A 55,730-nucleotide genomic window follows, 5' to 3' on the forward strand; every position below is an offset into this window, starting at 1 on the left:
CACGCGAACCCCGCGATGACGGCGAGCACGGCCAGGAGCACGCCCTCCGGTCTGCCCGCGCGTGCCGTCGCGCTGATCAGGGACCATGCCGCGCAACACCCGAGAACCGCGACCCCGATGGCATCGGAGGCTCCACCGCGCCGTTCCAGCGCAGCATCCGTCTCCGCACCCGCTGACCACCCCGTCGCACCCACCCGCCGCCCCCCGACGTAGACGGGCCCCGGACGCGTGGCCGGAAGCGGCCGCGGCATCGGGGACTGGGGCACACCGTAACGGCTGGTGGGCCAGGACGGACCGGTGTTGCACAGGAACGATCCGCCTACGCGGTCGACGCGGGCGCCCGCCGACCGGCATGTCGGCGTGACAGTGACGCGCCGTACACTCCCCGGGTGACCGCCACCGCACCTCCCGTAGCCCCGTCGGACGAGCCCTCAGCGCAGTCTGTGCTTTCGAAGGCCCTCTCCCACCTGCGGCGATTCGTGCCCCTCGCGTTCGCGGTGATCGCCGGACTGCTCCTGTACGTGAGCTTTCCGCCGCGCGAGCTGCCGTGGCTCGCGCCGATCTCCTTCGCGCTGTTCGGCGTGGCCGTGTACGGGCGGCGGCTGAGGGCGGGCTTCGGACTCGGCCTGGCCTTCGGGCTCGCCTACTTGGTGCCGCTGCTCTCCTGGACCGGCGTCGACGTCGGGCCGCTGCCGTGGCTGGCGCTCGCCGCCGCGGAGGCGCTGCTGGTCTCGCTCGCGGGCATGGGCATCGCCTACGTGTCGCGGCTGCCGCTGTGGCCGCTGTGGGCCGGCGGGGTCTGGATCGCGTCCGAGGCGTTGCGCGCGCGTGCCCCGTTCGGTGGCTTCCCTTGGGGGAAGGTCGCGTTCGGGCAGCCCAGTGGGGTGTTCCTGCCGCTCGCCTCGCTGGGCGGCACCCCGCTGCTCGGCTTCGGTGTGGTCCTGTGCGGCTTCGGGCTCGGGGCCCTCGCCCTGCGCGTCAGGAAGGTGCGCCGGGCCTCGTCCGAGGACGCGTCGTCCCTCAAGGGCTTGTCCTTCTTGAAGGACAAGGGCGTTGCCGCCGCGGCCGCGTTCACCGTCGCCCCGATCGTCGCCGGAGCGGTCGCGATGCCCTTCGTGGCGACCGGCGCAGAGGCGGGCACCGCGCGCGTGGCGCTCATCCAGGGCAACGTGCCGCGCATGGGCCTCGACTTCAACGCCCAGCGCCGCGCCGTGCTCGACTACCACGTGCGCGAGACGATGAAGCTCGCCGCGAAGATCAAGTCGGGGCAGGTGAAGCGCCCCGACCTGGTGCTGTGGCCGGAGAACTCCTCCGACATCGACCCGTACGTCAACCAGGACGCCTACGACGAGATCACCAAGGCCGCGCAGGCCGTCGGAGTGCCCATCTCGGTGGGGGCCGTGGTGACCGCGGAGGACGGCACGCCCCGCAACCGGCTCATCCAGTGGGACCCCAAGACCGGCCCCGGCGCGGTCTACGACAAGCGGCACTTGCAGCCGTTCGGCGAGTACATGCCGTACCGCAGCTTCTTCCGGATCTTCAGCAAGGACGTCGACCGGGCGGGCGAGTTCGTGCCCGGCAAGAAGCCCGTCGTCTTCGACATGGCGGGCACCAAGGTCGGCAACGTCACCTGCTACGAGGCCGCGTTCGACGACACGGTGCGCGACCAGGTCCGGGAAGGCGCGCAGATCCTGTCCGTGCCGAGCAACAACGCGACGTTCGAGCGCAGCCAGATGACGTACCAGCAGCTCGCCATGGACCGGGTGCGGGCCGTCGAGCACGGCCGGGCCGTGATGGTCCCGGTCACCAGCGGGGTCAGCGCCGTGATCCGGGCCGATGGTTCGATCGCGCAGCAGACCGGCATGTTCGAGCCGGCCACCCTGCTCGCCGATGTCCCGAAGCGGACCTCGCAGACGCTCGCCACGCGCGCGGGCGCATGGCCCGAGGCGCTGCTCGTCGCGATCGGTGTCGGGGGCCTCGGCTGGGCCGTCGTGCGGGCACGCGCGGGGCGGCGCTCGGACGCCTGACGGGGCCTGTGGCCTGCCGGTTCGTTGGGGCATACAGGTACGCTCGTCGGCATGGCGACTCCTGAATTCATCCGTACGATCCGGGCCACCGCGGGCCACCAGCTGCTGCTTCTGCCGGGGGTCAGTGCCGTCGTCTTCGACGACGAGGGGCGGGTGCTGCTCGGGCGTCGCGCCGACACCGGCAAGTGGTCGATCATCGGTGGGATCCCCGAGCCGGGGGAGCAGCCCGCGGATGTCGCCGCGCGCGAGGTCTTCGAGGAGACCGGCATCGAATGCGTCGTCGAGCGGGTGGTGCTGGTGCAGGCCCTGCAGCCGATCACGTACCCCAACGGCGACCAGTGCCAGTTCATGGACACGTCCTTCCGCTGCCGGGCCACCGGCGGCGAGGCACGCGTCAACGACGACGAGTCGCTGGACGTCGCCTGGTTCGCCCTGGACGCGCTGCCGCCGCTCGAGGAGTTCTCGCTGTTCCGGATCAAGCAGGCCCAGGCAGAGGGACCCACATGGTTCGAGACCATGACCGAGCGCTGAAGTATGGGTGCTGCCCACATCGGGCGCTGCTGATCAGCTGCCTAGGGTGCGAGTCATGACGCCGCACACCCCGCTGACCGCACCCACCGCCCCCGAGCTGGACCTCGGCGGGCGCACCGCACTCGTCACCGGCGCCGCCAGTGGCATCGGCCGGGCCTGCGCCCTGCGGCTCGCCGCGGCGGGCGCCAAGGTGAGAGCGGTGGACCGGGACGCGGCGGGGCTGGAGGCGCTGGCCGGGGAGGCCGACGGCATCGAGCCGTACGTCCTGGACCTGACCGACCTCGACGCGGCGGAGGAGGCGGCGGCCGGCACCGACGTCCTCGTGAACAATGCCGGGATCCAACTGGTCCGCCCCATCGAGGAGTTCCCGCCCGAGGTCTTCCACACCGTGCTGACCGTGATGCTGGAGGCCCCGTTCCGGCTGCTGCGCGGGGCGCTGCCGCACATGTACGGGCAGGGCTGGGGCCGCGTCGTGAACGTGTCGTCGGTGCACGGGCTGCGGGCCTCCGCGTACAAGTCCGCGTACGTGGCCGCGAAGCACGGGCTCGAAGGCCTGTCGAAGACGGCCGCGCTGGAAGGGGCGGCGCACGGCGTCACCTCGAACTGCGTGAACCCCGGCTATGTGCGCACGCCGCTCGTCGAGCAGCAGGTCGCCGACCAGGCCGCCGCGCACGGCATTCCCGAGGAGCGGGTGCTCGGCGAGGTGATGCTGCAGGACAGCGCGATCAAGCGGCTCATCGAACCTTCCGAGGTCGCCGAGGCCGTCGCGTATCTGTGCACGCCGCAGGCCTCGTTCATGACCGGCACGTCCCTCGTACTCGACGGCGGCTGGTCCGCCCACTGAACAGCCGGGATTTTGCAGGGGTTTGGGTAGTTTCGCGCGGGATGCGGTCACTCGACCGGGTGACCGAGATTTCGTGACGACCCGAGTTGTCCACAGGGCTAGCAGGCCCGACCGCTCGACGGGTAATCCTTGTCCGCATGTCGCGCCACCAACCGCACTCAGCCGCCGCCTCCGGCCCGGTGACCACCGAGGACCCGCAGGCCCCGTTCCTGGAACTGCTCGCCAGGGGCGCCTCCGCCGATGCCTACGAACAGCCCGTGCTGCTCGCCCGGGCCGAGGGCGCTACGCCCGAGCGGATAGCGGCACTCGAGGCGGCCAAGACCCTCGCGCTGCGCGTGCGCGCCGAGATGGAGGGCAGGCGGCGCCGCGAGGCGGAGCTGTCCGCCCTGTTCGAGACCGCGCACGACCTCGCGGGCCTGCGCGACCTGGACGCCGTGCTGCAGGCCATCGTCCAGCGGGCCCGCTCGCTGCTCGGTACCGACGTCGCCTATCTGACGCTGAACGACCCGATCAGGGGCGACACCTACATGCGGGTCACCGAGGGCTCGGTCGCGGCCCGCTTCCAGCAGCTCCGCCTCGGCATGGGGGAGGGCCTCGGCGGCCTCGTCGCACAGACCGCGCGGCCGTACGTCACCGACGACTACGGGCACGACGTGCGCTTCCAGCACACCCGCAGCATCGACGCGGGGGTCGGGGACGAGGGGCTCGTCGCCATCCTCGGCGTGCCGCTCATGCTGGGAGCGCAGGTGATCGGGGTGCTGTTCGCCTCCGACCGGCGCGCGCGGGTCTTCGAGCGCGAGGAGATCGCGCTCCTCGGCTCCTTCGCGGCGCTCGCCGCCGCGGCCATCGACACCGCGAACCTGCTCACCGAGACCCGGCAGGCGCTGAACGAGCTGGAGCGCGCCAACGAGATCATCCGTGACCGCAGCGGCGTCATCGAGCGCGCGTCCGACGTGCACGACCGGCTCGCCGAGCTGGTGCTGCGCGGCGGCGGAGTGCACGATGTGGCCGCGGCCGTCTCCCAAGTCCTCGACGGCACCGTGGAGTTCACCGACGCGGAGGAGGCGCCCGGCCACGCCCTCGAAGCGTCCCGAGCCGACGGGCACGCGGTGCGACACCGCGACGACTGGGTCGCGGCCGTCGCCGCCGGAGGGGAGCTGCTCGGCGCCCTCGTGCTGCGCGGCCACCCGGGACTCGACCCGGTCGACCAGCGCACCCTGGAGCGCGCCGCCATGGTCACCTCGCTGCTGCTGCTCGCCCGGCGCTCCGCGGCCGAGGCCGAACAGCGGGTGAGGGGTGAGCTGTTGGACGACCTCCTTGACGGGCGCGACCGGGACCCGCGGCTGCTGCGGGAGAGAGCGGAGCGGCTGCACGCGGACCTCGACGCGACCCATGTGGTGCTCGCCGCCCGCCTGGAGAGCACCGGTGACGCCGAGCAGGAGGCGGCCGCGCGTCGCCGCCTGTGGTCCGCGGCCAACCACCTCGCGGCGACCCGGCACGGCCTCGCCGCCGCGCGGGACGGCGGCACCGTCCTGCTGCTTCCGGCGCACACCACCGCCGCGTCGGAGCTGGCGTCCCACGTCGCGGGCCGGCTCTCCGAGGCGATCCACGAGAGCGTCACCGTGGGCGCCTCGGCCCCCGTCGCGGGCCTGGCCGGGTGGACCGAGAGAGCGGCTGCCGCGTATGTGGAGGCGCAGCGCTGCCTCGACGCGCTGCGGCTGCTCGGCAGGTCGGGGCAGGGCGCGGCGGCCGAGGACTTCGGGTTCCTCGGGCTGCTGCTCGCCGACAGCCGGGACGTCGGGGGATTCGTCGCCCGCACGATCGGCGAGGTCATCACCTACGACGAGCGCAGAGGCACCGACTTGCTGCGCACTCTCGACGCCTACTTCGCGTCCGGCATGAGCCCGGCCCGCACGAAGGACGCGCTGCACGTGCACGTGAACACGGTCGCGCAGCGTCTGGAGCGGGTGGGCCGGCTCCTCGGCGAGGACTGGCAGACGCCGGAGCGTGCGCTGGAGATCCAACTGGCCCTGCGGCTGCACCGGTTGGCGGCCCCGGACATAGCCTGACCCCGTCCGGGCCCCGTGTCCGCAACCACGGGGCCGGCGGGGGTGAGGCGCCGCACGCGTCAGGCGTCGTGGAGCTTCACCGGGCGGTCGCTGCGCGCTGCGCCGTCCGAGCCCACGTCGTCCGAACCCATGGCGTCCAGGTCGGACAGGTCGCGGTGCCGGGTCTCCTTCGCCAGGCCCACGGCGATCAGCGTCAGGAGCGCGGCCGCGATGACGTACAGGGAGATCGGCGTCGAGGAGCCGTACGCGGACAGCAGAGCCGTCGCGATGAGCGGTGCGGGCGCACCCGCCGCCACCGAGGCGAACTGCGCCCCGATCGACGCCCCGGAGTAGCGCATCCGCGTCGCGAACATCTCGGAGAAGAACGCGGCCTGCGGGGCGTACATGGCGCCGTGCAGCACCAGGCCGACGGTCACGGCGAGGAGCAGACCACCGAAGTTCGACGAGTCGATGAGGGAGAAGAACGGGAACATCCACAGGCCGACGCCCGCCGCGCCCAGCAGATACACGGGCCTGCGGCCGACCCGGTCGGAGAGGGCGCCCCAGGCCGGGATTACGGCGAAGTGCACGGCGGACGCGATGAGGACGGCGTTCAGCGCGGTCTGCTTCGAGACGCCGGCCGACGTGGTGGCGTACACGAGGATGAAGGCGGTGATGACGTAGTAGCTGATGTTCTCGGCCATGCGGGCACCGATGGCGACCAGGACATCGCGCCAGTGGTGCCGCAGGACCGCCACCAGCGGCAGCTTCTCCACGGTGTCGGAGACCGACTTGCGGGCCTCGGCGCGGGCCAACGCCTCCTTGAAGACGGGGGATTCATCGACAGAGAGACGTATCCACAGACCCACGAGGACGAGTACGCCGGAGAGGAGGAACGGGATCCGCCAGCCCCAGTCGGTGAACGCGGCATCCGAGATCAGGGCGGTCAGGGCCGAGAGCACACCGGTCGCGAGGAGCTGTCCCGCGGGTGCGCCCGTCTGCGGCCAGGAGGCCCAGAAGCCGCGGCGCTTGGCGTCCCCGTGCTCGGACACGAGGAGCACCGCGCCGCCCCACTCGCCGCCGAGGGCGAAGCCCTGGACGAGGCGGAGCACGGTGAGCAGTACGGGCGCGGCCGTGCCGATGGTCGCGTGGGTCGGGAGCAGACCGATGGCGAAGGTGGCGCCGCCCATCATCAGCAGGCTCACCACGAGGAGCTTCTTGCGGCCGAGCCGGTCGCCGTAGTGCCCGAAGACGAGCGCGCCCAGCGGGCGGGCGGCGAATCCGACGGCGTACGTCAGGAAGGAGAGGAGGGTGCCGACCAGGGGATCGGAGTCGGGGAAGAAGAGCTTGTTGAACACCAGCGCCGCGGCGCTGCCGTAGAGGAAGAAGTCGTACCACTCGATGGTGGTGCCTATGAGACTCGCCGCGACAATGCGCTTGAGATTTCCGGGCGTTGGTGGAGCGGTTGCTGCGGAGGCCATGTGCACCACTTCCAGGCGTTGGTGGGGACGTGTATCTGCTGGCACAAGGTAGGAACACGCAGGTCAGCGGCACATGTGGTGGGACACCATACTTTCGGGTCGGACTGTGGCCGCCGGACACGGAAGTCCGGTCCGATTCCGATCCGATTCCGGTCCGACGGTTGCGAGTTGGGGGAGAGGTTCGGGTTTGTGATGACCGTCAAGGGCTAACCGGACTCCATGAGTGAACCGAACAAGGGAACGGATCAGCAGAACGAGGCGACGAAGCGGAAGACCGCTTCCCAGGCGCGAGACCGCGCCGACAAGGCGACGGCTCCCGTGAGTGACGCCGCCGAGAAGACCGAGGCCAAGGCCGTCGACGCGGCCGTGGCCGCGCAGCACGGGGCCGAGAAGGCCACCGAGGGCGCGGCCGATGCCGTGGGCAGCGCGGCGCGCGGCGTCGAGGCCGGCCGGCAGGCGGCCGTGGCGGCGACCGGGCAGGTCACCACAGCGGCCCGGACGGCCTGGACCGCCGTTGCCCACCGGAAGGCGCTGGCGATGGGCGTCGGGGCCGGGGTCACCGCCGTCGGCGCCGCGTCGTACGCGGCCGGGCGGCGCGCGGCACGGCGTCCGTAGGGCGCGGTCCCGGAGTGAGAGCGCCGAGTCGGGGAACGCGGTGAAGCATGGCTGTACTGAGGAAATGCGCACGTCCGATGCTCGCCTCTGCGTTCGTGGCCGGCGGGCTGTCCACCGTCCGCGCCCCTGAGCGGGTGGCGCCCGCCGCGGAACCGGTGGCGGTTCCCGTGGCCTCCCGTGTGCCCCGGCTGCCGGAGGACCCCGAGCAACTGGTCCGGATCAACGGCGCGGTGCACATCGGGGCCGGGCTGCTGCTCGCCGCCGGGATCGCCCCGCGGCTTGCGGCGCTGGCCCTCGCCGGGACGCTCGTGCCGACGACACTGGCCGGCCACGCCTGGTGGAAGGAGAAGGATCCCGAGCAACGCGCCCAACAGCGAACCCAGTTCCTGAAGAACGTGTCTCTGATGGGCGGCCTGCTCATCACGGCGGCCGACACGCACGGCAAGCCGTCGGCCGCCTATCGGGTCCGTGGCGCCGCCGCGTCCGGACGCTCGTCGGCACGTCGTGCGCGGCGCGACGCGTCCCACACGCTGCGGGACGCGACCGGCACCGTGCGCGGCGCCACCCGCGATGCGGCCGGCACCGTGCGTGGGGCGACCCGTGGGGCGACTCGCGGGGCGACCAAGAGCGTGCGCGGCGCCGCCGACCACGTGCGTGCGCTGCCAGGGCAGGCCCAGCAGGCCATCGACAAGCACCTCTGAGGTTCTCGCCCCGGACCCGTGCTTCTTCTGAACGCCGCGCCGCCTCCGGCGCGGCGTTCACGGATGCCGGTCACCAGCTCTTACGGCACGCTGGAGACGTACGCGTAGGTGGCCGGAGGTGGCGATGGAGCCCGTGCGGGCGCTGGAACGGATCGCGTTCCTGCTGGAGCGGGAGGGCGCGCCCACCTACCGGGTGCGCGCGTTCCGTACCGCCGCGGGTGTGATCACCGGCCTGGGTGACGCCGAGGTCGCGCGGCACGTCGAGGCCGGCACCCTGGAGTCCCTCAAGGGCATCGGGCCCAAGACCGCTGCGGTGATCCGGGAGGCGGCCGCCGGGCAGGTACCGGACTACCTCACGCACCTGGAGGACGAGCTGGCCCGCACGGTGCCCTTGGAGGGCGACGCGGGCGTACGGCTGCGGTCCCTGCTGCGCGGCGACTGTCATCTGCACTCCGACTGGTCGGACGGCGGCAGCCCGATCGAGGAGATGGGCCGCGCGGCCCGGGACATCGGCCACGAGTGGGCGGTGCTCACGGACCACTCGCCGCGCCTCACCGTGGCCCGCGGTCTTTCGCCGCAGCGGCTGCGCGAGCAATTGGACGTGGTGGCCGAACTCAACGCGGGCTGGGCGCCGTTCCGGCTGTTGACCGGCATCGAGTGCGACATCCTCGACGACGGTTCGCTCGACCAGGAACCCGAGCTGCTCGACCGCCTGGACGTGGTCGTCGTCTCGGTCCACTCCAAGCTGCGGATGGACGCCGCGGCGATGACCCGGCGCCTGGTGGCCGCCGTCGGCAATCCGCATGCCGACATCCTCGGGCACTGCACCGGCCGGCTGGTCACCGGCAGGGGGCGGCCCGAGTCGCAGTTCGATGCGGACGAGGTGTTCGCGGCGTGTGCGGCGGCCGGTACGGCGGTGGAGATCAACAGCCGTCCCGAGCGGCTTGATCCGCCCCGCCGCCTGTTGCGCAAGGCCGTAGCGGCAGGCACATTGTTCGCCATCGACACGGACGCCCACGCGCCCGGCCAACTCGACTGGCAGCTCTTCGGCTGCGCGCGGGCCGAGGAGTGCGAGGTTCCGGCGGAGCGGGTGGTGACGGCCTGGCCGGTGGAGAAGGTGCTCGCCTGGACCGGTGGCTCCTCGGGGTGACTCCGCGGGGTGGCGCCGCACGGGTGTGAAAGATCGGGGCTCCGCCCCGGACCCCGCTGCTCAATCGCCGCAGGGGCTTGAAATACCCCGGTCACCCTGGTGCTTTCGGACGCTGCGGGGGTTGAAATACTCCTAGTCGCCCTGGTGCCTGCGGACGCCGCGGGAGTTGAAATACCCCCGGTCGCTCTGGTGCGTTCGGATGCCGCGGGGGTTGAAATACCCCCGGTTGCCCTGGTGCTTTCGGACGCCGCGGGGTTGAAGTGACCGACAGCGGGGGCGTCGTGCAGATCATCGAGGTGACCGGGTACGCCGTGCGGTCCGCCGTGATCACGATGCGGCGCACCGGTTCGCCGATGGAGTTCGTCCTCTTCCCGATGCTGCACGTCGCGTCGCCGACGTTCTACGCCCAGGTCCGGAACCGGCTGCGGAAGTGCGACCTCATCGTCATGGAGGGCATCCGCGGGAAGTCCGCCGTGGTGAGCACCCTGACGATCGCCTACCGGTTCGCCCCGCGCCGCAGCCGCAACGGCCTGCAGGAACAGCGCGGCGACCAGCTGCTCCCCGAGTCCGTACCGGTCCTGTGCCCGGACGTGACCGCGGCAGAGGCGGTCGCGGACCTGAAGGCGCTGCCCCGGTGGACGTATCTGCTGATGCTGCTCACGGCACCCGTGATGGGCCTGGTCTTCGCGCTGCGCGGGCCGCGCGCCTTCCTCGACGAGGACCTGGTGGTCGACGATCTGCCGACGACGGCGCGGGCGGAGATGCTGGCCGACGATCCGGTCGGTCACGCCATGTCCGACCGGCGCGACCAGCGGCTGCTCGACGCGCTCGATGCGATCCACGCCGAGCACCACGCCGAACCGCTGCGGGTGGCCGTCCTCTACGGAGCCGGGCACGTCCCGGCGATCGTGGCCGGGCTGCGGAAGCGCCACGGCTACCGGCCGCGGGACGCGGAGTGGCTCACGGTCTGCATCCCGGCGTGACCCACCAGGACGCGGGCCGGGCCCGGCCCGGCCGCGGAGCCGCGCGGGGCCGGAGAGATCTTGGCGGGCGGACCCCTTTCGGATCCTGGCCGGGGAGGAGATATCTTGATGTCGAGCAATCCGATCCAAGACTGCAGACGACGTGGAAGACGTGGAAGCGGAGCACCCGGTGACTGACTCGACCATTATTTACACGCACACTGACGAGGCCCCGGCCCTCGCGACGTATTCCTTCCTGCCGGTCATCGAGGCCTACGCGTCCACCGCCGGTGTCGGCGTCGAGACCCGTGACATCTCCCTGGCCGGGCGCATCCTCGCCCAGTTCCCGGAGTACCTGACCGAGGAGCAGCGCGTCCCGGACGCCCTCGCCGAGCTCGGCGAGCTGGCCAAGACGCCGCAGGCCAACATCATCAAGCTGCCGAACATCTCGGCCTCGGTCTCGCAGCTCAAGGCCGCGATCGCCGAGCTGCGCGAGCACGGCTACGCGCTGCCGGACTACCCGGACGAGCCGAAGACCGACGAGGAGCGCGAGGTCGGCGCCCGCTACGACAAGGTCAAGGGCTCCGCCGTCAACCCGGTGCTGCGCGAGGGCAACTCCGACCGCCGCGCCCCCGCCTCGGTGAAGAACTACGCCAAGGCCCACCCGCACCGCATGGGCGCCTGGACCGCCGAGTCCAAGACGAACGTCGCGACCATGGGTGAGAACGACTTCCGTTCGACCGAGAAGTCCACCGTCATTCCGGCCGACGACAAGCTGAAGATCGAGCTCGTCGCCGACAACGGCACCACCACCGTGCTGCGCGAGTCCGTACCGGTCCTCGCCGGTGAGATCGTCGACGCCTCCGTGCTGCACGTCGCGCCGCTGCGCGAGTTCCTGACCGCGCAGATCGCCCGCGCCAAGGAAGAGGGTGTGCTGTTCTCTGCGCACCTGAAGGCCACCATGATGAAGGTCTCCGACCCGATCATCTTCGGTCACGTCGTGCGCGCCTTCTTCCCGGAGACCTTCGCCCGCTTCGGCGCCGACCTGGCCGCCGCGGGCCTGACCCCGAACGACGGCCTCGGCGGCATCTACAAGGGCCTCGAGACCCTCGCGAACGGCGCCGAGATCAAGGCGTCCTTCGACGCCGAGCTGGCCGCCGGCCCGGACCTGGCCATGGTCGACTCGCACCGCGGCATCACCAACCTGCACGTGCCGTCCGACGTCATCATCGACGCCTCCATGCCGGCGATGATCCGCACGTCCGGCCACATGTGGAACAAGGACGACCAGGAGCAGGACACCCTCGCGGTGATCCCGGACTCCTCGTACGCCGGTGTCTACCAGGCCGTCATCGACGACTGCCGCGCCAACGGCGCCTTCGACCCGTCGACCATGGGCACCGTCCCGAACGTCGGCCTCATGGCGCAGAAGGCCGAGGAGTACGGCTCCCACGACAAGACCTTCGAGATCAAGTCCACCGGCACCGTCCGCCTGGTCAACCAGGCCGGCGACGTCGTCCTGGAGCAGCAGGTCTCCGAGGGCGACATCTTCCGCGCCTGCCAGACCAAGGACGCCCCGATCAAGGACTGGGTCAAGCTCGCCGTCACGCGCGCCCGCGCCACCGGTGACCCGGCCGTGTTCTGGCTGGACGAGGGCCGCGCCCACGACGCCCAGCTGATCAAGAAGGTCGAGGCGTACCTGCCGGAGTTCTCCCCCGAGGGCCTGGACATCCGGATCCTCAACCCGGAGGACGCCACCAAGCTCTCCGTCGAGCGCATCCGTCAGGGCCTCAACACCATCTCGGTCACCGGCAACGTGCTGCGCGACTACCTGACCGACCTCTTCCCGATCCTGGAGCTGGGCACCAGCGCCAAGATGCTGTCGGTCGTCCCGCTGATGAACGGCGGCGGCCTCTTCGAGACGGGCGCCGGCGGCTCCGCCCCGAAGCACGTCCAGCAGCTCGTCAAGGAGAACTACCTGCGCTGGGACTCCCTCGGTGAGTTCCTCGCCCTGGCCGTCTCCTTCGAGCACCTCGCCACCACCACGGACAACGCCCGCGCGAAGGTCCTCGGCGAGACCCTGGACCGCGCCACCGGCACCTTCCTCAACGAGGACAAGTCGCCGACCCGTCGCCTCGGCGGCATCGACAACCGCGGCAGCCACTTCTACGTCGCCCTGTACTGGGCCCAGGAGCTGGCCAAGCAGACCGAGGACGCGGAGCTCGCCAAGGCCTTCGCCCCGCTCGCCGAGAAGCTCTCCGCGAACGAGCAGAAGATCGTCGACGAGCTGATCGCCGTGCAGGGCTCCCCGGCCGACATCGGCGGCTACTTCCAGCCCGACTCGGCCAAGGCCGACAAGGTGATGCGCCCGTCGCAGACGCTGAACGAGGCGCTGGCCTCGCTCGCCTGATGCGCGTTTGAGCCGCGTCTGAGCCGCGTCTGATCCGCGTTGCGCGAACACTGCCCCGGTCGGCCCCGTGCCGACCGGGGCAGTGTTGTTCACGCTGCGCGGAAGCACCCGTATTTGACGCTCTCCCTACGCCCTGACCTGGGTAGGGTGCAGCGATGAGCACTCTGGATGACGCACGCCCGGGCATGGACCCGGCGATCCGACCGCAGGACGACCTCTTCGGGCATGTCAACGGCCAGTGGCTGGCGACCGAGCCGATCCCCGACGACCGCTCCAGCTGGGGCCCCTTCGTGGAGCTCGTGGACGTGGCGGAGCAGCGGGTCAAGGAGATCATTCAGGAGATCGCGGCCGGCGGCCCCACGAGCCTGGACGCGGACGAGGCGCGCAAGATCGCCGATCTGTACGCGTCGTTCATGGACGAGGAGGCCGTCGAGGCCCGCGGGCTCGACCCGGTCCGCCCGCTGATCGAGGAGGTGGCGGGGCTCACCGACGTGCGGCAGCTCGCCGGGTTCCTCGGGCGCTTCGAGCGCAAGGGCGGCTCCGGCCTGTTCGGCGCCTACATCGACAGCGACGACCGGAACTCCGACCGCTACCTCTTCAACATCCTCCAGGGCGGCATCGGCCTGCCCGACGAGTCGTACTACCGCGAAGAGAAGTTCGCCGAGATCCGCGAGAAGTACGAGGCGTACCTGACCGAGCTGTTCACGCTCGGCGAGCACGCAGACCCGGCCTCCGCCGCGCGCACCGTCCTCGCCCTGGAGACGCGGCTCGCCGAGGGCCACTGGGAGCGCGCCGAGACGCGCGATGTGCAGAAGACGTACAACCTCACCACCTTCGACGAACTCACCGCGCTCGCCCCGGCGTTCGACTGGCGCGACTACGTCACCGGGCTCGGCGGCAAGGACGAGACGCTCGCCGAGTCGTGCGTGCGCCAGCCCTCGTATCTGACGCATCTGTCCGCGGTTCTCACCGAGGTTCCCATCGAGCAGTGGCGCGACTGGCTGCTCGCGCGCGTGCTGCGCTCCGCCGCGCCGTACCTGTCGTCGCCGTTCGTCCGCGTGAACTTCGAGTTCTACGGCAAGACGCTCAACGGCACGCCGGAGCTGCGCGCCCGCTGGAAGCGCGGCGTCGCCTTCGTCGAGGGCGCCATCGGCGAGTCCGTCGGCAAGGAGTACGTGGCCCGGCACTTCCCGCCGCGCTCCAAGGCGCTCATGGACGAGCTGGTCGCCAACCTCCTCGAGGCGTACCGCCAGTCCATCTCCCGCCTCGACTGGATGACGGACGAGACCAAGGAGCGGGCGTACGAGAAGCTCGCCACGTTCCGGCCGAAGATCGGCTACCCGGACGAGTTCCGTGACTACTCGGGGCTCGCCGTCGTCCCCGACGACCTGCTGGCCAACGCGTACGCGGCCGATGCCTTCGAGCACGACCGGCAGATGGCGAAGATCGGCGCGCCGGTCGACCGCGACGAGTGGTTCATGCTGCCGCAGACCGTGAACGCGTACTACAACCCGGGCACGAACGAGATCTGCTTCCCGGCCGGCATCCTGCAGAAGCCGTTCTTCTCGCCCGACGCCGACCCGGCCGAGAACTACGGCGGCATCGGTGCCGTCATCGGCCACGAGATCGGCCACGGGTTCGACGACCAGGGCGCGCAGTACGACGGCGCGGGCAACCTGAACGACTGGTGGACCGCGGACGACAAGGCGGCCTTCGAGGCGAAGTCGAAGGCGCTCATCAAGCAGTACGACGGGTTCTCGCCGCGGAACCTTCCGGGGGAGTTCGTCAACGGGTCGCTGACCGTGGGCGAGAACATCGGTGACCTCGGCGGGCTCACCATCGGGCACACCGCGTACAAGATCGCGCTGGGCGACGAGCCGGTGCCGACTGACGGTGAACTCACGGGTACGCAGCGGCTGTTCATGAACTGGGCGTACTGCTGGAGGACGAAGCGGCGCAAGGAGCAGGAGCAGCAGTACCTGACGATCGACCCGCATTCGCCGCCGGAGTTCCGGGCGAACATTGTGCGGAACCTGGATGAGTTCCATGAGGCGTTTGCGACGGTTGTCGGGGACGGGTTGTGGGTTGAGCCGGGGGATCGGGTTCGCATTTGGTGAGACGTTGCTGAGGGGGCCCGGGAGGTGTGTGCCTCCCGGGCCTACGTCTCGGGGCTCTGCCCCGGACCCCGCTGCCTCTCGTCCAAAAGCGGGGCTTGAATGCCTCAATCGCCGGCGGGGCTTGAATGGCCGAGGTTGGATTTGAGGAAGGTGAGGGTTGCGGTCCAGGCCTGCGCCGACGCCTGCGGGTTGTAGACCTCTGGGCGGCCGTCGTTGAAGAAGGCGTGGTCCGCCGGGTACATGCGGAAGTCGGCGTCGATGCCGGACTGGTTCTTGATCGCGGTGCGCAGGCCGTCGAGGGTGGCCGGAGGGATCGCCTCGTCGCGCTCTCCGTAGTGGCCCAGGATCTGCGCCTTCAGGCGGGAGAAGTCCGGGATCTCACCCTGGATCACGCCGTAGAACGGGACCGCCGCGCTCACCCGCTGGTCCGCCGCGGCCAGGTACAGGACGAAGCCGCCGCCCATGCAGAAGCCGACCGCGCCGACCGTGTCGGAGGTGACCTGGGGGAGGGCGAGCAGGTGGTCGACCGCGCCGGAGAGAAGTTCCACACCGCGCTCCACCGGCAGGTCCTGCATCATGCGGAACGCTTCCCCGGAGTCGTGCGCGACGTTCCCGCCGTACAGGTCGGGCGCGAGTGCCACGAAGCCCTCAGCGGCGAGGCGGTCGGCGACGTCGGCGATGTGGTCGGTCAGGCCCCACCACTCCTGGATGACGATGACGCCGGGGCCGTGCCCCGAGGCCGGGAGTGCCAGATAGCCGTGGGCCGTGCTGCCGTGGCTGTCGAATGTCACGTTCTGGTGGGCCGGGCGGCCCGTGGACCTGGGAGTGTGCGGGGTGTGTGCCATGTGCCCACGATGCCACCGCGGGACGCGCCGCGGTGGCATCGTGGGCCCAACCGGAGTCAGTCCCTCCGGGGTCAGTCCTTCTTCTGCGCCGACTGGAGCGCCGTGATGCAGGTCGCGATCGCCGCCTGCAGTTCCTCGAGGCGCTGCAGCATGTCGTCCTCGACGATGTCGTCGATCTCCTCGGCGGCGACGTCGTCGAACGTCAGCTCCTCGAAGGCCTTCGTCGCCTTCTGAAGGCTGCTGTAGAACTTCGCGCGCCGCTCCTGCACCCGCAGCTCGGGGTCCTTCTCGACGGTCTCGGCGACGAGCGTGCGCACGGTGTCGTACGCCTCGCGGGCCCACTCGCCCGCCTCCTCGTCCTCGTCCAGCTCGTCGATGAGGGACAGGTGCCGCTCGGCCTCCTCGCGCAGCGCGGGGGAAGCCTCGATCTTCTGGCCCGCGGGGGTCTTGACCTGGCCTTCTTCCGCGATCCTGCGCACGTACTCGAGCTGGCCGCCGGTCTTGGTCTCCTCGGCGACGGCCTTCTTCAGGTCGTCCGTACGCACGATGTCGCGCGCCATGCCCGTGCGCAGCACCGGGTCCTCGTCGAGGCGGTCCATCAGCGCCTTGCGGGCGGCCTCGGCGGTGCCGGGGTCGGCGAGGATCGCGGCCCGCAGCGCCGTCGGGTTCTCCGCGACCTCCAGGGCCTTCGTCGGGCGGATGCCCTCGGACTCGGCGGCCGCGGTGATCGCCTGGCCGCGCACCGAGGTCGCGCTGTTGCGGGACACGTAGTACGACAACCAGACGTCGGCGTCCGGGAGTTCGACGTCGGCGCCGGGCGTGAGGGCCTCGAACTGGGGGACCAGGCCGTCGTCCGCCGCGCTGTCCCACGCCTTGTAGAACCGCATGACGCGGTCGGGGGAGCAGCCGGCGAGTTCGGCGAACTTCCGGGCGGAGACCTTGGCGGACTCACCGGCGGGCTGTCCGCCGGGTCGGACGCTGCGGGCCACCTTCAGGGCGAAGGCCCAGCCACCGGTGCGGGCGTAGACGCCGAACTCGTGGGCGTCGCGGGTGATGGCCTCAGGTACGTCGCCGGGGGCGGGGTCGTCGTCGGCGGCCGCCTCGGCGTCGACGTCGGAGCTCTCCGCGAAGGGGACCTCCGTGGGCGGCGTCCAGAAGCTGTCGGACGCGCTTTCCGGGGTGCTCTCGGGGGCGGGCGCGGCGGCGTCCGGGGTCTCGGTGGTCGGGGCGTCGGTGGTCGGCGGGGTCCACATGTTCTCGGTGTCCCCGGGCTCGGCCGTCTCCTCGTTCGCGGGTGCGGCGGCGCTGCTGTCCGGGGCGACGGCCGGCGCGGGTACGGGCTCCGCGGGGGCGGCGTCGCCGGACGGGATGGCGGCGTCGGACGAGTCGATGGCTACGGACACGTAGGCACTCCTGAGTGATCGGGCACGTGCGGGTTGACGAGCCACTTTATCGTTCCGATTGGGCCGTTTTGCGCGCGAGTTGTCGCAGCGGCGCGGCGGACACGTGTGCGATGCCCGGCCGACCCGGGCCCGGACGGCGACACGGGCGGCGACGCGGGCGGTGGCATGGGCGGTGGCGCGGACGGGCCCGCTGTTCGCGGCTCCCCCTTCTGCGAACAGCGGGCCCGGGCTCGGCCTCCACCGTGCGCCGCGGCGGGAGAGCGAAGGCACGGGAGGCTCGATACCTCAGCGTCTCAGCGCCCGGCCCCGCGACGGACGGGGCCAAGGGTCCCTCGCGGGTGGGCCGAACGGCCCGGATTCAACCTCCCCGAATCGCCCCACAACTTTCACCCCGTCCGCGCCCCCGCCCCGCGCACCACCCGCAGCAGGTACTCCTTGCGGTGCAGCGGGTCGTGGTCCGTGCGGGAGCGGCGCGGTGTGTCCTCGCGGACCGGGGCGTAGTGGTCGAAGGAGGCCTCAAGGACGCCTTCGCCCCGGGTGAGGGACGGCAGTTGTTGCTCCAGGGCGCGCACCCGTGCCGCCGGGATGAGCCCGTCGACCGTGGTCCATGCCCCGCCGTCCGTGTGCTGCCCCGTCGGCACGGCCCGCAGCCGGGTGATCACCGGCAGCACCGCCCCGTACAGGTCGGCCGGGATGTCCAGGCGGAAGCGGTGCATCGGCTCGCACACCGCCGTGCCCGCGCGGGCGAGTGCGCTCATCAGGACCAGCGGGGTCAGTCCGCGGAAGTCGCCCGCCGTGCTCGACATGGACTTGTCGAAGACGGCGTGCGCGTGGCTCTGCCGCGGCGCGTAGCCGGAGCGCGTCAGTGTCACCGTGCAGTCGGTAACCTGCCAGCCGAGCAGGCCCTGGCGCAGCGTCCTGTGCGCGGTCTCCTCGATGGCCTTGATGAAGGCCAGGGGGAGGGAGCCGAGCTCGATCCCGAGCCGGAACGCGATGCCCGAGCCGATCGGCGCCGGATCGACCCGCAGGCCGATGGTCGCCAGGAACGGGTTCCCGTCGTCCTTCATGGCTTCGAACGCCGCGCCGGAACCCGTAGGCCGCTCGACGCACAGCGGCGTCGACTCCCGGAACGTCACGTCGAGCCCGAACTCCTCGGCGAGCGTGGCCTGTACGACCTCCTTCTGCACCTCGCCGTAGAGCGACAGGAAGATCTCCTGGCGGATGTCGTCCTGCCGCAGGCCGATCAGCGGGTCCTGCTCGGCGAGCTGGGTGAGCGCGGCGAGCAGGGCGCCGCGCAGCCCCGGCCGGTCCGGGTCGACCACCGTCTCCAGCGTCGGCGGAGCGAAGTGGTGCTCCTTGACCGGGACGTGGGGCTCGCCGAGGTCGTCGCCGACGCGCACACCGCCGAGTCCCCACAGGCGCGCCACTTGCCCGGGGCCCGCCTCCGTGCGTGGTGTGTCCGCGCCGTCCGCGAAGACGCGTACGGACGTCACTCGGTCCTCCCCGCCACCGGGCAGCGCGAGCCGTTCGCGCACCCGCAGGGTCCCGGTGAACACGCGGGCGTACGCGATCTTCTCGCCGGCCGGACCGCGCTCCACCTTGAACACGCTGGCGGACAGCGGCAGTTGGGGCCTTTCCTCGGCGGGAGGGAGCAGTCGCGTGATGCCGTCCACGAGGGCGGGGATCCCCGCCCCGGTCATCGCCGAGCCGAAGTACACGGGATGCGCCTCGGTGCGCGCCGTCTGCTCGGCGAGCGCGTCGCGCAGCCGGCCGTACGTGACCGTCCCCTCGTCCTTGACGTACGCCTCCAGCAGCGCGTCGTCGTGGGCGGAGAGCACGTCGACCAGGCGGGCGCGGTGCTCCGCGTCCTGGGCGGCGTAGGGGGCGCAGAGCGCGTCCCGGCCGCCGAGGCCGTGCGGCACCGTGTTCATCGGGACCACGGCAGGGGTGAGTTTGTGCCGCAGGTCGTCGAGGAGCGCGGCCTCGCGGGCGCCGCCGCGGTCGACCTTGTTCACGAACACCAGCGTGGGGATGCGCAGCCGGCGCAGCGTCCGCATCAGGACGCGGGTCTGCGCCTGCACACCCTCCACGGCGGAGACGACGAGCACGGCCCCGTCGAGGACCCCGAGCACCCGCTCGACCTCGGCGATGAAGTCCGGGTGGCCCGGTGTGTCCACGAGATTGACGTGGGTGTCGCCGAGCGGGAACGACGCCACGGCGGACTTGATGGTGATGCCGCGCCGGCGCTCCAGGTCGAGGGAGTCGGTACGGGTGCTCCCGTCGTCGACCCGGCCGAGTTCGTCGATCACCCCGGCGGTGTGCAGGAGCCGCTCGGTCAGGCTGGTCTTACCGGCGTCGACGTGCGCGAGAATACCCAGATTCAATGTGTGCACTGACAGTCATGTCCTTGGGGGAGAGGGCAGTGGCCTTCTGAAGGAACATGTCTGCAGAGCGCATGAATCGGTCCTCACGGTAGGGGCGCGCGGGGTTGCCCGCTGCGTTCAGTGCAGCAGGGGCCGCGCGCCCCGGCAACCGAATTACGCGCCGTCGGCCACCCGCGCCGACCACCGCTGCTCGACCCGCGCCAGGCGCCAGTAGGCGATCGCCGCCGCCCACACGACCACGAACAGGCCCACGATCACGTACCCGACGTTGTCGAGGTCGAGACCCGCGATCCAACCGGTCACCGCGTCGCTCAGGTCGAGCTTGTCGTGCAGGACGCCGACGAGTTCGATCGTGCCGATGAAGAACGCGACGGCGATCGACAGACCGGTGATGGTGAGGTTGTAGAACACCTTGCGCACCGGATTGGAGAACGCCCACTGGTAGGCGAAGTTCATGAACGTGCCGTCGAGTGTGTCGAACAGGCTCATGCCCGCGGCGAACAGCAGCGGCAGGCACAGGATCGCGTACCACGGCAGGCCCGCGGCGGCGCCGCTGCCCGCCATCACCATCAGCGTCACCTCGGTCGCGGTGTCGAAGCCGAGGCCGAAGAGGAAGCCCAGCGGGAACATCTGGCCGGGGCGGGTGATGGACTTGGTGAAGCGGCCGAGGATCCGGTTCATGAACCCGCGGGAATCCAGGTGCTCCTCGAGCTTCCGCTCGTCGTAGGAGCCCGCGCGCATCGCCTTGAATACCTTCAAAATGCCCATCAGGGCAACGAGGTTGAGTGCGGCGATGAGATACAGGAACGAACCGGAGACGGTGGTGCCGACGACGCCGAGCACCTGGTGGGTGCGCGAGTCGTCGTTCATCAGGGTGCCCGCGAGGGCCGCGCCGCCCGCGACGAGCGCCGCCATCGCGACCACCACGCTGGAGTGGCCGAGCGCGAACCAGAAGCCGACCGAGACGGGCCGCTTTCCGTCCGCCATCAGCTTGCGGGTGGTGTTGTCGATGGCCGCGATGTGGTCGGCGTCGAAGGCGTGCCGCATGCCGAGCGTGTACGCGGTGATGCCGAGGCCGATTCCGAAGGCCTTGTTGTCGACTTCGTAGTGCTCGGGGACGACGAGCAGGAACAGCACGCCGAACGCGACGACGTGCAGCGCGGCAATCACCGCGATCAGGCCGGCCGTGCGCAGCGTGTCCTCGCGGCGCCAACGGAAGGCAGGGGGAGGGGAGTTCAGGGCAGGGGTCGGGGAGTTCCCGGGCAGGGTCATGCGTCGATCACGCTCCAGCACCTCGTGGATCACTTCGTGAGATGCCGCGGCCGGTCTCCTGGCTTACGGGCGTGCCCGCCGCTCCGGCCTTCCCAGCGGCCGACGGCCGCCAGTGGCGTACAGGGTGGAACGGCGCGCTCCGGACGTCGCTGTCCGAAACCCGATCACAGTGGCGAGGGCCGCTCCGGAATGGGCCCCTGAAGGGCCGTCACCGGTCTTCCCGAGCACCACGGCGCCGACCACCCTACTACCTACCCCGAAGCACGTTCGCGGGCCCGGTGGATCTCCTTGTACGCCTTCTCCCGGCCCTCCCAGTGGGAGCCGTCGACCGATTTTCCCGGCTCCAGATCCTTGTAGACCTCGAAGAAGTGGGTGATCTCCAGGCGGTCGAACTCGGGGATGTCCTCGATGTCCCGGATCGCGTCGTGCCGTGGATCGTGCGCGGGAACGCACAGCACCTTCTCGTCCGGGCCCTTCTCGTCGCTCATGACGAACATGCCGATCGCCCGGCACTCGACGACGCAGCCGGGGAACGTCGCGTCGCCGGTCAGGACGAGCGCGTCCAGCGGGTCGCCGTCGCCGCCGAGCGTGCCCTCGATGTAGCCGTAGTCCGCGGGGTACTGGGTCGACGTGAACAGCATCCGGTCGAGCCGGATCCGCCCGAGATCGTGGTCCATCTCGTATTTGTTCCGTGAGCCCTGTGGGATCTCCACGGTCACGTCGAACGCCTCGGCGTGTGCCTGGCTGCTGCCCAATGTGGCCTCCTTGCCGCATTCCGACGCCCACGAGTGTGCGCCGTGCCGGGCAAGGGCGGAACCCCTCAGGCGGCCGGGGGAATGGGGAATTCGAGTTCGGGCCGGTCCCAGGCGACGGCCGGCGGGCGCGCGGGCACGGTGCCGGTGCGGTGCGCGCCCATGGAGCGGTAGAAGCCCTCGGCGGGCGGGTGCGCGACGACGCGGACGTGGTCGAGGCCCGCGGCCAGCGCCTGCTCCCGCATATGGTCCACCAGCAGCCGCCCGATGCCCCGGCCCTGCGCCTCGTCCGCGACGAACATCAGGTCCAGCTCCGGCGGCTCGGCGAGCAGCGCGTAGAAGCCGAGCACCCGCTCGTCGGCCGGATCCACCGCTACGTAGACATGGTGCGCCTCTACGTAGTCCGGGCCCACGCGGTAGCCCGCGACCATGGAGGCGTAAGGGTCCCGGTAGGCGCCGGAGTTGCGCACGAGACGGGTGAGGCGCCGGGCGTCCTGGGCGGTGGCCCGCCGGACGGTGATCGGGGGACCCCCTCCGCGGCGCGTAATGCTCGCGTTCATGGGTCGAGTATTACGTATCCGGGGCGGGGTCAGGCCGCGGGCACGGTGGACTGCGCCTGGCGCAGGAACGTGGCGTTGTCCGGGGTCTGGCGCAGCTTGTCGAGCAGGGCCTCGTAGGAAGCGGCCGGGTCCCGGCTCTGCAGGGCGCGCCGCAGCCCGCGGACGACGCCCAACTCGGCGGCGGGGAGCAGGAGTTCCTCGCGGCGGGTGCCGGAGGGGGTGAGCTCGACGGCCGGGTGGACGCGGCGCTGCGCGAGGAGGCGGTCGAGGCGCAGCTCCATGTTGCCGGTGCTCTTGAGCTCCTCGAAGTAGTAGTCGTCGGCGCGGGAGCCGGTGTCGACGAGGGCGGTGGCGAGGATGGTCAGCGAACCCGCCTCCTCGGCGTCGCGGGCCGCGCCGAAGAAGCGCTTCGGGCCGTGCAGGGCGGCCGCGTCCACGCCGCCGGACAGGGTGCGGCCGCTGGTGGCGGCCGCGTTGTTGTACGCCCGGCACAGGCGGGTGAGGGAGTCGAGGAGGATCACCACGTCGCGGCCCTGCTCGGTGAGGCGCTTGGCGCGCTCCACCGCGAGTTCGGCGAGCGCGATGTGCGCCTTCGCCGGCTGGTCGAACGTCGAGGCGTACACCTCGCCGCGCACGGAGCGGCGCATGTCGGTGACCTCTTCGGGGCGCTCGTCGACGAGCACCACCATGAGGTGGGCCTCGGGATGGTTGGCGGCGAACGCGGCGGCGAGCTGCTGAAGCAGGACCGTCTTACCGGTCTTCGGCGGGGCGACGAGGAGGCCGCGTTGCCCCTTGCCGACGGGCGTGAACAGGTCGACGACCCGTCCGGCGAGCCCCGCGGCCGGGTGTTCGAGGTGGAAGCGTTCGCTGGGGTGGAGCGGCGTGAGGTCGGCGAAGCGCGGGCGTCCGCGGGTGGCGTCCGCCGGGGCGCCACCGATGGTCTCGACGTGCGCGAGGCTGCGCGGCCTGCCGCACGTCCCCTCGACGAAGTCGCCCTTGCGCAGGCCGAGTTGGCGGATGAGGTGGGCGGGTACCTGGACGTCGTGCGGTGTGGGGATCAGGTCGGCCGCCCGCAGGAAACCGGGCCCGTTCCCGCCGATGTCGAGGACGCCGGCGGCGCGGACGGGTTCTTGGGGTGTGGCGGTGGTGGTGCTCATGGTGGTGGCCGTGGTCATGGTGATCACAGGTCCTTTCGCGGGCCGAGCCGCGGACGCGATGGGCGTACGGCGGCAGGCGTTCAAGGGCAGGGAAGGGGTGGGATCCGGCGAGAGGCAGGGGCGGCCGAGCGCGCCCCGCGGCCGGGGAGAACCTGGTGCCGCGGCGACGGGTGAAGAGCCCGCCAGAAGCCGCTGACCAGGGATGACGTGCACTGTGTGGCGACGGGAAAGCCGTCGCACCAAAAGCGCTGAAAAAAGAGATTCGGTACCGGCGCCTCGAAACGGGCGAGCACATGTACCGCCTTGACAGTACCACCCGGACCCCGCCGCGCGACAAGCCCCGACTTCGGGGCCGGCGCGCCCTATGCTGAGCGGCCATGTTCACCGATCAGGGCCCCACCCTCCGCGAGCTGACCGTTCAGGCGCTGTCCTCGGTCGAGCGGGGGTACGACCTGCTGGCGCCGAAATTCGACCAGACGCCGTTCCGTACCCCGGATGTCGTGCTCGACGCCGTGGGCCGCGCGCTCGCCGGGCTCGGCCCGTACGACACCGGGCTCGACCTGTGCTGCGGCACCGGGGCGGGCCTGCGCGTGCTGCGCGAAGCGGGCGTCGGGCGGGCCGTGGGCGTGGACTTCAGCGGCGGCATGCTGGACGTCGCGCGGCGCGGTGAGCCGACGGCCGACTGCGTCCGCGCGGACGCGCTCGCGCTGCCCTTCGGCGAGGTCTTCGACCTGGTGGTGAGCTTCGGGGCGTTCGGGCACTTCCTGCCGCGCGAGTGGCCACGGCTGTTCTCCGAGGTGTGCCAAGTGCTGCGCCCCGGCGGCCAGTTCGCGTTCCCGCTGCCCGCGCCGATGGGGCCCGGCTCGCTGGGCTACTGGGCGATGCTCGGCTTCGACGGCGCGATGCGGGTGCGCAACGCGGTGTGGCGGCCCCCGTTCGTCATGTACTACCGGCCGTTCCGGCTCGGCGACGTACGGCGGGAGCTGGACCGCGCCGGGTTCGATGTGGCGCTCCATGCGCTGTCCGAACTCGGCGAGCGGCCGGACGGCAGCCCGCGGTGCAGGCTGGTCGTGGCCACGCGCCGGTAGGCGGGGGCCAGTAGGACGCAGTGCCGATGGGCGGGGGCCGGCAGGACGCAGTGGCGTCCGCCGGATCGCGCCGCACGCCCGCCGCGCCTAGCGTGGTCCCATACCTGCCGGGCCGCGTCGTGCCCGGCGACCGACGGAAGGGTGTCGCGTCATGTCCGCTCGTCCTGAAGGCGCGCCGATCTGGGCCGACGCCATGTTCCCCGACCTGGAGGCCGCGAAGGGCTTCTACACGGAGCTGTTCGGCTGGACCTACGACGAGGGCAGCGCCGAGTTCGGCAACTACACGCAGGCGCGGACGCCCGACGGCAAGCGGGTCGCGGCGCTCGTGCCGCAGATGCCCGGCGCGGAGGGCGTGCACCCCGCCTGGAACCTGTACCTCGCCACCGCCGACATCGAGTCGGTCGTCGAGCGGATCAAGGACGCGGGCGGCAGCGTCATGATGGACCCGATGCAGGTCGCGTCCTTCGGCACGATGGTCACCGCCCAGGACCCCGCGGGCGTCGTCTTCAGCGTCTGGCAGCCCGACACCCACGAGGGCTTCGAGAAGGTCAACGAGCCCGGCGCGTTCTGCTGGGCCGAGGTCAACACCCGCAACGCCGGGCGGACCGACTCCTTCTTCCCGAAGGTCTTCGGCTACGACGTGCAGAAGATGGCCGACGAGAACATGGACTTCAACGTCTGGATGCTGGACGGCGAACCGGCCATGGGCCGCTTGCAGATGACCGACGAATTCCCCGCCCACGTCCCTTCGTACGTCAATGTGTACTTCGTCGTCGAGGACTGCGACGCGGCCGTCGCCACCGTCCAACGCCTGGGCGGCAAGCTGCACTTCGGTCCCGTGGACAGCCCTTTCGGCCGGTTCGCGGCGGTCGGGGACCCGCAGGGCGCGGCATTCTCCGTCATCGACGTGACCGCCGCCCAGGGTGAGATGCCGGAGATGGGCTGACGGTCAGTCGGACCCGGGAAGCTCGAACCCCAGCTCCTGAGCGGCGAGTTGGGGAGTCGGCTGCGCCCAGCGTTCCACTGCCGCGCTGCTCTGCGTGGACGACAGCGAGCGCAGCTCGGCCCGGTCCAGATAGAGCGTGCCGTTCAGGTGGTCCGTCTCGTGCTGCACGATCCGTGCGGGCCAGCCCGTGAACTCCTCGTCCACCGCGCGCCCTTGCTCGTCGAGGGCGCGCAGCCGCACGCGCTCGTGCCGGGCGACGACGGCCTGGTAGCCCGGCACGCTCAAGCACCCTTCGTAGAAGGCGGCGTGCCGCGGCCCCACACCTTCGTACGACGGGTTGACCAGCACCCGGAACGGCTGCGGGACCCGCCCCCGTGCCTCGCGCACCTCCTCGCTCACGGCCGCCGCGTCCTCGATGACGGCGAGCCGCAGCGGCACCCCGATCTGCGGCGCGGCCAGGCCCACGCCGGGCGCGGCGTGCATGGTGACCCGCATCGCGGCGATCAGCCGGGCGAGCAGTTCGTCGGGGAGCTGCCCGTCGACGGGCTCGGCGGGGCGGCGCAGGACCGGGTCGCCCGCCGCGACGATCGGCAGCGGCTCCTCGGTGGCGAGCAGGGACTCGACGTGATCACTCAGTGACGTGAACGGCATCGCGCCAGGATGCCAAGCGTGATCACGGGGGTGTGGTGCGGGGTCCGGGAATGCGGCGGCGCCTCCGGCGGTTCTGGTCTTTTGGCCGCCGTGAACGGATGGGGCGGCTGTGGCTCAGGAGAAGGTTCGAAGGTTCCGCCGGATGACGCAGACGTACGAAGAGCACGAGGGCACCACCGGTCCCGACCTCGGGTTCCACCCCCTCGACCACCCCGCGTACGCCGCGCTCACCGGCCCGCACGCGCACTTCGCCGAGCGCAGCGGCCGGGCCCTGCGCTATCCCACCGCCGTCACGCCGTGGACCGCCCTGCCGCCTGACCCCACGCCCTCGGACTGGGCGGACCTCGCCGCCTTCGCCGCCCCCGACGGAACCCTGCCGCTGCTCGGCACCGACATCGAGCTGCCGGACGGCTGGGAGGCGACGGTGGACTTCGAGGGCGTGCGTATGGTCGGCGACGCGGTGGACGCGGCCCAGGACCCGGAGGCCGTCCAGCTCACCGCCGACGACGTGCCGGAGATGCTCGACCTCGTGGCCCGCACCCAGCCCGGCCCGTTCACGCCCCGCACCATCGAACTCGGCACGTACCTCGGCGTGCGCCAGGGCGGCGCGCTCATCGCGATGGCGGGGGAGCGTCTGCACCTGCCCGGATACACCGAGGTCAGCGCCGTGTGCACCGACCCGGGCCACCGGGGCAAGGGGCTCGCGGGCCGCCTGGTGAAGGCCGTCGCGGCCGCGGTCCAGGAGCGCGGCGAGACCCCGTTCCTGCACACCGGCGCGGCCAACACCAACGCGATCCGGCTGTACGAGGCCCTGGGCTTCCACCTGCGCAACACGACCCACTTCCGGACGGTGCGGGCGCCGCGGTAGCGCGGAGCGGGCCACGAACTGAGCATGGGCCCGGAGCGACCTACGAGCCGCTTTCCTCTTCCTGGGCCGCGTGGTTGTAGCGCACCAGGTAGTCGGCGAACCGCTCCAGGTCCTCCTCCGGCCAGTCCGCCAGCCGGTCGCCGAAGATCTGGCGGCGGTTGACGGTCACCTGGCGCAGCACGTCGGCGCCCGCCTCGGTCGGGTGCAGGACCTGGACCCGGTGGTCGTCGGGGTCGACGCGCCGGATCACGAGGCCGGCCCGCTGGAGGGCGGCCACCTGGCGGCTGACCGTCGACTTGTCGAGGGCGTAGTGCGCCGCCAGGTCCGTGGCGCGGCAGCCGCCCCGCTCGTCGAGGTGGGCGAGCAGCGAGTACGAGACGAGCGAGAGCTCCGGGTGCATCCGCGCGGCGGTGGCCCGCGCGCGCCGGGCGAACGAGGTCAGCTCGCGCTGAATCGTCTCCACGGCCGCCTCGCGGTCGGCCGCGTGATCTTGCTGTGCCACGGCGGTTCCTTTCGGGATGCTCGTTGCACTCTACAACCCAGCCCGCCCGGCGGCGGCCCGACGTGGCGCGGATCTCTTTTGCAACTTGTTGCATAACCAGTGCAGTGTCCTCTACAACTGATTCGACCGTTCACCGCTCACGGAGGGCCCCATGAGCCGCTACCCGCACCTGCTCGCCCCGCTCGACCTCGGATTCACGACGCTCCCCAACCGCGTCCTGATGGGCTCGATGCACGTGGGCCTTGAGGAGGCTCCGAACGGGTTCGCGCGCATGGCCGAGTTCTACGCGACCCGCGCCCGCGGCGGCGTCGGCCTCATCGTCACCGGCGGCATCGCGCCCAACGCCGAGGGCTGCTCCTTCGAGGGCGGCGCCAAGATGACCACCGAGGCCGAGGCCGAGCAGCACCGCGAGATCACCGACGCCGTGCACGCGGCGGGCGGCAGGATCGCCATGCAGATCCTGCACTTCGGCCGGTACGCCTACCACCCGAACCTGGTCGCGCCGAGCGCGCTGCAGGCCCCCATCAGCCCCTGCGTGCCCAACGAGCTGAGCGACGCGGACGTCGAGCGGACCATCGAGGACTACGTGCGCGCCGCCGAGCTCGCCAAGTCCGCCGGGTACGACGGCGTCGAGGTCATGGGCTCCGAGGGCTACCTCATCAACGAGTTCATCGTCGCCGCCACCAACCACCGCACCGACCGCTGGGGCGGTTCGTACGAGAACCGGATCCGGTTCGCCGTCGAGATCGTGCGGCGCGTGCGCGAGCGGGTCGGGCCCGACTTCATCCTCATCTACCGGCTGTCCATGCTGGACCTGGTCCCCGGCGGCTCGACCCTCGACGAGGTCGTGCAGCTCGCCAAGGAGATCGAGGCGGCCGGCGCGACCATCATCAACACCGGCATCGGCTGGCACGAGGCGCGCATCCCCACCATCGCCACGTCCGTGCCGCGTGGCGCGTACACCTTCGTCACCAAGAAGGTCATGGGCGAGGTGAACGTCCCGCTCGTCACCACCAACCGCATCAACACCCCGGAACTCGCCGAGGAGTTGCTCGCCGACGGCGCCGCCGACATGGTCTCCATGGCGCGCCCGATGCTCGCCGACCCGGAGTTCGTGAACAAGGCCGCCGCCGAGCGCTCCGACACCATCAACACCTGCATCGGCTGCAACCAGGCCTGCCTCGACCACATCTTCAGCCTCCAGATCACCTCCTGCCTGGTGAACCCGCGCGCCTGCCACGAGACTGAGCTGGTGCTCTCGCCGACCCGGATCCGCAAGCGCGTCGCCGTCGTCGGCGCGGGCCCCGCCGGACTCGCCTGCGCCGTCAGCGCCGCCGAGCGCGGCCACGAGGTGACCCTGTTCGACGCCGCCGCCGAGATCGGCGGGCAGCTCAACGTCGCCCGCCAGGTCCCCGGCAAGGAGGAGTTCAACGAGACGCTGCGCTACTTTCGCACGCAGCTCGAACTGCACGGCGTGAACGTCAAGTTGGAGACCCGCGTCGCCGCGGGCGACCTCGACTCCTACGACGAGGTCGTCGTCGCCACCGGCGTCGCCCCGCGCACCCCCGCCATCGACGGCGTCGACCACCCGAAGGTCGTCGGCTACCTCGACGTCCTGCGCGGCGGCGCGCCCGTCGGCGACCGCGTCGCGATCATCGGCGCCGGTGGCATCGGCTTCGACGTCGCCGAGTACCTCACCGACGACGGCGAGAAGGCGAGCCTGGACCCGGCCACGTACTTCCGGCAGTGGGGCGTCGACATGGACTACGCCGACCGCGGCGGCCTCACCAAGCCCGAGCGTCCTGCCCCGCCCCGCCAGGTGCACCTCGTCCAGCGCAAGACCACCAAGGTCGGCGCGGGCCTCGGCAAGACGACCGGCTGGATCCACCGCACCGAACTGCGCCACCGCGGTGTCACCATGGTCGCGGGCGCCACGTACGACCTCATCGACGACGCGGGCCTGCACATCACCGTCGAGGGCGAGCAGTCCCTCATCCCCGTCGACACCGTCGTCCTGTGCGCGGGCCAGGAACCCCACCGCTCGCTGTACGACGACCTGGTGGCCGCCGGACGTACCCCGCACCTGATCGGCGGCGCCGACCTCGCGGCCGAGCTGGACGCCAAGCGCGCCATCAAGCAGGGCACCGAGGTCGCGGCGGCGCTGTAGGGCCCGCCCCAGAGACCGGGGAGTCACGTGACCGGGCCCGCCGGACACGTGACTCCCCTTCGCCCATGTCCACTCACGGGAACTCACCTACCCTTACGACATGTCACTCCCGCACGCGATCCTCACGGCGCTCCTGGAGAAGCCGTCGTCGGGCCTCGAGCTGACCCGCAGGTTCGACAGGTCCATCGGCTACTTCTGGTCGGCCACGCACCAGCAGATCTACCGGGAGCTCGGCAAACTCGAACGCGAGGGACTGATCCGCGCGCTGCCCACCGAGACACCCGCGCGCGGCCAGAAGAAGGAGTACGAGGTCCTGCCGCAGGGCCGCGCGGAACTGGCCCGCTGGACCGCCACCCCTCAGGATCCCAGGCCGCTGCGCGACCCGCTGCCGCTGCGCCTGCGCTCCGCCGCGGTGGTCGGCACGGAGGGCATCGCCGAGGACCTGAGCCGCCATCTCGCCCTGCACCGCGAGCAGTTGGCGACGTACCAGGACATCGAGAAGCGTGACTTCCCACCGGAGAAGAACAGCGAGGCCGACCGCCTTCAGCACGCGGTGCTGCGCGCGGGCATCGACCTCGAACGGTTCTGGGTGGACTGGCTGGAGCGGACCCTGACGGAGCTCGACTGAGCCTCAGCCCCGCTTCGTAGCCTTCCCCGTGGTCACCTTCCGCTCCGCCGAGAAGGCGCCCCACGTCCCGTCCGGCAACTGCGCGCGGAGCTTCACCCGGTGCTCCACGTGCGGCTTCTTGCCGATGTAGAAGCTGTACGTCGCCGAGTCGGCCGGCGCGTTCTCGCCCCACATCACCGTCGTCGCCTCCTGGCCGTCCAGGAACACCTGGTACGCAGGGACCTCGCCGCCGGTCCGCGGTGGCGTCCACGCCAGGTCGATGTAGTACGCGCCCTTCGCGCGCCGCGTCGACGCCTCGAACTCCGCAGGGGCGGTACCGGGCCCCTCCTCGCCCTTGCCGCGCGCGGTCGTCAGGCGCAGGGTCCCGCTCGCGGCCGAGGTGTTGTCGGCGGCGTCCCGGGCACGCACGCTGAACGCGTACGCGGTGCCCGGCCGCAGCCCGGTGACCAGCGCCCGCGTCTCCTTGCCGCCGACACTGTGGATCTTCGTGGCGCCCTGGTAGATGTCGTACGAGGCGACACCCCGGTCGTCCGTCGCCTTCCGCCACGCCAGCGACGCGGCACGGCTCCCGTCCGCCTCTCCGTGCAGCCCGGTCGGCCGGCTCGGCGCCGCGCGGTCCTCCTTGACGGCGGCCGGTGTGGTGACGGTGACGCGGGGGCTGGCGGGCCCGAGAGAGCCGTCCGTGCCGCGGGCCCGCACCGTGAACACGTAACGGGACGTGGGCGCGAGCCCGGTGACATCGACCATGTGCCGCTCCGCGGGCAGCCGCTTCACGCGCTTGCCGCCCCGATACACCACGTACTCGTCGACCTCCGCCGTGCTCGCGGGGCGGTTCCACATGACGTGCACGGAGGTGGCGCTTCCGGCCTGCGCGGTGACCCCGGCCGGCGCCGACAGGGCGGGCCCCTCGGCCTTCGCGCTGTCGGAGAGGAGGCCGCAGGAGGCGAGCGCGGGCACGAGTACGGCGGCGCAGGCCGTGCGGGCGAGCAGGGTGCGTGGGGGGAGGCGTCGCACGGAGGGCCTTCCGTTCGAGCGGATTGGTACAGACCTGTATGGCACGAGAGGAGGGCTTTCCTCAAGGGGTTCGCGCCAACAGGTCTGTACCAAAGGCTCGTTGGGGGAGGCGGTGGGAGGAGCTGGGGGGCGGTTCCTCGCCCCTTCAGTCCTTCCGGTACGTGTACGCCTCCGATGCCGCCGCGGCGACCGAGTCCAGGTCCGCTCCGGTGGAGGCGGTGACGACCGCGGCGATCGCGCCCTCCACGAAGGGGGCGTCCACCAGGCGCGTGCCGTCCGGGAGTTCGTCGCCCTCGGCCAGCAGCGCCTTCACCGTCAGCACGGCGCTGCCGAGGTCGACGAGGACCGCGACCCCCGCACCCCGGTCGACCTTTGCGGCGGCGGTGGAGATCAGCTCGGAGCTGGTGCCGAGGCCGCCGTCCTCCGTGCCGCCCGCCGCCGCGACGGGCGCGGTGTCGCCGCCCCCGGAGAGCCCGGCCGCGAGCCGCGCCACGGACTCGGCGACGTCCTTGCTGTGCGAGACCAGCACGATGCCGACGGGCTTGTCGGGGGCGCTCATGCGCCCGCCCCCGCCTCGGCGGTCGCCGTCTCGGCCAGCGCGGCGATCAGCAGCGCCGACGATGTGGCGCCCGGATCCTGGTGCCCGATGCTGCGCTCACCGAGGTAACTCGCCCGCCCCTTGCGGGCCTGCAGTGGTGTCGTGGCCTCGGCCCCGTGCTCGGCCGCGGACCGCGCCGCGAGGAAGTCCCCTTCGCCGAGCGCCTCCACCGCCGGGACGAGGGCGTCGAGCATGGTCTTGTCGCCGGGCGCGGCGCCGCCGAGCGCGGCGACGGCGTCGACCCCGGCCTTCAGTGCCTGCGCGAAGTCCGCCTCGCCGACCTCGGCCGCGTCGCCCAGCGCCTTGCCGGTGCGGCGCAGCAGCGTCCCGTACAGCGGACCCGAGGCGCCGCCCACCGTCGAGATCAACTGCCGTCCGGCCAGGGTCAGTACGGCCCCCGGAGTGTCCGGCGCGTCCTTGTCGAGGGTGGCGCGCACGGCGTTGAACCCGCGCTGCAGATTGCTGCCGTGGTCCGCGTCGCCGATCGGCGAGTCGAGGTCGGTGAGCCGGTCGGCCTCGCGGTCCACGGCCGCGGCGGCCAGTGTCAGCCAGCGCCGGAAGAAGTCGGCGTCGAGCACGTGATCTCCTTGCTGTTCAGGTTCGTTGATGCGACGAGGTACCAGGGCGTGGCCTGTGCATGCATGCGTTCAGCTACATGCCCCTGTCTACATGCCCCAGCGGAGCCCGGCCGTGCTGACCGGCGCGTCCCACAGGCGCAGCAGCTCCTCGTCGGCCTGGCAGATCGTGACGGAGGCGCCGGCCATGTCGAGCGAGGTGACGTAGTTCCCGACGAGCGTGCGGGCGACGGGTACGCCGCGCTCCTCCAGCACCCGCTGCACCTCGGCGTTGAATCCGTAGAGCTCGAGCAGCGGGGTGGCGCCCATCCCGTTGACCAGCACGAGCACGGGGCTGCTGGGGTTGAGGTCCTCCAGCACGACGTTCACGGAGTAGTCCGCGATCTCCCCGGACGTCATCATGGAACGCCGCTCCCGGCCCGGCTCGCCGTGGATCCCGATCCCCAACTCCAGCTCGCCGGACGGCAGATCAAAGGTGGGAGCCCCCTTGGACGGTGTGCTGCAGGCGCTCAGCGCGACACCAAAACTCCGCGCGTTCTCGTTGACCTGCCGGGCGATCGCCTCGACGCGCTCCAGCGGCTGCCCCTCCTCGGCGGCGGCTCCGGCGATCTTCTCCACGAACAGGGTCGCCCCGGTGCCGCGCCGCCCCGCGGTGTAGAGGGAGTCGGTGACGGCGACGTCGTCGTTGACCAGGACCTTGGCGACCTGGACGCCCTCGTCCTCGGCGAGCTCAGCGGCCATGTCGAAGTTCAGTACGTCACCCGTGTAGTTCTTCACGATGAACAACACGCCGGCGCCGCTGTCCACCGCGGCGGCGGCCCGCACCATCTGATCCGGCACGGGCGAGGTGAACACCTCACCGGGGCAGGCCGCGGCGAGCATCCCGGGGCCGACGAACCCGCCGTGCAGCGGCTCGTGCCCGGACCCGCCGCCCGACACCAACGCCACCTTCCCGGCCACCGGCGCGTCCCGGCGCACGATCACCCGGTTCTCGACGTCCACGTTCAGCTCGGGGTGGGCGGCGGCCATCCCCCGCAGAGCGTCGGCGACGACCGTCTCGGCTACGTTGATCAACATTTTCACTGGTACCTCCGGGTGGCGTTGGCAGGTAGCGCGCTGACCTGCGTCTTGCCTGGTCAGGTTGGGTATTGGCGGTTCTGGATCTTGGCGGTCCGTGGCGGTCGATGTCGAGGGTGGGCGGGGCTGATGCTGACTCAATGCTGACTTTGCTTACGGCTTGTCAGGTGCTCCTTGTCGAGGGTGCTGCTCCCTCGCCAGTATCGACGGAGAGGTCGTGTTGGGCACCTGTTGAGACCTGAACGATGAGACGTTGCGGGAGTGCGTGTGGCTGCGGGGGCGGTCTGAAGGTCGGCGGACTCGATGGGGTGGTGACAGGACGCGGCTTACGCCCCATCATGGGTGAGTCATGGGGGGTTCGGGGTTTCCGTATCGCTTGCGTCGGAGCGGCAGCGTGCCGCGTCCGGCGCCGATCACTGCCGCCCGGGCCGGGCTGTTCTCCGTGATGGGCACGTCGGTGACCTTCACTGTCCATCATCTTGCGTTCGACTCCAGCCCTTCATGGATCGTGCGATCCTTCGCCGCGCTCCTGCTGTTCGTCGTCGCTCTGCCTGGTGCGGGCCAAGACCGGTCGCTGCGCACGCAGTTGATGCTCGCCTTCGGGTGCCAGGCGATCGTGGGGTACTGGTTCGTGCGGGCGGACGGTGCCGTGAGCCTGCCCGTGCACGAAGCGTGGTCGGCATCGCTGCATGCGGGGTGGCTCGTGGCCATCGCCCATGTCGTGCTGACCGCGCTGGGCGCGGTACTGCTGCACGGAGTGGACGACTGCCGGCGCCGCATGCTCGTCGCCGCCGCCAGGCGACAGTGGGAAGCGCTGGGCTCGCTGCTGCGGCGCTTGTTCGCCCCCGTGTGCACACCGCTCGACCTTGACCTGCCGGGCGCGGTGTGGCGTGTGGTCCCTCGGCCGATGCGTGCTCCTCCGTCCGCTGCCTTCCTCGCCGACGTGGTCGTGCGGCGCGGTCCTCCCTCCTCTCCCTGTTCGCTCGCCGCCTGACCGATCCGGGTTCCGGCGGCGAGTGGACTTCGGCACGTCCTCAACGTCCATGCCGGGACGCGGATCGGCTCCACGTGAGCGCCGCGTCAGGGGGGAAACATGTCTCGCACGTCCCGCACGCCTCGCGTGCATCCCACATCTCGTACGGCGACGCGCCTTCCGGTCGTCGTGATCGGAGCAGGCCCGTACGGCCTGTCCACCGCCGCGCACCTGAAGGGGCGCGGCCTGAACGTCAGGGTCTTCGGCTCGCCGATGGCTGCCTGGGACCAGAACATGCCGGCAGGCATGCTGCTCAAGTCGCCGCCGAGCGCGTCGATGCTGTCCGCGCCCGAGCCCGGCTTCACGCTGGCGGACCACTGCCGTCAGGCGGGACGGCCGGTGCTGACCGGGCACGACACGGTGCCGGTCGAGCTGTTCGTCCGCTACGGGCGTTGGTTCGCCGAGCAGGTGGTGCCTGAAGTCGAGGACCTGCGGGTCCTTGAGGTGGCTCGGCAGTCCGACGGCTTCCGGGTCGCGCTGGACTCCGGGGAGGAGGTCCGGGCGGCGGCCGTGGTCGTGGCCAGCGGCATGGGCGGCTTCGCGTACGTCCCGGAGGTGCTGTCGCCCCTGATGGACGAGGGGCATGCCTCGCACGCCTCCCAGCATCCCGACCTCGGCAAGTTCGCCGGGCGGAACGTCGTCGTGGTGGGCGCCGGGCAGTCGGCACAGGAGAGCGCCGCGTTGCTGCACGAGGCCGGCGCCGAGGTCCGACTCCTCGCCCGTACGCGGAAGTTGGTCTTCGGGGCGGGCCCCACGCCCCCGCCGCATTGGCAGCCCGACACCCCGTTGGGCCGCTCCTGGGGCCTGTACGGCGTGGTGAATCACGCCGCCGTCTTCCGGTACTTGCCGCGTGAGGTGCGGCTCAAGCTGGTGCGGCGGGTGCTCGGCCCGTTCGGTTCGTGGTGGCTCAAGCCGCGCCTGGACGGGGTGGTGCCGGCACTGCTCGGGCAGCACCTGACGGGTGCACGTTCGGACGGCGACGGCGTGGAGCTGACCACCCGGGACGCACAGGGCCGTACGCACACGCTGCACACCGAGCACGTCCTGGCGGCCACCGGCTACCGGGTGCGCGTGGACGCCGTCGACTTCCTCGACCCGGACCTGCGGGCCCACCTCGTCCGCACCGCCGGCTACCCGCATCTGGATGCCGGCTTCCGGTCGTCCGTGCCGGGGCTGTACTTCACCGGGATCCAGGCGGTGGCGACGTTCGGGCCACTCATGCGGTTCACCTGCGGGACGGCCTTCGCCGCGCCCCGGATCGCGGCGGCTGTGGCGGCTCGTGACGGGGTGAAGCGATGACGGCGGCAGGCAAGGCCAGGTCTGCGGTGAAGTCCGGGGCGAAGCGGCTTGTGGAGCGTGCCGGGTTCCGCATCGTGCGCAGCACCCAGCCCAGCGGCGGGGTGGACGACTTCATCCCGTTCGAACCGACGATGCGGGCCGCACGGGCTGCCGGTCTCACGGTCGGCGACTACATCGACGAGGTCATGAACGGGACGCCCGGCGCCACCCGGTCCACCGTCGACGAACTGCGGACGCTTGGCGTCTTCGCCGGGGAACCGGACACGGTCCTCGAGATCGGTCCCGGGTCCGGGCGGTATCTGGCGAAGACGCTGCAGGAGTGCTCTCCGGAACGCTACGAGATCTACGAGACGGCGGAGCCCTGGGCCGACTACCTGGTGGACGAATTCGGCGTGGTCGCCCAACCGGTCACGGACTTCAGCCTCGCCGCGACACCCGACGACAGCGTCGACCTCGTCCAGGCCCACAAGGTCTTCAACACCCTGACCTTCCTCGGGACTTCTCGCTACTTCTTCGAGATGGCCCGGGTGACGAGGCCCGGGGGCCGGATCGTCTTCGACGTCATGACGGAGACCTGCCTGGACCCGACGACGATGCGTGTCTGGGCGACGAAGGGCGGCGCGGGGCACGACTCCTTCCCGGCAGCCATGCCCCGCCGGACGTGCGTGGACCTCTTCGCGGATCTCGGGTGCAGCCTGGAGGCGAGCTTCCTCGCGCCCATGGGCGTCGCCTCCACCGAGGTACTCGTCTTCGGAAAGGAGGCCTGACCCCCGGGCCGTTGGTGCGCGGCGGCCACGAGCGTGTCGTGGCCGCCGCCCTGCCCGGCTCCGTGGCCAGCGGCGTGCACGGGACCTCGCCTTGCGCGGCGGGCGGATGAATTGCAGGCGTACCGCGGCCGGTGGTTCGGCGATGCTGGGGCCGCCCGCCTCCACCCATGCGACAGGTCGTCGGTGGCGGCGTCGTCCAGGGCGAAGCCGACCCAGGTGGCGCGTCCGCCCGCACGGCGGCCCGCCGTGGAGGGCTCGCCCCCACGAACTGACCGGTCGGCGTCAGTGGTGGGCGTGCACGTGCAGCCCGTCCGGGACGAGTCGGTGACTGTGCCGCCAACCACCGCCCACAGCAAGGGCGTCCGCGAGGTGCGGGTGATCCAGTGCGAGCGAGACATGCTCGTGCTCGACGTGTGCGACCGCCTCCTCGCCCCGGGCCGGCCACAGCCGTACCGCCCCCACCGCCGCGACCAGCGCGATGAGGCCCAGCGCGCCCACCGCCCACCCGAGCCCGGCCGCCCCGCCCAGCCAACCTGCCAACGGGTACGTCAGCAGCCAGCACGAGTGCGACAGCGAGAACTGCGCCGCGAACGCCGCCGTACGCTCATCCTCGGGCGCCGCACGCCGGATCAACCGTCCCGTCGGCGTGAGCACCATCGAGCACGCGGCACCGAACGCCGCCCAGACCGCGAGCAGCGCGGGCCAGCGCCAACTCCCGTCCGTCCCGGCCGTGATGGCCCCGAGCCCGGCGAACACGACGACGAGCAGCAGCGCCCCGCCGAGCATCACGGTCCGATCCCGTACCCGGTCGAGCACGCGGGGCAACGCGAGCGCCACGGCCATGGACCCGCCGCCGTACATCCCCAGCGCGAGCGACACCGACCCGGCGGACAGGCCGAAGACACCTTGCACGTACACCACGGAGTTCACGGTGACCATGGCGCTCGCGGCGGCCACCGCCAGGTTCAGCGCCAACAGGGAACGCAGCTGCGGGAGTTGGAAGAAGAGTCGGCTGCCCGCTGTGGCCTTCGCGTAGACGGAACCGGTGCGCGGCCCGGTTGCGGCGGCCGGCTTCGGCAGCGCGACGGAGACGACCAGCGCGGCCGACGCGAGGAACCCGGCCATCGTGCCGGTGAACAGCCAGTTGTACGTCATCACGGTCAGGAGCAGCCCGGCGAGCGCCGGGCTGAACAGGCTCTCCAGGTCGTACGCGAGCCGGGACAGCGACAGCGCCTGCGTGTAGTCGCGCTCCTTCGGCAGCACGTCCGGGATGACCGCCTGGAACGCAGGGGTGAACGCCGCCGACGCCGACTGCAGCAGGAAGATCAGGACGTAGACCTGCCAGACCTGCCCGACGAACGGCAGGCACAGCGCGACCCCCGCCCGGACCAGATCGGAACCCACCATCAGCGTGCGCCGCGGCAGCCGGTCCGCGAACGCGCCGATCGCCGGGGCGATGAGCACATACGCCACCATCTTGATCGCCAGCGCGGTGCCGAGTACCTCACCGGCGCTGTCACCCGCGATGTCGTACGCGAGCAGGCTCAGCGCCACCGTCGCCAGGCCGGTGCCGGTGAGGGCGACGACCTGGGCGGTGAACAGGTGCCGGTAGGTGGGATTGCGCAGGACGGACAGCATGCGGCGGTCTCCGGTTCGGTGTCGACTGCACCGCCACTGTATGCAACATGTGCGCATCTGCGCACCTAAAGGTTCGAAGGAATCCATCGGGCGGATGTCGGCTCTAGGCTGGGCGCATGCCCCAACGCGAGCCCGCCCCAACTGCACCCCGTGCGCATCTGCGCGAACCCGACACCGCACGTCTTGCGGAGGCGACCCGGGTGTTCGCGTTGCTCTCGGACACGACGCGGCTGCATGTGCTCTGGCTGCTCGCGCTGGAGGAGGGGGAGGCGGACGTCGGCTCGCTGGCCGAGCGCTGCGCCGCCTCCCGCACGGCGGTCAGCCAGCACCTGGCGAAGCTCCGGCTGGCCGGACTCGTGGAGACGCGTCGCGAGGGGCGCCACATCTACTACCGCCTGGCCGACGGCCACTTGAGGCGCCTGGTCGTGGAGGCGCTCAGTCACGCCGATCACCGGGTGAGCGGGCAGGCCCTGCACGACTGAACCCCGTTCAGCGGACGGCGCGCAGCCACTCGCCAACAGGACGGCGAGCGCGTCGAGGGGGGTTTGCTCGCTACTCCGTGGCGGTCGCCGTGAACTCGCGGGCCGGTGCGTCGTGCAGGCCCAGGCGAAGGTGCTCCACGTGGTGGAGGGCCTGGTCGAGAAGTTCGGCGACGTGGTTGTCGTGGAGCGAGTAGACGATGGAGCGGCCCTGGCGCTCGCCGGTGACCAGTCCGAGGTTGCGCAGCAGTCGGAGCTGGTGGGAGCAGGCGGAGGCTTCCATCCCGACGGCTTCGGCGAGGTCGCCGACCGGGGACGGGCCCTCTCGGAGGTGGGCCAGGATGTACAGCCGGGACGGGGTGGCCAGGGCCTGGAGTGTGGCGGCGACGTCTGCCGAGCCGACCGCGTCCAGGCGCTCGCGCGTGGTGGCGCTGCTGGTGGTGGCGCTTCCGTGGCCCATGGCGCAAGCGTAACGCATACACATGAAGACGTGTTCAGGTGTTCCTGTACGGTGGAAGTGTTGTTGCTTCCGCCCGTTGAAGGGGCTCCTGTCATGTCTTCTGTCCTGGACCGGCGGCCCGCGCCGCCCGCCGCCGGGCCGCGCCCGGCTCCGCCGCGGCGTCGGACGCGGGTCCTCGCGCTGGCGGAGGCCCGCTGGGCGCTCGTCTCTCTGGTGCTGTTCGTTCTCGCGCTGCCCGTGTATCTCCTGGACGGTCCGGTGTGGCTGTGGGGCGTGTTGTTCGCCGCCACCTACGTCACGGGCGGTTGGGAGCCGGGGTGGGAGGGCCTGAAGGCCCTGAAGGAAAAGACCTTGGACGTGGACCTGCTCATGGTCGTCGCGGCGCTCGGCGCCGCCGCCATCGGGCAGGTCCTCGACGGTGCGCTGCTCATCGTCATCTTCGCCACCTCCGGCGCCCTGGAGGCGGTCGCCACCGCCCGCACCGCCGACTCCGTACGCGGCCTGCTCGACCTCGCCCCGACGACGGCGACCCGGCTGCTGCCGGACGGCACCGAGGAGACCGTGGACACCACCGACCTCGAGGTCGGAGACACCGTCCTGGTCCGCCCGGGCGAGCGGGTCGGCGCCGACGGACAGGTGCTCGACGGCGCGAGCGACGTCGACCAGGCCACCATCACCGGCGAGCCCCTGCCGGTCGCCAAGCAGGCGGGCGACGAGGTGTTCGCGGGCACCGTCAACGGCACAGGCGCCCTGCGCGTACGCGTCGAGCGCGACCCCTCAGACTCCGTGATCGCACGCATCGTGAAGATGGTCGAGGAAGCGTCCGAGACCAAGGCCCCCACCCAGCTGTTCATCGAGAAGATCGAACAGCGCTACTCGATCGGCATGGTCGTCGCGACCCTCGCCGTGTTCGCGATCCCGCTCGCCTTCGGCGACCCGCTCTCCGCGGCGCTGCTGCGGGCCATGACGTTCATGATCGTCGCCTCGCCGTGCGCGGTGGTGCTCTCCACCATGCCGCCGCTGCTGTCCGCGATCGCCAACGCCGGTCGCCGCGGCGTGCTCGCCAAGTCCGCCGTGGTCATGGAGCGCCTCGGACAGATCGACGCCGTCGCCCTGGACAAGACCGGCACGCTCACCGAGGGCACGCCCCGCGTCACCGAACTGCGGTCACTGACCGGCGACTTGGACGACACCGGCCTCCTTGCGCTCGCGGCATCCGCCGAGCGTCCCAGCGAACACCCCCTCGCCCGCGCGGTGGTCGCCGCCGCACGCGAGAAAAACGTGCCCGTCTCCGAGGCGGACGACTTCACCTCGACTCCGGGGCGGGGCGTCACCGCCACGGTGGACGGCCGCCTCGTCGCGGTCGGCTCGCCCTCCCGCCTGCTCGGCGACGCCGCCCAGGCCGCGCACCGGAAGGTGGTGGCAGAGGTCGAGGAGGCCGGCCGGACCGCCGTGGTGGTCCTGCGGGACGGGGAACCGGTGGGTGTGCTGGGGATCTCGGACCGGCTGCGCCCGGACGCGGCGGCCACCGTCGCCGCGCTCACCACGCTGACCGGCCGGACCCCGGTGCTGCTGACCGGCGACAACGAGCGCGCCGCCCGGCACCTGGCCGACGAGGTCGGCATCACCGAGGTCCGTGCCGGGCTGCTGCCGCAGGACAAGGTGGCCGCGGTCAGGGAGTGGGAGGCCGAGGGCCGTCGCGTCCTGGTCGTCGGCGACGGCGTCAACGACGCTCCCGCGCTGGCCGCCGCACACTCCGGCATCGCCATGGGCAAGGCCGGCTCCGACCTCGCCCTGGAAACCGCCGACGCCGTCGTCGTACGCGACGAACTGGCCACCATCCCCTCGATCGTGCAACTCTCGCGCACCGCACGCCGCCTGGTCGTCCAGAACCTGGTCATCGCAGGCGCGTTCATCACCGTCCTGGTCGCCTGGGACCTGATCGGCACCCTGCCGCTGCCCCTCGGTGTCGCCGGGCACGAGGGCTCCACCGTCATCGTCGGCCTCAACGGTCTGCGTCTGCTGCGCGAGGCCGCCTGGCCCCGACCCACCAAGGACACCGTGTGAGCAAACGCAGCCGCCGTGCCGCCCCCGCCCCGGGTGCGGCACGGCCCACCGTGACCGTCTGCCGCGGCTGCTGCTGCGGTACCCCGAAGGTCCCCGGCCTGGACCACGCGGCCCAACTCCGCGCCCTGCGCCAGGGCCTCGCGGGCACGGCGACCGTACGCGTCACCGACTGCCTCGACGCCTGCGAGCGCGCGAACGTCATCGTCGTGCAGCCCTCCGGTGAGGGCCGCAGGAGTGGTGGCCGTCCCGTGTGGCTCGGCCTCGTCAACGACCCCGACGCCGTCGCCGACATCACCGCCTGGGTCGAGAACGGCGGACCGGGAGTCAGTGACCCGCCCGGCATCCTCGATCTCTACGCCTTCCGGCCCTCCCGCCGGATCCAGGCGGAACTCCACGACACGTAGAAGACGGGGAGACGTAGGAGGCGTAGGAGACGCGGCCGGGCCCGGACGGCAACTACTGTGGGCGAGCGACGAGCCGCTCACCATCCAGCGGATCAGCGACACCCTGAACGCGGAGCGCCCGCTGGCGTACACGACGGTCATGACCGTCACCGAGCGGCTGCGCACGAAGGGCTGGCTGGAGCGGGCCAAGGAGGGCAGGTCCTACCGGTACAGCGCGCTGCGCAGCGCCGAGGACTACTCGGCCGAGCTGATGGAGCAGGCCCTCGACTCCTCCGCGGACCGGGCCGGCGCCCTGCTGCGGTTCGCCGGCCGGCTGGATCCCGAGGAGGTCGCCGCCCTCCGCGCGGCCCTCGACGGCGCGACGGGAGAGGACGAGGGTGGCGGGCGCACATGAGCCCGTCCCTCATGGTGATCGCCGCACTGCTGGCCCAGGCCGTGCTGCTCGGTGGGCCGGCCGCTCGCCTCCTCGTGCGCGTCCGCTTCGTCGTCCGGCACCCACGGGCCGCACTGCGCCTGTGGCACGCCTGCGCACTCGGTGTCCTCGCGTCGCTGGTCACGGCACTGGTACTGACCGCCCATGACCTGTGGGAACACGCCATGGTGTGGCTCTTCCACGCGGACCTGCCGATGATCCACGTCGCGTACGGCGGGGCCTGGCAGGCCGAAGGCATCGCGGAGGCAGGCCTGTTGGCCCTGCTGCTCGGTGCGGTGGGACTGTCGGCGATCACCCTGCACCGCGCACTGCGTCTGCGCCGCGAGCGGGAGCGCCATCGCCTCACTGCCGACACGCTCGCCCTGCGTACGGACCACCAGCGCGACACGGACACCCGCCTCCGTGTGCTGTCGGATGCGACCCCCACCGCCTTCTGCATCCCCGGCCTGCGCGGCCGCGCCCGCATCGTCGTCACCACGGCAGCGCGCGACCTGCTGAGCACCGCCGAATTGGCCGCGACCGTCGAGCACGAGCGGGCGCACCTGAGCCTGCGCCATCACCGGGCGATCCTCGCGGCCGACGTCTGCACCACCGCCCTCGGCCGACTTGGTCTCCTTCGCCCGTACGCCGAAGAGGCGCGCCGCCTCGCCGAGTTGGCGGCCGACGACGAGGCAGCTCAGGGCCACGGCCGACGGACGGTGGCGTCCGCGCTCCTGGAAATGGCCGCCGCGCCCACCGCCACTGGGAAGCCGCCCGGCCTGCTCGCCATGAACGGCGCCGCCCACATCACGGAGCGCGTCCGGAGGCTGATCGCCCCTGCACCCGCGCGCGCCCACGGGCTGTTCTATCGCGCGGCGGCCCTCACCTTGGTGGCCGCCGCGATCGCGGCGCCGGTCGCTCTCGCTCTGACGCCCGCCGTACTCCTCGCCGACACCGCGCATCTCGGCGCGGCCGGAAGGTGAGGCGGTCGCCTCGGATCGCGGCTCGTTGTCATACCCCCCTGTGAGACTGGCGCGATGACCATGAGCGACGACACGGTGACCTTCCAGCAGTACGTCCGGCCCCAAGAAGTCTCAAGCGCCGTACGTGGCACGTTGGTTGACTGCTGGATCGAGGTGAGCGATGCGGGCGGGGCCGCGGGATTCCCGTTTCCGCCGGTGGATCGCGGTGAAGTGACCGCCGCTGCCGACCGGATCATCGAGGGGCTGTCCCCGGAGCGCAGCAGACTGCTCGTGGCGTGCGGGCGTGATGGCGACCTGGTGGGCTGGCTGAACGTACGGCGTGATCCGCATGCGCTGGTCAGCCATTGGGGGACCCTGCACCACGTACAGACCCGAACTCGCCTGCGGGGGCGCGGAATCGGAGCGGCACTCATGCGGCAGGTGCGCGCGATCGCACGTGATGAGATGGGTCTTGAGCAGCTGCACCTCGCCGCTCGCGGAGGTGTCGGCCTCGAGGACTTCTACGGGCGTCTCGGCTGGAAGGAGATCGGCCGCTGGCCGGGCGCGCTGCGACTGGCGGCGGGCGATGACCGTGACGAGATCCTGATGCATCTCGCGCCGCTGTAGCTTCGCGACACGGTGTCACCGCACAGGCCCCGTACGGACGAGCCGTACGGGGCCTGTCGAGCGCGCTGTTACGGCTTACGGCTTACGACTGGGCGCTGCTGCTGCGGCGGCGTACGAGATACGCGGCGCCCCCGGCGACGACGACCACGGCGGCGCCGATGCCGATCCAGGCGCCGGCGCCGAGCCCGCCCTCGTCGCTCTTGTCCTGGTCCGCGGAGGCGGCCGGGGAGGACGACGGTTCATCGGCAGCCTCGCTCACGGATGCCGACGGCGACGCCGAATCCGACGGCGACTCCGAAGGGCTGATGGGCTTGGCGTCCGGTGCCGCGGCCTTCAGCTTCAGGACCGGCGCCTCGTTTCCGTGGCCGCCGCCGCTGGCCTCGCCCAGCTCGATCCACCGGTCGACGCGCTTGTCGCTGTAGGTCTGCAACGTCTTGAACGCCAGCTCCTTCGCTTCGGGCAACTGCCGTACGACGACGGAGTACTCGGCGTTCTCGCCGACCTTCACGGCCGGCCCCTTGACGGTGTAGCCGTCGTCGTTCGCGGTGAACTTCCAGCCCTTGGGGCCTTCGTCGTACGTGACGTCGCCGGGCGCGATGCCCTCGGGCAGAACGACGCGCAGCTCGGTGATGCCGGCGGTGCCGGACTCCGACTCGGCGTCGAATTCGAGCGTGACGTTCTCGGCGAGGGCCTGCGCGTTCTCCGATTCGACCTCTACGTGGGCGGAGGCCGGACCGGCGGCGAACAGGACGGCGCCTGTTGCGACGGCGCCGGCGAGGGCAAGGGTGCGGGTGTGCCTGCGGGCACGGGTGATGCGGGACATGGTGTCTCCGGGTGTGAGGGAGCGCGGGACGGCGCCCCTTCAAGTTCAAGGGCGAACTGCCGTCCCGGCAGGGGGAAGTGACTCAGCTCGCGAGAAACACACCCGGCGACGGAGGTCCCCGCCGCACCACCACATCCGCGAGTACGGGCCTGCACGGCGGCGGCCGCGCGGCACACACCGGTACCGGGACGCTCGGCTTGAGCCGCCACCTCGCCGTCACCACACCGGCCAACAGCGCCCAGGGCGCGTCGATGCGCGCCCGTACCGCGTCCGTCGCCGTGTCGAAGCCGCGAGCCAGCGTCCAGCAGGCCGCGTCCGCACGCTGCATCAACACCGCCACGGCGACGGCGGCCAGCGTGTGCGCGACGGTCATGCCGATCGACGCCCCGAACGGGCCGTCGCCACCGGCGAGGTGTTCGTGCCAGGTGGCGTGGGCGCCATGAGTGTGATGCGAGCCCATCGGATGCGCGGCTGCCGCCGGTGTGTGCGGCGCGGACACGGTGAGCCACACGTGCAGCCCGACCTGCGCAATGGCGACGAAGGCCAGTACACGCGGCAAGGACCGAGCCCGTCGAGCCCCGACCAGACCCAGCAGAGCGACGGCGAACAGGACGACGGCCGCGACTCCGCCCTGCAGCCACGGCACCGGCCCTTCGGCCATCAGGTGGTGGGCGCTCACCCCGAGCACCGTGCTCACGACGGCGAACACCGCGGCCCGGGGGAGGGGCGGCGGTGCCAGACGAGTCGATGAGGCGTCGGTCCGGAGCATGACCCGCCCATCATCGTGCACAGGACCACGCGCAGACAGGCGGCCCCGGAAATCACGCGTTGACCGCCGCGCCATCAGTCGCCGCATCGACGCGCTCTCAGACCGAAACTGCCGTATTCGTACCGCAGTTCCCCTTCTATGCGTCATCATCGGTCGGACATGTCTGCCTTCATCGCACCCGGACGCAGCGCGCACGGCACCGCCGCCCGCGCCCTCGGCCATGGCGTGGCGGCAGTAGGACTCGCGGCGGGCCTGCACCACGCGACGACGGACGCCACCTTGTCCTGGCCCGCGCTTCTGGCGGCGGTCGCGGTGCTGGCCGCCTGCGCCTACCCGGTCCTGCGCGCCGAGGCGCCGCACCCGCGCCTGGGAGCCCTCGCCCTGGCAGCCGTACAAGCGCTGCTGCCGACCTACCTTGAGTGGACCGGCCGCGAGATCCCGACCGCGGCGCTCGACGACCACCTGCGCCTGCCGCCGTCCTGGCACCACAACACCGTCGCGATGGCCGCGCTCAACATCCTCGTGGGCCTCGCTCTGACGTGCTTCTTCCGCAGCGCCTCGGACCTGCCCACCCGCCTCGCGTACGCCATAGCCGCGCACACGCGCTGCTGGTGGACCAGCCTGCTCTACGCGTTCGGCCTGGTCCTGCGCCTCACCGGAACGCCGGCCCCGCAGCCTCCCAGGCCACCGCTGCCGACCGTGGCCCTCCCACGCCCGCGCGCGCTCACCGCCCTGCTGCACCGCGCACAGCCCTGCGCGCCGTAACGACCACGGCACTCCGCCACCACACGCATCTCGTCTCACGGCACCCGCGTCACGCGCCTCACGCGTGAACGACGGCTGCCTTCCTCTGTGGCGCCCGGCGTCACACAGACATCGACACGGAGTGTCCCCATGCCCGCTGCGCTTGCCCGCGCGCTGTCCGTGCGCGCCGACGTGACGCACCGATCAGACGACAAGTACGTCCCTCAACAGCCCTCCGAAGACGGCGGGTTCCTGGATTTCATGACCTCGATCGAGGTGATCGCCGCCGTCGTCGTCGGACTGATCGCCTTGACCTTGCTGATCGTCCAGCTGGTGGCGAACCACCGGGGGAGGAGGGAGGAAGCGAGGCGACAGAAGACGGAGAGCTGACCCGCATTCCGGTCGTCCGGCATGGCATACCGTCGCAGGACCGGCCTATGGCGTGGTCGGCCGGCTCACCGGCCGGGGCCCCTTTCTGCGGGCCGCCGCTCCGGTGCCTCTCCGCCTACCCGAGTTCACCGAGACGGAGGGCGTCCTCGATCTCGGCGAGCTTCGCGGAGGACAGGACGCCCGCCCGCTCGATCAGGTCGTCCTGGGAAACGGTGGTCAGCCACGTGCAGGGGGTAAAGCCCGGGCGCGGGAACGCGACCCGCAGCACGCCTTCAAAGGGCAGTCCTTCCATGGCACCTACGTGCACTTCGACGCCCAGACCCTTGATGTCGACGCCCGCAGGAGGGACGACCTGCATCACCCGGATCCCGGACGCGTCGTCTGCCGCCAGCAGTACGACCAGCCGCCGCTCGTCGAACTCCACCCACCAGACTTCGCCACGTTGCACATGTCCTCCTGACTCAGGACGGCAGGCGGAACTGCGCGCCCCTGACGCGTTGTGGAGACGGTGGCCACAGGTCACACCATAGAACCTAGCCGTTGGCGGGACGCGTTCGAGAATTTGGTCGCCAAAGTGCACAGCTCCCGGAGCGGTAAACGTTGAAGCAACTTGCGCCATGCGCACGCCGTTTGGCGAGGGTGTTGACTTGTCATGTGGCCTTCGGGAGCCTGTGACGGCGTACTTCCAACGATGTAATGCATGCATTCACGACGCTGGAGGAAGAGTCCATGAAGCGCTTTAGACGCTCCGTCCGTTTCGGTGCTCTCGCGCTGGTGGGGGCACTTGCCCTGCCGCTGTCGTGGTCGGGCGCGGCGCAGGGAGCGCCTGCCGGTCCTGATCCCGCTTCCGTGCGAGCGGACGCGGACGGGGCGCGGGGTGCGACGGGCCTCAAGGGGGCGGATCCCAGTGTGCTGCGCGTCGGCGACACCTACATCGCCGTCAAGTCGGCCGATGGCGGCATCCTCGTACGGCAGGCGACGTCACTGGACGGGCTCGCGTCCGCGCCCGCGAAGAAGGTGTGGTCGGACACCGGCGATCTGGGAGAGGTGTGGGCGCCGGAAGTCGTCCGGGACGGCGGGCGTTACTACATCTACTTCTCCGCAGGTCGCAGCGCCGCTCACCGCATGTACGTCATCAGCTCCGCGAGCCCCGACAGCGGCTACACGGCGGAGAAGAAGCTGGCGTTGCCGGACGACAAGTGGGCCATCGACGGAACCCTGTTCACCTTCCAGGGGCAGCGCTGGTTCGTCTGGTCGGGCTGGGCCGGTGACACCAACGTCGAGCAGAACCTCTACATCGCCCGCATGAGCGACCCGACCACGCCGACCGGGAAGCGGTCCGTCATCTCGCAGCCGCGGGAGAGCTGGGAGCGGGTGGTCGGCAACCCGTACATCAACGAGGCCCCCGAGGCCATCAAGGACCCGAACGGGCAGCTGCACATCGTCTACTCCGCCAACGGCAGCTGGAGCAGCCAGTACTGCCTGGCCGATCTGCGGCTGCGGGCCGGCGGGGACCCCACGTACGTATGGGACTGGTACAAGTCGAACGGCTGCCTGTTCGGCTCGCACCGCGAGACGATGATGACCGGCTGGGATCCGACGCTGCACGTCGACGGCCCGGGCCATCACACCTTCGCCCTGCGGGACGGTGACATCAACACCAGTCCGCCGGCCGGGAACAAGGTCCCCTTCATGTTCCACGCCGTGGCGAAGGGGACGCCGTACGCCTGGGAGAACCGCTACTGGTACTCGGGTTCGTTCGTCTGGTGGGGCGACACCACCTACCGGCGGGCCAATGTCCCCGGCGCCGAGACCAACACCGGGTGGAGCCTCAAGTTCTTCGAGTGACGTCGAAGGGTCGTGTCAGGCGGCGTCCGCCGGCCAGTCCAGGAGGCGGGCGCCGATCACCGCGGTCTGCAACGTGTAGCGGTCGGCCGGGACCGCCGGGTCGATGCCGGTGAGCTGGTGGATACGGGCGAGGCGATACGTGAACGCCCGTACGCTGAGCGACAGTTGGCGGGCAGCCTCGGCCGACACGCAGCCGGCGTCGAAGTACGCCATGAGCGTGTCGACCAGCGGCTGGGCGCCGCCCCGTGCCTGGTGCAGCGGCCCCAGCGTGTGGTGGACCAGGTCCGTCATGGCCTGCCGGTCGCGGGTGAGGACGGGGTAGACGAGGAGGTCGGCCGAGCGGAGCACCGGGGTGTCGAGGCCGAGGCGGGTGGCCAGGTCCAGTGCGCTCAGCGCCTCCTCGTAGGACTGGACGACGCCGCCCGGGCCCGACTGCGGGCGGCCGATGGCGACTTGGCTTCCGTCGACGGCGGCGTAGGCCTGCTTGGCGAAGTAGGTGAGGACCTCGGTCTGGTCGCCGGGGGCGATGCAGACGAGCCGCCCTTCCTTGGTGGTCAGCAGGATGTTCCGGTTGCCGAAGCGGGCGATCACCGCGCGTTCGATCTCGCGCGCGACCGTGTCGCCCTCCTCGTACGCGCCGTCGCCGCGGGCCACCGCTATCGCGTGCTCGCCGGACAGCCGCAGCCCGAAACGCTCGGCGCGCTCGGCGAGTTTGCCCAGGTCGCTGCGGCCGTAGAGCAGGTCGTCGATGAACTCGCGGCGGGCCGCCTCCTCCCGGCGCATGGTCTGCCGCTGCGCGCGCTCGTAGCCCTCGGCGAACGCGTCGATGGCCTGGGCGCTTGCTGTCACGACGGCGTCGACCGTCACCCTGGTGCCTATGTTGCCGGTGTGCGTCTGTCCGAGGTGGGCGGCGACCAGGGCCCGCAGCCCGAGACCGGCCTCCGCGGCGCGCTCGCCCAGTGCGCGGCGCGCGTCGAGTTCGTCCCGGGTCAGCCGGCGTCCGGTGGCGGAGGCGTCGGCCACCGCCCGGACATACCCGTCCAGATACTCGTCGGGAACGTCCTGCTGCGACGCCATGCCCACCCCCATGTGTGATGCCGAGTGCTCCCTGTTCCTCCGCATTCTTAACGGATGAGCAAGCAGGCATCAAAATCGCGTAAAGATTGCCGGAAACCGGCAGTTACGTGAAGTGGTTGCCCATGACAACATCCGTGGCAGGCAAGCGGAACAGGGGCTGACGAGGGGGCGAGTGACATGACGTGGTTTCTCGGCCTCGGCATCGCGGGAGTGGTGCTGCTCGTACTGTCCCTGGTGCTGGACGGGGTCCTGGAGGGGCTGTTCGACGGCGTCGGGGCCCTGGACGGGCTCTTCGACGGACTGCTGTCGCTGCCCGTGATCGCCGGCTTCGTGTCGATGCTCGGGTTCGGCGGCGCGATCGTCCTCGGCACCACCGACCTCGGTGCCGGTCCCGCCACCGCCGTCGGTGTCGTCGCGGGGGGCGGCGCCGGCTGGCTGACGTGGAAACTGACCCGCGCGCTGATGCGGGACCAGACCGCGGTGACACCCCGCGGCGACGACCTCGTCGGCAGCGCGGGCACCGTGGTCACCGCCATCCCGGTCGACGGGTACGGCGAGGTGCTGCTCCAACTCGCGGGCCAGCCGACGAAGTTCTCGGCGAAGAGCGCGATCGCGGTCGCCCGCGGTGCCGAGGTGTGGGTGGCGGACATCCTGTCGCCGACCTCGGTCGAGGTCCGCGCGGTCGACCGCTGACCACCGGCCGTTGACCACGGCCCGCTGATCGTACGAACCATCACCAACCGACTGCCGTCTCCCGGGAGGCGAGGGGGCAGAGGGGGAAACCATCATGAGCCCTGTGACCATCGCCGTGGCCGGAGTCGTCGTACTCCTGGTCCTGCTGGCGCTCGTCGTCATCACCCGCTACAAGGTCGCCGGTCCCAGCGAGGCGTTCATCGTCACCGGGCGGCGCGGCAAGAAGTCCACCGATCCGGAGACGGGTCACGTCATCACCGACAACAGCGGCCAGAAGGTCGTGGTCGGCGGCGGTGTCTTCGTCGTCCCGTTCGTGCAGCAGAAGTTCACGCTCGAACTGTCCTCGCGGCACATCCCCGTAGCGGTGCGCGGCGCGGTCACCCTGCGCGGGGTGAAGGCGAACCTCGAAGGCGTCGCGATCGTCAAGGTCGGCGGCACCGAGGACTCGATCCGCGCCGCCGCCCAGCGCTTCCTGATGCAGCAGGACGGCATCGTCGGCTTCACGCAGGAAGTGCTGTCCGGCGCGCTGCGTTCCATCGTCGGGCGGATGTCGGTCGAGGATGTCATCCGCGACCGCGCCGCGTTCGCGGGGCAGGTCGCCGAGGAGGCGGAGGCGTCGCTGTCCGGGCAGGGCCTGGTCCTGGACGCGTTCCAGATCCAGGACATCACCACCGAGGGCTCCTACTTGGAGGACCTGGGCCGGCCGGAGGCCGCCCGTGCCAAGCAGGAGGCCGACATCGCCGAGGCCGTCGCGCGCCGCGCATCCGAGCAGGCGCGGCTGAAGGCCGAGGAGGAGATCGCGATCGCGCAGCGCACGTTCGCGCTGAAGCAGGCCGAGATCAAGGCGGAGACCGACCGGGCCGCCGCGCAGGCGAACGCCGCGGGCCCGCTCGCCGACGCGGCCCGGCAGCAGGAGGTGCTGACCGAGCAGGAGAAGGTCGCCCAGCGTCAAGCCGCCCTGACCGACCGGGAGTTGGACACGAAGGTCCGCAAGCCGGCCGACGCCGCCCGCTACCAGGCCGAGCAGGAGGCCGAGGCCCGCCGGATCGGCTTGGTCAAGCAGGCCGAGGCGGACGCCCAGCGGGCCCGCCTGACCGGTGAGGGCGAGAAGGCGCACCGTGCCGCGCTCGCGGACGCGGTTCGTCTGGAGGGTGAGTCGGAGGCTGCGGCGATCGGTGCGAAGGGTGCCGCCGAGGCCGAGGCCATGCAGAAGAAGGCCGACGCGTTCGCGCAGTACGGCGACGCGGCCGTGCTGCAGATGCTGGTCGAGGTGCTGCCGCAGGTCGTCGCGAAGGCGTCCGAACCGCTGGCCGCCGTCGACAAGATGACGGTGATCTCCACGGACGGGGCGAGCCAGCTGTCCCGTACGGTCGCCGACAACGTCGCCCAGGGCCTCGAACTCCTCAACTCCACCACCGGCGTGGACCTCGCCGCGCTGCTGAAGAACATCACCGGCACGAAGGGCGCGGCGGTGCCCGCCCCGAAGCAGGCCGAACCGGCCGGTGCGGAATCGGTGAACGGCCACATCGAGATCACGGACTGACCGGTCCGAGCGGTCCGAGCGGTCCGAGCGGTACGGGCGGTGCACCCGCGACTTAACGTTCGTTAGACACGATGCGCGATGCACGCCGTTCACGGGCGACGGGAGCCGGAAGCAGGACAACAGCCGGCACCCGTCGCCCGACTTCCACTGCGGGCTCGGCGCCGAGGACGCGCGGCGCTACGATGACGGCTCCGTCGCCGGTTGTACGAATGTTCAGTTGCGGGACGGACCGGGCGGCCCAGCAGATCGGAGCATCGTGTCCACTCGACCCGCAGGTCACAAGGCCATCATCGAGGCCGCCCGCGAAGAGTTCTCCGAGCAGGGCTACGGGGCCACCTCGATCCGCGACATCGCCAAGCGCGCAGGGGTCAGCCTGTCCGCGCTGTACTACTACTACAAGGGCAAGCAGGACCTGCTCGTCGCGATCCTCGAAGAGGGCCTCGACGCCTACTTCGGCGCCTGCGGCACCGCCCTCGAAGAGGCCGGCGACGACCCCGCGGAGCAGCTGGAGGCCCTGGTCACCGCGACGGTGCAGTTCCGCATCGAGCACCCGGTCAAGAGCAGCATCGTGCTGACCGAGGGCCGCAGCCTGGAACCCGAACACCTCGCCCGCTACCGCAAGAACGAGGAACGCGGCACGCAACAGTTCCGCGAGGTCATCGAACGCGGCGTCGCCGACGGCGTGTTCCTGACCCCCCACCCGGACGACGCCCGCCGCGCGGTGATCGCCATGTGCAACGCCATCGCCCAGTGGTACCGCACCGACGGCGAGGTGACCCCCGACGAACTCGTCGAGCGGTACGTGTCGTTGGCGCTGACGGTGGTGGAGTACCGACCGCGATCGGTGCGGCGGGCGGCCCGCGGGTAGTACCTACCGCAGGGCCGCTGTTACGAGCCCTTCCAAGGCCTCGCGCGGTACCTCGCCGCCGCTCACGAGGCGGTCGAAGATCAGGCCGTCGATGCAGGACAGCAGCGTGTGCGTGCGGGTCTCGGCGTCTGGGACGCCGTGTTCGGCGAGGAATGTGCGGACCGCTTCGCGGCCGGCGTTCTCGCGGGGGACGAGGATCTCCCGCAGTTCCGGGTCGCGGACGCTCTCGACGGCGCAGGCGTAGCGGGCCAGCGAGCGGCGGCGGCCCTCGCCGGTGAGGCGTTGGCGGGCCAGGAGTGTCATGCCGTTCACGACGTCTTCGGCGGTATGCAGTGGGGCGAGCCGTTCGGCCGTCGACTGGAGTTCCTCCTGGTCGAGTTGGACGAGGCGGGTCACGAGGCCGGTCAGGAGGGCGGCGCGGGTGCGGAAGTACGCCGACGTGGTGCCCGTCGGCAGGGCCGCTCGGCGGTCCACCGCGCGGTGGGTGAGGCCGCGGATCCCTTCGTCGGCGAGTACGTTGAGTGCCGTGTCTGCGAGGAGGGTGCGGCGGGCCGTGCCTTCGGTGGTGTGTTCATTCGTGCGTCCGCCCCTGCGTCGGGCCGGTGTCTTGCCCGGTGGCGTTTCCATGTCTCCTTTCTACACCTGTAGAGGGGCGGGTAGGGTTCGGCTTCTACAGGTGTAGAAGATGGGTGGGCGGAGGGGCTCAGTATGGGGAAGCGTGCGGTCGTCGTCGGGGGCGGTATCGGCGGGCTTGCTGCCGCGATCGGGCTGCGTCGCGTCGGCTGGGAGGTGGCGGTCGTCGAGCGGGCGGCGGAGCTCGACGACGTGGGTGCCGGCATCTCGTTGGCCGCCAACGGGCTCCGGGCGCTGGACGAACTCGGCGTGGGGGAGGCGGTGCGGGCGGCCTCGCGGGGGCAGTACACCGGCGGCACCCGCACGCCGGACGGCCGCTGGCTCGCCCGGATGGACGGAGTCGCGCTGGAGAAGGCGGTCGGCACACCCATCATGGGGATCCCGCGTGCCACCTTGCACCGGTTGTTGCGCGCCGCCCTGCCCGCCGAGGTGCTGCTCGTCGGTCGGGAGGCCGGGGCGGTCCGGGAATGCGGTCCCGGGGCGGTGCGGGTCGAGTGCGGCGGCGCGGTTCTGGACGCTGATGTCGTCGTGGCGGCCGATGGGGTCGGCAGCAAGGTTCGGGGCCTCCTTTTTCCTGCTCATCCCGGTCCCGCCCACAGTGGTTCGGCCGTTCTGCGTGCCATCACCGAGCAGGCGGTCGATCTGCGTACCGACTTCGAGTTGACCTGGGGTCACGGCGCCGAGTTCGGGCACATCGCCTTCCCCGACGGTCGCGCCGAATGGCACGCGGTGCTCGGCCTCCCCGCCGGGGTGCGGTTCGACGATCCGCTGGGCGAGTTGCGTCGCCGGTTCGGTACCTGGCACGAGCCGATTCGGGCGTTGCTCGATGCGACGAACCCCGGCGCCGTGCTGCACCACGATGTCAACGAGCTGCGTACGCCGCTCCCTTCGTACGTCGTCGGCTCGGTCGCGCTGCTCGGTGACGCGGCGCATGCCATGACGCCGAACCTGGGGCAGGGCGCCTGCCAGGCGTTGGAGGACGCGGTCACCCTGGCCGCCGCCCTCGGCTCCGAGCCCACCGTGGAGGCCGCGCTCGCCCGGTACGACGCCGAACGCCGGCCCCGCAGCCAGGCTGTCGCCCGCGCCGCGCGCCAGGCCGGGCGGATGGGGCAGCAGCTCGCCCATCCGCTGCCCGTCGCCCTGCGCAACACGGCGATGCGTCTGACGCCCTCCCGCGCCGCTGTACGCATGATCCTCCGGCATCATGAATGGACCCCACCAAGCCTCCACGGCAAGGGAGTTGGCTAGCGTGCTTTCCCTCGTCCGCCCGTGGCGCGTTCACCCTGCCGATGCGGACGGGGGTGCTGCGTGTGCGGAGGCCCTGACATCAGCCGTTCCGTAACGGCCCGTCAGGGCGTCGGTACCGGTCCGCCCAGCCGGTAACCGTCGTCGGCCGAGAACGCCGCGGCCACGGCGAACCGGTCCGCGCGGACCAGGGTCTGGCGCCATTCGACCTGGCGATGGGCGGCGTCGTGGCCGAGGCGGTCGATCGCGAACAGCGCGGTGGACTCGGCGCAGTCGAGCATCGTGCGCTCCGCGCGCGTGGGCACCACGGCCCGGATGCGCTCCCAGCCGCCGCTGATGTGCGTACGGCAGTGACGTTCCAGCTCGTCGTAGAGCGAAGTGTGCGTGAAGTCGACGGACAGGAGCGGGCGGGCCACGTCCGCCGGGAGCCAGACGCGGTCGACGGCGAGCGGCTCCCCGTCGGCGAGCCGCAGACGTTCGAGGTGGACGAGGGGAGTGGACTCCTCCAGGCCGAGGCGGGCGGCGATGACACCGTCGGCACGCTCGTCGAGGCGGCGGACCACGCTGCGCTGGACGGCGCCGACCTCCTCGACGGAGCGGAAGAGGCTGTACGCCTCGCCGACCTTCTGCTCCAGCGGCCTGCTCGCCGCGAACCGGGACACCCTGCCCCGCTGCGCCGTGACCAAGCCCTCCGCGCGCAGCGTGCGCAGCGCCTCGCGGACGGTGTGCCGACTGACCTGGTATTCGGCGACGAGGTCGTGCTCACCGGGGAAGACGTCCCGGAACTCGCCGTCCTCGAGCCGCCGCAACAGGTCGGCGCGGAGCTGGGACCACAGCGGCTTGCCCTTGGACCGGGTGAGCGGACGGGGGCCGGACTGAGAGCTGCTGGTGGGCACGGGATGCATGCTCGTCGATTTACGGAGTCGGTGCAAACCCCCGTTACGGAGCCGGTGCAAACCTCCGGGCGCGCTCACACGAAGGCGTCCACCAGCATGAACGCGGCCGTCGCGAGCAGCAGGACCGCGAACGCGCGCTGCAATGCCGGTCCCGACAGCTTGGCCGCGAGGCGCCTGGCGTCCCACGCCCCGAGGATCGCGGCGCCGACGAAGGGGCCGAGCACCGCGGGGTCGATGGAGCTGCCCTCGGTCGTCAGGCGCGTGGTGAGCGAGACGAGTGAGTTGAGGAGGGTGACGACGAGGCTCGTGCCGACGGCCACCTGCATCGGCAGCCGCAGCACGGACACCAAGGTGGGTACGGCGAGGAAACCGCCGCCCACCCCCAGCAGGCCAGTCACCGCGCCGAGCCCGGCCCCGGCCCCGGCGGTCCGCAGCGGGCCGGCCCGGCCGGGTGTGGTGGCAGCGGTGACCGTCGCTTCCGACTCTCGTACTTGTACGGGGCCGGGGACGGGCCCCGCCGCCGCCCGCACCGGCGCCCCGGTGCTCGCGGGCGGCGCCTCCTCTCGGGCACGTGTGCCGCGCAGCATCACCGCCGCGGCCACCCCGGCCAAAACGGCGAACGCACCGGTCAGCAGGTTCTGCGGGAGCCGGTGCGCGAGCATCGACGCTCCGACCGTCGG

General features: G+C 71.4%; 55 protein-coding genes and 1 riboswitch (2 of these 56 only partly in view). Of the genes, 31 read left to right on the forward strand and 24 right to left on the reverse strand.

All coding sequences use genetic code 11. The features are described 5' to 3' along the window. Positions 1–41, reverse strand: partial view of an O-antigen ligase family protein gene (locus ACYSUO_RS16155; protein ID WP_461776803.1) — the 5' end (the start) only. It extends 892 nt beyond the left edge of the window; only the first 41 of its 933 coding nucleotides appear in the window; its start codon is at positions 39–41; the stop codon falls past the left edge of the window. A gap of 348 nt (positions 42–389) precedes the next feature. Here ACYSUO_RS16155 and lnt point away from each other — a divergent pair, with 348 nt between their 5' ends. From lnt to ACYSUO_RS16175, 4 genes are all read left to right on the forward strand, one after another. Further along, complete coding sequence (lnt, locus tag ACYSUO_RS16160) at positions 390–2,027, forward strand: apolipoprotein N-acyltransferase (RefSeq protein ID WP_461776805.1); 1,638 nt, start codon at positions 390–392, stop codon at positions 2,025–2,027. A 51-nt stretch (positions 2,028–2,078) separates the two neighbouring features. Next, complete coding sequence (locus ACYSUO_RS16165) at positions 2,079–2,558, forward strand: NUDIX hydrolase (protein WP_426905493.1); 480 nt, start codon at positions 2,079–2,081, stop codon at positions 2,556–2,558. Between the two features lie 55 nt (positions 2,559–2,613). After that, entirely contained in the window at positions 2,614–3,402 is a 789-nt protein-coding gene (locus tag ACYSUO_RS16170) for a 3-hydroxybutyrate dehydrogenase (protein ID WP_461776807.1), read from the forward strand. Between the two features lie 137 nt (positions 3,403–3,539). Then, positions 3,540–5,471, forward strand: coding sequence for a helix-turn-helix domain-containing protein (locus tag ACYSUO_RS16175; RefSeq protein WP_461776809.1), 1,932 nt, complete (start codon positions 3,540–3,542; stop codon positions 5,469–5,471). 59 nt (positions 5,472–5,530) lie between these two features. Here ACYSUO_RS16175 and ACYSUO_RS16180 read toward each other — a convergent pair whose 3' ends face one another. Next, the gene (locus tag ACYSUO_RS16180; RefSeq protein ID WP_461776811.1) at positions 5,531–6,931 is read right to left on the reverse strand and encodes an MFS transporter; all 1,401 of its coding nucleotides are present in this window, start codon (positions 6,929–6,931) and stop codon (positions 5,531–5,533) included. Between the two features lie 219 nt (positions 6,932–7,150). On the opposite strand from ACYSUO_RS16180, the gene ACYSUO_RS16185 reads away from it, so the two are divergent. The 6 genes from ACYSUO_RS16185 to ACYSUO_RS16210 all read left to right on the forward strand — a co-directional run bounded on the left by ACYSUO_RS16185 (position 7,151) and on the right by ACYSUO_RS16210 (position 14,886). Continuing rightward, entirely contained in the window at positions 7,151–7,546 is a 396-nt protein-coding gene (locus tag ACYSUO_RS16185) for a hypothetical protein (RefSeq protein WP_461776812.1), read from the forward strand. A gap of 47 nt (positions 7,547–7,593) precedes the next feature. Next, positions 7,594–8,247, forward strand: coding sequence for a DoxX family protein (locus ACYSUO_RS16190; protein WP_461776814.1), 654 nt, complete (start codon positions 7,594–7,596; stop codon positions 8,245–8,247). A 124-nt stretch (positions 8,248–8,371) separates the two neighbouring features. After that, on the forward strand, positions 8,372–9,397 hold the full coding sequence (locus tag ACYSUO_RS16195; protein WP_461777003.1) for a PHP domain-containing protein: 1,026 nt from the start codon (positions 8,372–8,374) through the stop codon (positions 9,395–9,397). Between the two features lie 260 nt (positions 9,398–9,657). Then, on the forward strand, positions 9,658–10,380 hold the full coding sequence (locus ACYSUO_RS16200; protein ID WP_461776815.1) for a hypothetical protein: 723 nt from the start codon (positions 9,658–9,660) through the stop codon (positions 10,378–10,380). Positions 10,381–10,549: 169 nt separating this feature from the next. After that, a complete protein-coding gene (locus ACYSUO_RS16205) occupies positions 10,550–12,769 on the forward strand; it encodes an NADP-dependent isocitrate dehydrogenase (protein WP_461776816.1) in 2,220 nt (739 codons plus the stop codon). Between the two features lie 155 nt (positions 12,770–12,924). After that, a complete protein-coding gene (locus ACYSUO_RS16210; protein WP_461776817.1) occupies positions 12,925–14,886 on the forward strand; it encodes a M13 family metallopeptidase in 1,962 nt (653 codons plus the stop codon). Between the two features lie 104 nt (positions 14,887–14,990). Here the strand turns inward: ACYSUO_RS16210 and ACYSUO_RS16215 are convergent, their stop codons facing one another. The 7 genes from ACYSUO_RS16215 to rho all read right to left on the reverse strand — a co-directional run bounded on the left by ACYSUO_RS16215 (position 14,991) and on the right by rho (position 23,277). Further along, a complete protein-coding gene (locus ACYSUO_RS16215; protein WP_461776819.1) occupies positions 14,991–15,731 on the reverse strand; it encodes a dienelactone hydrolase family protein in 741 nt (246 codons plus the stop codon). A gap of 71 nt (positions 15,732–15,802) precedes the next feature. After that, positions 15,803–17,134 (reverse strand): hypothetical protein, encoded by a 1,332-nt coding sequence (locus ACYSUO_RS16220; protein ID WP_461776820.1) that lies wholly within the window; start codon positions 17,132–17,134, stop codon positions 15,803–15,805. A 386-nt stretch (positions 17,135–17,520) separates the two neighbouring features. Beyond that, on the reverse strand, positions 17,521–19,527 hold the full coding sequence (locus tag ACYSUO_RS16225; RefSeq protein WP_461776822.1) for a GTP-binding protein: 2,007 nt from the start codon (positions 19,525–19,527) through the stop codon (positions 17,521–17,523). 144 nt (positions 19,528–19,671) lie between these two features. Then, entirely contained in the window at positions 19,672–20,790 is a 1,119-nt protein-coding gene (gene nicT / locus ACYSUO_RS16230) for a Nickel transporter NicT (RefSeq protein ID WP_461776824.1), read from the reverse strand. A gap of 31 nt (positions 20,791–20,821) precedes the next feature. Next, a riboswitch (cobalamin riboswitch) is annotated at positions 20,822–21,037 on the reverse strand. Positions 21,038–21,041: 4 nt separating this feature from the next. Then, positions 21,042–21,545, reverse strand: coding sequence for an inorganic diphosphatase (locus ACYSUO_RS16235; RefSeq protein WP_461776825.1), 504 nt, complete (start codon positions 21,543–21,545; stop codon positions 21,042–21,044). Between the two features lie 65 nt (positions 21,546–21,610). Beyond that, positions 21,611–22,102, reverse strand: a complete 492-nt coding sequence (locus ACYSUO_RS16240) for a GNAT family N-acetyltransferase (protein ID WP_461776826.1) — start codon at positions 22,100–22,102, stop codon at positions 21,611–21,613. A 29-nt stretch (positions 22,103–22,131) separates the two neighbouring features. Next, positions 22,132–23,277 carry a transcription termination factor Rho gene (gene rho / locus ACYSUO_RS16245; protein WP_461776828.1) on the reverse strand — a complete coding sequence of 382 codons (1,146 nt, stop codon included), beginning with the start codon at positions 23,275–23,277 and terminating at the stop codon, positions 22,132–22,134. A 359-nt stretch (positions 23,278–23,636) separates the two neighbouring features. On the opposite strand from rho, the gene ACYSUO_RS16250 reads away from it, so the two are divergent. Next, a complete protein-coding gene (locus tag ACYSUO_RS16250; protein WP_461776829.1) occupies positions 23,637–24,347 on the forward strand; it encodes a class I SAM-dependent methyltransferase in 711 nt (236 codons plus the stop codon). Positions 24,348–24,498: 151 nt separating this feature from the next. Beyond that, entirely contained in the window at positions 24,499–25,293 is a 795-nt protein-coding gene (locus ACYSUO_RS16255; protein WP_461776830.1) for a VOC family protein, read from the forward strand. A gap of 3 nt (positions 25,294–25,296) precedes the next feature. Here the strand turns inward: ACYSUO_RS16255 and def are convergent, their stop codons facing one another. Further along, positions 25,297–25,944: a peptide deformylase gene (gene def / locus ACYSUO_RS16260; protein ID WP_461776831.1), complete on the reverse strand. Its 648-nt coding sequence runs from the start codon at positions 25,942–25,944 to the stop codon at positions 25,297–25,299. A gap of 142 nt (positions 25,945–26,086) precedes the next feature. Here def and ACYSUO_RS16265 point away from each other — a divergent pair, with 142 nt between their 5' ends. Then, positions 26,087–26,812, forward strand: coding sequence for a GNAT family N-acetyltransferase (locus ACYSUO_RS16265; protein WP_461776832.1), 726 nt, complete (start codon positions 26,087–26,089; stop codon positions 26,810–26,812). A 40-nt stretch (positions 26,813–26,852) separates the two neighbouring features. Here the strand turns inward: ACYSUO_RS16265 and ACYSUO_RS16270 are convergent, their stop codons facing one another. Continuing rightward, positions 26,853–27,314, reverse strand: coding sequence for a MarR family winged helix-turn-helix transcriptional regulator (locus tag ACYSUO_RS16270; RefSeq protein ID WP_461776833.1), 462 nt, complete (start codon positions 27,312–27,314; stop codon positions 26,853–26,855). Positions 27,315–27,465: 151 nt separating this feature from the next. On the opposite strand from ACYSUO_RS16270, the gene ACYSUO_RS16275 reads away from it, so the two are divergent. Beyond that, positions 27,466–29,481 (forward strand): oxidoreductase, encoded by a 2,016-nt coding sequence (locus ACYSUO_RS16275; RefSeq protein ID WP_461776834.1) that lies wholly within the window; start codon positions 27,466–27,468, stop codon positions 29,479–29,481. Between the two features lie 100 nt (positions 29,482–29,581). After that, positions 29,582–30,109 (forward strand): PadR family transcriptional regulator, encoded by a 528-nt coding sequence (locus tag ACYSUO_RS16280; RefSeq protein ID WP_461776836.1) that lies wholly within the window; start codon positions 29,582–29,584, stop codon positions 30,107–30,109. A gap of 3 nt (positions 30,110–30,112) precedes the next feature. Here ACYSUO_RS16280 and ACYSUO_RS16285 read toward each other — a convergent pair whose 3' ends face one another. The 4 genes from ACYSUO_RS16285 to dhaK form a co-directional block, all read right to left on the reverse strand. Further along, positions 30,113–31,123 (reverse strand): fibronectin type III domain-containing protein, encoded by a 1,011-nt coding sequence (locus tag ACYSUO_RS16285; RefSeq protein ID WP_461776837.1) that lies wholly within the window; start codon positions 31,121–31,123, stop codon positions 30,113–30,115. Between the two features lie 145 nt (positions 31,124–31,268). Next, positions 31,269–31,682 (reverse strand): dihydroxyacetone kinase phosphoryl donor subunit DhaM, encoded by a 414-nt coding sequence (gene dhaM / locus ACYSUO_RS16290; RefSeq protein WP_461776839.1) that lies wholly within the window; start codon positions 31,680–31,682, stop codon positions 31,269–31,271. After that, positions 31,679–32,299, reverse strand: coding sequence for a dihydroxyacetone kinase subunit DhaL (gene dhaL / locus ACYSUO_RS16295; protein WP_461776840.1), 621 nt, complete (start codon positions 32,297–32,299; stop codon positions 31,679–31,681). The genes dhaM and dhaL overlap by 4 nt, the downstream gene beginning before the upstream one ends. Positions 32,300–32,386: 87 nt before the next feature. Beyond that, complete coding sequence (gene dhaK / locus ACYSUO_RS16300) at positions 32,387–33,379, reverse strand: dihydroxyacetone kinase subunit DhaK (RefSeq protein ID WP_461776841.1); 993 nt, start codon at positions 33,377–33,379, stop codon at positions 32,387–32,389. Between the two features lie 388 nt (positions 33,380–33,767). Between dhaK and ACYSUO_RS16305 the strand changes: the two genes are divergently transcribed. From ACYSUO_RS16305 to ACYSUO_RS16315, 3 genes are all read left to right on the forward strand, one after another. After that, on the forward strand, positions 33,768–34,367 hold the full coding sequence (locus ACYSUO_RS16305) for a hypothetical protein (RefSeq protein WP_461776842.1): 600 nt from the start codon (positions 33,768–33,770) through the stop codon (positions 34,365–34,367). Between the two features lie 99 nt (positions 34,368–34,466). After that, positions 34,467–35,705, forward strand: a complete 1,239-nt coding sequence (locus ACYSUO_RS16310) for an NAD(P)-binding domain-containing protein (protein ID WP_461776843.1) — start codon at positions 34,467–34,469, stop codon at positions 35,703–35,705. Continuing rightward, a complete protein-coding gene (locus tag ACYSUO_RS16315; protein ID WP_461776844.1) occupies positions 35,702–36,472 on the forward strand; it encodes a class I SAM-dependent methyltransferase in 771 nt (256 codons plus the stop codon). The genes ACYSUO_RS16310 and ACYSUO_RS16315 overlap by 4 nt, the downstream gene beginning before the upstream one ends. A gap of 282 nt (positions 36,473–36,754) precedes the next feature. Here the strand turns inward: ACYSUO_RS16315 and ACYSUO_RS16320 are convergent, their stop codons facing one another. After that, on the reverse strand, positions 36,755–38,110 hold the full coding sequence (locus ACYSUO_RS16320) for an MFS transporter (RefSeq protein ID WP_461776845.1): 1,356 nt from the start codon (positions 38,108–38,110) through the stop codon (positions 36,755–36,757). A gap of 116 nt (positions 38,111–38,226) precedes the next feature. Here ACYSUO_RS16320 and ACYSUO_RS16325 point away from each other — a divergent pair, with 116 nt between their 5' ends. Next, positions 38,227–38,592, forward strand: coding sequence for an ArsR/SmtB family transcription factor (locus ACYSUO_RS16325; RefSeq protein WP_461776847.1), 366 nt, complete (start codon positions 38,227–38,229; stop codon positions 38,590–38,592). Positions 38,593–38,662: 70 nt separating this feature from the next. Here ACYSUO_RS16325 and ACYSUO_RS16330 read toward each other — a convergent pair whose 3' ends face one another. After that, the gene (locus ACYSUO_RS16330) at positions 38,663–39,049 is read right to left on the reverse strand and encodes an ArsR/SmtB family transcription factor (RefSeq protein ID WP_461776848.1); all 387 of its coding nucleotides are present in this window, start codon (positions 39,047–39,049) and stop codon (positions 38,663–38,665) included. A gap of 93 nt (positions 39,050–39,142) precedes the next feature. On the opposite strand from ACYSUO_RS16330, the gene ACYSUO_RS16335 reads away from it, so the two are divergent. Genes ACYSUO_RS16335 through ACYSUO_RS16355 form a run of 5 tightly spaced genes read left to right on the forward strand, consistent with a single transcriptional unit; the run spans position 39,143 to position 43,521 of the window. Next, positions 39,143–41,116, forward strand: a complete 1,974-nt coding sequence (locus ACYSUO_RS16335) for a heavy metal translocating P-type ATPase (RefSeq protein WP_461776849.1) — start codon at positions 39,143–39,145, stop codon at positions 41,114–41,116. After that, positions 41,113–41,520 carry a (2Fe-2S) ferredoxin domain-containing protein gene (locus ACYSUO_RS16340; protein ID WP_461776850.1) on the forward strand — a complete coding sequence of 136 codons (408 nt, stop codon included), beginning with the start codon at positions 41,113–41,115 and terminating at the stop codon, positions 41,518–41,520. The genes ACYSUO_RS16335 and ACYSUO_RS16340 overlap by 4 nt, the downstream gene beginning before the upstream one ends. Then, positions 41,444–41,914, forward strand: coding sequence for a BlaI/MecI/CopY family transcriptional regulator (locus tag ACYSUO_RS16345; RefSeq protein ID WP_461776851.1), 471 nt, complete (start codon positions 41,444–41,446; stop codon positions 41,912–41,914). The genes ACYSUO_RS16340 and ACYSUO_RS16345 overlap by 77 nt, the downstream gene beginning before the upstream one ends. Beyond that, entirely contained in the window at positions 41,911–42,915 is a 1,005-nt protein-coding gene (locus ACYSUO_RS16350) for a M56 family metallopeptidase (RefSeq protein WP_461776852.1), read from the forward strand. The genes ACYSUO_RS16345 and ACYSUO_RS16350 overlap by 4 nt, the downstream gene beginning before the upstream one ends. 60 nt (positions 42,916–42,975) lie before the next feature. Beyond that, on the forward strand, positions 42,976–43,521 hold the full coding sequence (locus ACYSUO_RS16355; RefSeq protein ID WP_461777004.1) for a GNAT family N-acetyltransferase: 546 nt from the start codon (positions 42,976–42,978) through the stop codon (positions 43,519–43,521). Between the two features lie 82 nt (positions 43,522–43,603). On the opposite strand, the gene ACYSUO_RS16360 is transcribed toward ACYSUO_RS16355, so the two are convergent. Then, the gene (locus ACYSUO_RS16360) at positions 43,604–44,344 is read right to left on the reverse strand and encodes a DUF1775 domain-containing protein (RefSeq protein ID WP_461776853.1); all 741 of its coding nucleotides are present in this window, start codon (positions 44,342–44,344) and stop codon (positions 43,604–43,606) included. 82 nt (positions 44,345–44,426) lie between these two features. Further along, on the reverse strand, positions 44,427–45,041 hold the full coding sequence (locus tag ACYSUO_RS16365; protein WP_461776854.1) for a hypothetical protein: 615 nt from the start codon (positions 45,039–45,041) through the stop codon (positions 44,427–44,429). 231 nt (positions 45,042–45,272) lie between these two features. Here ACYSUO_RS16365 and ACYSUO_RS16370 point away from each other — a divergent pair, with 231 nt between their 5' ends. Beyond that, entirely contained in the window at positions 45,273–45,878 is a 606-nt protein-coding gene (locus ACYSUO_RS16370) for a hypothetical protein (protein ID WP_461776855.1), read from the forward strand. Between the two features lie 129 nt (positions 45,879–46,007). Continuing rightward, positions 46,008–46,247: a hypothetical protein gene (locus ACYSUO_RS16375; protein WP_461776856.1), complete on the forward strand. Its 240-nt coding sequence runs from the start codon at positions 46,008–46,010 to the stop codon at positions 46,245–46,247. Between the two features lie 115 nt (positions 46,248–46,362). Here the strand turns inward: ACYSUO_RS16375 and ACYSUO_RS16380 are convergent, their stop codons facing one another. Then, on the reverse strand, positions 46,363–46,695 hold the full coding sequence (locus ACYSUO_RS16380) for a type II toxin-antitoxin system PemK/MazF family toxin (protein ID WP_461776857.1): 333 nt from the start codon (positions 46,693–46,695) through the stop codon (positions 46,363–46,365). Positions 46,696–46,976: 281 nt separating this feature from the next. On the opposite strand from ACYSUO_RS16380, the gene ACYSUO_RS16385 reads away from it, so the two are divergent. Next, positions 46,977–48,095, forward strand: coding sequence for a glycoside hydrolase family 43 protein (locus ACYSUO_RS16385; protein ID WP_461776858.1), 1,119 nt, complete (start codon positions 46,977–46,979; stop codon positions 48,093–48,095). 15 nt (positions 48,096–48,110) lie between these two features. Here the strand turns inward: ACYSUO_RS16385 and ACYSUO_RS16390 are convergent, their stop codons facing one another. Continuing rightward, complete coding sequence (locus ACYSUO_RS16390) at positions 48,111–49,172, reverse strand: PucR family transcriptional regulator (RefSeq protein ID WP_461776859.1); 1,062 nt, start codon at positions 49,170–49,172, stop codon at positions 48,111–48,113. 177 nt (positions 49,173–49,349) lie between these two features. Between ACYSUO_RS16390 and ACYSUO_RS16395 the strand changes: the two genes are divergently transcribed. The 3 genes from ACYSUO_RS16395 to ACYSUO_RS16405 all read left to right on the forward strand — a co-directional run bounded on the left by ACYSUO_RS16395 (position 49,350) and on the right by ACYSUO_RS16405 (position 52,276). Next, positions 49,350–49,865 (forward strand): hypothetical protein, encoded by a 516-nt coding sequence (locus ACYSUO_RS16395; RefSeq protein WP_461776860.1) that lies wholly within the window; start codon positions 49,350–49,352, stop codon positions 49,863–49,865. A gap of 94 nt (positions 49,866–49,959) precedes the next feature. Further along, entirely contained in the window at positions 49,960–51,408 is a 1,449-nt protein-coding gene (locus ACYSUO_RS16400; protein ID WP_461776861.1) for a flotillin family protein, read from the forward strand. A 256-nt stretch (positions 51,409–51,664) separates the two neighbouring features. Next, positions 51,665–52,276 carry a TetR/AcrR family transcriptional regulator gene (locus ACYSUO_RS16405; RefSeq protein WP_461776862.1) on the forward strand — a complete coding sequence of 204 codons (612 nt, stop codon included), beginning with the start codon at positions 51,665–51,667 and terminating at the stop codon, positions 52,274–52,276. A gap of 3 nt (positions 52,277–52,279) precedes the next feature. Here ACYSUO_RS16405 and ACYSUO_RS16410 read toward each other — a convergent pair whose 3' ends face one another. After that, a complete protein-coding gene (locus tag ACYSUO_RS16410; protein ID WP_461777005.1) occupies positions 52,280–52,774 on the reverse strand; it encodes a TetR/AcrR family transcriptional regulator in 495 nt (164 codons plus the stop codon). A gap of 210 nt (positions 52,775–52,984) precedes the next feature. On the opposite strand from ACYSUO_RS16410, the gene ACYSUO_RS16415 reads away from it, so the two are divergent. After that, positions 52,985–54,157 carry an FAD-dependent monooxygenase gene (locus tag ACYSUO_RS16415; RefSeq protein ID WP_461776863.1) on the forward strand — a complete coding sequence of 391 codons (1,173 nt, stop codon included), beginning with the start codon at positions 52,985–52,987 and terminating at the stop codon, positions 54,155–54,157. A 101-nt stretch (positions 54,158–54,258) separates the two neighbouring features. Here ACYSUO_RS16415 and ACYSUO_RS16420 read toward each other — a convergent pair whose 3' ends face one another. Next, complete coding sequence (locus tag ACYSUO_RS16420) at positions 54,259–55,059, reverse strand: GntR family transcriptional regulator (RefSeq protein WP_461776864.1); 801 nt, start codon at positions 55,057–55,059, stop codon at positions 54,259–54,261. A 65-nt stretch (positions 55,060–55,124) separates the two neighbouring features. Further along, on the reverse strand, positions 55,125–55,730 hold the 3' portion of the coding sequence (locus ACYSUO_RS16425) for a sulfite exporter TauE/SafE family protein (RefSeq protein WP_461776865.1). It continues 249 nt past the right edge of the window; 606 of the gene's 855 nt are visible here — the last part of the coding sequence; its start codon lies beyond the right edge, outside the window — the gene reads right to left on this strand; it ends in the stop codon at positions 55,125–55,127.

The sequence above is a fragment of the Streptomyces sp. UC4497 genome, from assembly GCF_054871485.1.

What these genes read in the sequence shown, in the direction of transcription:
- ACYSUO_RS16325 (WP_461776847.1), top strand. Translation starts at nt 38,227, where the DNA reads ATGCCCCAACGCGAGCCCGCCCCAACTGCACCCCGTGCGCATCTGCGC.
- ACYSUO_RS16320 (WP_461776845.1), bottom strand. Translation starts at nt 38,110, where the DNA reads ATGCTGTCCGTCCTGCGCAATCCCACCTACCGGCACCTGTTCACCGCC.
- ACYSUO_RS16190 (WP_461776814.1), top strand. Translation starts at nt 7,594, where the DNA reads ATGGCTGTACTGAGGAAATGCGCACGTCCGATGCTCGCCTCTGCGTTC.
- ACYSUO_RS16385 (WP_461776858.1), top strand. Translation starts at nt 46,977, where the DNA reads ATGAAGCGCTTTAGACGCTCCGTCCGTTTCGGTGCTCTCGCGCTGGTG.
- ACYSUO_RS16335 (WP_461776849.1), top strand. Translation starts at nt 39,143, where the DNA reads ATGTCTTCTGTCCTGGACCGGCGGCCCGCGCCGCCCGCCGCCGGGCCG.
- ACYSUO_RS16395 (WP_461776860.1), top strand. Translation starts at nt 49,350, where the DNA reads ATGACGTGGTTTCTCGGCCTCGGCATCGCGGGAGTGGTGCTGCTCGTA.
- ACYSUO_RS16330 (WP_461776848.1), bottom strand. Translation starts at nt 39,049, where the DNA reads ATGGGCCACGGAAGCGCCACCACCAGCAGCGCCACCACGCGCGAGCGC.
- ACYSUO_RS16280 (WP_461776836.1), top strand. Translation starts at nt 29,582, where the DNA reads ATGTCACTCCCGCACGCGATCCTCACGGCGCTCCTGGAGAAGCCGTCG.
- def (WP_461776831.1), bottom strand. Translation starts at nt 25,944, where the DNA reads ATGCCGTTCACGTCACTGAGTGATCACGTCGAGTCCCTGCTCGCCACC.
- ACYSUO_RS16195 (WP_461777003.1), top strand. Translation starts at nt 8,372, where the DNA reads ATGGAGCCCGTGCGGGCGCTGGAACGGATCGCGTTCCTGCTGGAGCGG.
- ACYSUO_RS16355 (WP_461777004.1), top strand. Translation starts at nt 42,976, where the DNA reads ATGAGCGACGACACGGTGACCTTCCAGCAGTACGTCCGGCCCCAAGAA.
- ACYSUO_RS16350 (WP_461776852.1), top strand. Translation starts at nt 41,911, where the DNA reads ATGAGCCCGTCCCTCATGGTGATCGCCGCACTGCTGGCCCAGGCCGTG.
- ACYSUO_RS16250 (WP_461776829.1), top strand. Translation starts at nt 23,637, where the DNA reads ATGTTCACCGATCAGGGCCCCACCCTCCGCGAGCTGACCGTTCAGGCG.
- ACYSUO_RS16275 (WP_461776834.1), top strand. Translation starts at nt 27,466, where the DNA reads ATGAGCCGCTACCCGCACCTGCTCGCCCCGCTCGACCTCGGATTCACG.
- ACYSUO_RS16165 (WP_426905493.1), top strand. Translation starts at nt 2,079, where the DNA reads ATGGCGACTCCTGAATTCATCCGTACGATCCGGGCCACCGCGGGCCAC.
- ACYSUO_RS16265 (WP_461776832.1), top strand. Translation starts at nt 26,087, where the DNA reads ATGACGCAGACGTACGAAGAGCACGAGGGCACCACCGGTCCCGACCTC.
- ACYSUO_RS16210 (WP_461776817.1), top strand. Translation starts at nt 12,925, where the DNA reads ATGAGCACTCTGGATGACGCACGCCCGGGCATGGACCCGGCGATCCGA.
- ACYSUO_RS16255 (WP_461776830.1), top strand. Translation starts at nt 24,499, where the DNA reads ATGTCCGCTCGTCCTGAAGGCGCGCCGATCTGGGCCGACGCCATGTTC.
- ACYSUO_RS16240 (WP_461776826.1), bottom strand. Translation starts at nt 22,102, where the DNA reads ATGAACGCGAGCATTACGCGCCGCGGAGGGGGTCCCCCGATCACCGTC.
- ACYSUO_RS16375 (WP_461776856.1), top strand. Translation starts at nt 46,008, where the DNA reads ATGCCCGCTGCGCTTGCCCGCGCGCTGTCCGTGCGCGCCGACGTGACG.
- ACYSUO_RS16175 (WP_461776809.1), top strand. Translation starts at nt 3,540, where the DNA reads ATGTCGCGCCACCAACCGCACTCAGCCGCCGCCTCCGGCCCGGTGACC.
- nicT (WP_461776824.1), bottom strand. Translation starts at nt 20,790, where the DNA reads ATGACCCTGCCCGGGAACTCCCCGACCCCTGCCCTGAACTCCCCTCCC.
- ACYSUO_RS16310 (WP_461776843.1), top strand. Translation starts at nt 34,467, where the DNA reads ATGTCTCGCACGTCCCGCACGCCTCGCGTGCATCCCACATCTCGTACG.
- ACYSUO_RS16315 (WP_461776844.1), top strand. Translation starts at nt 35,702, where the DNA reads ATGACGGCGGCAGGCAAGGCCAGGTCTGCGGTGAAGTCCGGGGCGAAG.
- ACYSUO_RS16360 (WP_461776853.1), bottom strand. Translation starts at nt 44,344, where the DNA reads ATGTCCCGCATCACCCGTGCCCGCAGGCACACCCGCACCCTTGCCCTC.
- ACYSUO_RS16170 (WP_461776807.1), top strand. Translation starts at nt 2,614, where the DNA reads ATGACGCCGCACACCCCGCTGACCGCACCCACCGCCCCCGAGCTGGAC.
- ACYSUO_RS16185 (WP_461776812.1), top strand. Translation starts at nt 7,151, where the DNA reads ATGAGTGAACCGAACAAGGGAACGGATCAGCAGAACGAGGCGACGAAG.
- rho (WP_461776828.1), bottom strand. Translation starts at nt 23,277, where the DNA reads ATGACCACGGCCACCACCATGAGCACCACCACCGCCACACCCCAAGAA.
- ACYSUO_RS16420 (WP_461776864.1), bottom strand. Translation starts at nt 55,059, where the DNA reads ATGCATCCCGTGCCCACCAGCAGCTCTCAGTCCGGCCCCCGTCCGCTC.
- ACYSUO_RS16415 (WP_461776863.1), top strand. Translation starts at nt 52,985, where the DNA reads ATGGGGAAGCGTGCGGTCGTCGTCGGGGGCGGTATCGGCGGGCTTGCT.
- ACYSUO_RS16370 (WP_461776855.1), top strand. Translation starts at nt 45,273, where the DNA reads ATGTCTGCCTTCATCGCACCCGGACGCAGCGCGCACGGCACCGCCGCC.
- ACYSUO_RS16400 (WP_461776861.1), top strand. Translation starts at nt 49,960, where the DNA reads ATGAGCCCTGTGACCATCGCCGTGGCCGGAGTCGTCGTACTCCTGGTC.
- ACYSUO_RS16180 (WP_461776811.1), bottom strand. Translation starts at nt 6,931, where the DNA reads ATGGCCTCCGCAGCAACCGCTCCACCAACGCCCGGAAATCTCAAGCGC.
- ACYSUO_RS16215 (WP_461776819.1), bottom strand. Translation starts at nt 15,731, where the DNA reads ATGGCACACACCCCGCACACTCCCAGGTCCACGGGCCGCCCGGCCCAC.
- dhaM (WP_461776839.1), bottom strand. Translation starts at nt 31,682, where the DNA reads ATGAGCGCCCCCGACAAGCCCGTCGGCATCGTGCTGGTCTCGCACAGC.
- ACYSUO_RS16390 (WP_461776859.1), bottom strand. Translation starts at nt 49,172, where the DNA reads ATGGCGTCGCAGCAGGACGTTCCCGACGAGTATCTGGACGGGTATGTC.